This is a genomic window from Intrasporangium sp. Soil_C_50 (assembly GCF_057656595.1).
The window spans coordinates 88,546-132,228 of sequence record NZ_JBDGKB010000014.1; the positions used below are offsets into that span (position 1 = coordinate 88,546).

Consider the following 43,683-nt stretch of genomic DNA (forward strand, 5'->3'; position numbering starts at 1 on the left):
CGTTTCGCTCGTCAGTCCAGGCGCGACGCGCGCCGAACCCTGCCCCTCGGCATTGCTCCGCGCGGCGGGCCAGAGCCGGTGGTCGAAGCCGCGGCGCCACCGTGGCTCGCCTGGTGGAGCAACGCAGAGGATGCGCGCTGTTCTGCTCCGCGTGGTGAGCCAGACGCGCGAGCGGCGCAGAGTGTGGTCTGCTCCGCGCGGTGAGCAGAGGGTCTGGTGTGCCGGCGGTGCGCCTGCCCGGCTGCTGGCTCGCCAGGTGGAGCAATGCTGAGGGTGCGGACGGACGCCCCCGCCTGCGTGGACCAGAGCCGGCGCATCGGTCAGCCGGCCCGTTGGTCAGCCGGCCCGTCGGTCAGTCGGTGCCGAGGCGACGGCGGAGGCGACGGACGCCGATCGCGAGGGCGACGTCGCGGTACTGCGCGGCCCGGTGCACCTGCGAGCGCCAGTCGTGGCCGGTGACGCGGTGGTAGAGCTCGCACGGCACCTCGACGACGGTGAGGCCGGCGTCGATGACGTCGATCGTCATGCCGACCTCGACGCCCCAGCCGCGTGCGAACGGGGTGGCAGCCGCCACCGCCGCCGGTGACAGGCAGCGCATCCCGGACAGCGGCTGCTCCGGCGCCCAGCCGGTCAGCTCCTCGATACCGCGGCGTGCGAGCCCGACGACGAGCCCGTGCCCGCCGCCGGACTGCTGCTGCTCGGGCAAGGTCGCGATGGTGAGGTCGGCCTCGCCGCGCGCGACGGGCCCGACGAGGGCTCCGACGGCCTGCGCGGACGCCTCGAGGTCGGCGTCGACGAAGAGCACCGATGCCTCGGTGTCGACGCGTCCGACGCGACGCAGCCCGGCGAGACGGCCCAGGCCGCTCATCATGGCGTCGGCCTTGCCGTGGTTGCGCACGAGCTTGACCACCTCGGCGCCCGCCTGGCTCGCGAGGACGGCCGTGCGGTCCTTCGACCCGTCGTCGACGACGATGACCGACACGACGCCGGGGATGGTGCGCACGCCGCGGATCGTCTCGACGATCCGGGCCGCCTCGTCGCGTGCCGGGATGACGACGACGACGGGCGGCTCGCCCGTGGGCCGCTGCGGGGTCACCGTCGGGGAGCCGCTCAGCGGAGGGTCACCTGACGGTTCGTCAGGCCGGCCTTGGCACCGCGCTCCTCGGCGGTGAGCGGCTCGGTGGAGGCGGCCGCGGCGTCGATGCGCTCCTTCATCGCCGTGACGGCGTCCTCGAACGAGGCGGGCTCGGCCGACGGGTCGACCTCCCACACCGGGATGAGCAGGCCGCTCGAGCGGAAGCAGCCGAGCAGCCGGCCCTCGCCGCCGAGGAGGCTGTCGCCGGACGCATGGAGGCGGGCCAGGGCCGTGGTCGCGGCGTCCTCGTCGAAGGGCAGCACCCAGCGGACGTAGGTGCGCCCGCCGATGCGGCACCAGTAGCAGGACGTGGCCGAGGAGAGCTTGACGGTCGGGATGGCCGACTCGTTGGCGCGCTGGAGCGACTCCTGGCCGTCGGCGTCGAGCTCGGCGTCGGCGACCCAGAAGTCGAAGCCGTCGTGCAGGTCGACCTCGAACGGCGCGTCGAGGTCGAGGAGGTCCTGCAGGCGGGTGGTGTCGACGGACGAGACGGGGAGGGTCTGCACCGGCGTGCCCGCGTCGGCCTCGACGGCCAGGGCGATGGCCTGGGCGATGTCGCGGCTCGTGTCGCCGCTGGCGTTGCCGGACTGGATGCCGACGAGCACCTCGCCGTTCTCACGGTGCAGGCCCGGCCACGCGAGCGGCAGCACCGTGGCGATGGTGACCTGCTCGGGCGCGCCCTCGGGAGCCTTGCCCTTGGCGAACCGCACGGTGGCCGTGGCCGCCGGGACGATCTCGCGCATCGCGACCCACTCGGTCTCGCCGGGCAGGCCCTCGAAGGGTCGTGCGACGAAGGGGGCCGGTGCGGGACGAGTGGAGCGGTCGGCGCGGGCGCCGCGCGGACGACGAGAAGCCTTACCCATGCGCGCCACCTTAGTGGCCGCACGCGCGTGGCCTCACGCCAGAGCGGTCGCGAGGGGTGCGAGGGCGGCCACGTCGTCGGGCCCGCGGAGGTCGAGCGGGGCGAGGAAGACGGTTGTGACGCCGGAGCCGGCGAGCCGGGCCAGACGCTCACGGTGGGCCCGCGGGGTGCCTGCGTGGTGCCGCTCGGCGAAGGTTGCCCCCGGGGTGCGGCCGCGGTGGCGTTCGACGGCCGACCACGCGGCGTCGCGGTCGGCGCCGACGACGGGCACGTCGAGGACGGTGGCGAGGGCGGCGTCGCGGTCACGACCGGAGGACTCGACGAGGTCGAGGTAGCGGGCGATCTTCGCGAGGCCTGCCGCGTCGGAGGGCACGTTGCACCCGTCGGCAAGGCGAGCGGCGACGCGCAGCGTGCGGTCGCCGCCCCCACCCACGACGACGGGGAGGTCGCCGACGGGCCGCGGGTAGAGGGTCGTCTCGGGCAGCGAGACGCGGCGTCCGGCATACGGTTTCGTGCCCGGCGCCCAGAGCGCGCGCACCGTCTCGAGTCCGGCCTCGAGCAGGTCGACGCGCTCCTTCGGTGGCGGGAACGGCAGGCCGTACGCGGCGTGCTCGCGCTCCCACCACCCGGCCCCGACGCCGAGGAACGCGCGGCCGCCGGTCAGGGCATCGAGCGTCGCAGCCGCCTTGGCGATGACGCCCGCAGGCCGGAAGGTGACCGGCGAGACCAGCGTGCCGAGGTGCAGGCGCGTCGTCGACGCGGCGAGCGCCCCGAGCGTCACCCACGGCTCGGGGATCGGGTCCCAGGCCCGCCCGACCTGCGGGATCTGGATCAGGTGGTCCATGAGCGCCAGGCCGGCGAACCCGGCCTCCTCGGCGGCGGTCGCGACGCCGGGCAGCCAGTCGAGCAGGTCGGTGTCGGCCGGGAACCGCGACACCTGCAGCACGACGCCGCCCCGCAGACCCGAGCCTCCGTCACCGACCGCGGGCTCCTGCGCCGCCTCGTCGAGGATGGCCTGGCACACCTCGGTGTCCGGTGCGACGACGTGGACGGCGTCCCAGCCCTCGGCGTCGAGGGCGTCGCGGACCGACGCCATGGCGGCGAGCTGGGCGGTGAGGACGCGTGCCGGCACGGCGCGCTCGCGGGCGCGGTTGCGGTCGCGGCAGAGCGCAGCCGGCGTGTCGAGGACGACGGCCACGGCGGGCAGCCCGGCGGCGCGGGCCGCCGCGAGCCAGCGGGTGCGGCGGGACGCGTCGGTGCCGAGGGTGTCGACGACGGTCGTGAGCCGGCGCCGCAGGCGGGCGTCGACGATCGTCTCGAGCACGGCCAAGGCGTCGGCCGACGCGTCGAGGTCGTGCTCGCCGCTGCCGACGACGGCGCGCAACCCATCCGACGAGACGACCTCGGCTGCCCGGTAGCGCGCGAGCGCCCACGTCGACTTTCCCGCACCGGAGGCCCCGACGAGGACGACGAGGGCGGGGTCGGGCAGGGCCGCCGTCGGCGTCATGCCGACGCGTCGCTCAGTGCGAGCGGCGGCGGGAGGGCCCGCCGAGGGAGGCCCAGACCGTGCGGCCGTTGGGGTCGTCGATGACACCCCACTCGTGGGCCAGGGAGCGCACGATGCGCAGGCCTCGGCCGCCGGGACCCCACGTCGTCGGCGGCGCGGGCCGCGGGACGGTCGGGCCGCCGCCGTCGGAGACCTCGACCTCGACGACGTTGTTCTTGACCTTCCAGTGGATCCGGATGGCGCCGTCGGTCAGGGGCCGCGCGTGGCGCACGGCGTTGGCGACGAGCTCGCTGACGACGATCTCGGCCTCGTCGACGACCTCGGGGGTCACCTGGCGCGCGACGAGGTCGGCGACGATCTCACGCCGGATCCGCGGGGCTGCGGACGGGGCCCACTGCAGGCGGAGCGTGCGCTTCTCGCCGATGGGCATCGCGGCACCGTCCCCCATCGCGGGCCTCCTCGTGATCGGCGCGGGCCTGCCGGCCGTCATCGTCCTACCGTCTGCCGCACCGTTCCTCTGGTTGGTCGCCACGTACAGCCTCCTCACGGCGAAGAAGTCACTCCGCCACCGTCGAACCGTAACCAAACCTGCTGCATACCTCAACGAACCATGAGAAATCTCCGACGTCGAGCCGGTGACGATTCGGGGCCTCCCGGCGACGTCCGACGTGTGTCGACGGGTGTCTCGGGAGGTCTACGCGTGGCCCTAGACGTGCAGAGACGCGGCGAGAAGCGCTGATACATGGACGGGCGAACTTCCTTTCGGCAACCCTCGGGAACATCTCTTCCCTTGCGACCGTTCGCGATATATCGTCAACGTATCGCGACTGTTCGTGAGTCGCGACAGGAAGGAGAGTCCGATGCACGGACACCGACACACCCGACGCGAGTCCGGCTGGGACCAGGGCTGGGGCGGCTGGGGACCCGGACCCGGCGGCCGAGGCCCGTGGGGACCGCCCGGAGGCCACGGCCGCGGACGCCCCGGCCCGCCACCGTGGGTCGCCGACCTCGTCCGCCACTTCGGCGGACCCGGCTTCGGCCCCGAGTTCGGCGGCCGCCGCGGCCCCCGCGCCCGACGCGGCGACGTGCGCGCCGCCATCCTCGACGTCCTCGCGGGCGACGAGATGAACGGCTACCAGCTGATCCAGCAGATCTCCGAGCGCAGCGGCGGCGCGTGGAAGCCGAGCCCCGGCTCGGTCTACCCCACCGTCCAGCAGCTCGAGGACGAGGGCCTCGTCGAGGGCCGCGACGTCGAGGGCCGGCGGCTGCTGCGCCTCACCGACGCCGGGCGCGCCTACGTCGAGGAGAACGCCGAGGAGATGGCTGCCACGTGGCGCGCCTTCGAGGAGCCGGGCGAGGAGGGGCCCGAGTTCGGCCCGCGCGACCAGCGCTCCGGCACCGAGCTCATGCCGATCGTCGGCCAGGTCATGGGCGCCATGTGGCAGATCGTCACGACGGGCACCTCGCAGCAGCGGGCCGAGGCCGCGGAGATCCTCACCGAGACCCGCCGCAAGCTCTACCAGCTGCTCGCCGACGGCGACCCGGAGTAACCAGCCGAGGGGCCACGGCGCCAGTCCGGCAGGATGGCGTCGTGACCCCTCCCCTTGCCCCGGACGCGACCAGAGACGCGGGCCCGTCGGGCCTGCTCGTCGCCGGCACGTCGTCGGACGCCGGCAAGTCGGTGCTCGTCGCAGGGCTGTGCCGGGTGCTGGCGCGGCGTGGGCTGCGGGTGGCGCCGTTCAAGGCCCAGAACATGTCGAACAACTCGATGGTGTGCGCCGACGGCGGCGAGATCGGTCGCGCCCAGTACCTCCAGGCGCTGGCCGCCGGCCTCGTGCCGACGACGGCGATGAACCCGGTGCTGCTCAAGCCGGGCACGGACCGCCGGGCCTTCGTCGTCGTGCGCGGCGAGCCGGCCGGGACGCTGGAGGCCGGGCAGTACGCGACCGGGCGGGCGCACCTGCGCGAGGCCGCGTTCGCCGCGTACCGCGAGCTCGCCGACGCCTATGACGTCGTCGTGTGCGAGGGCGCGGGCTCCCCCGCCGAGGTCAACCTCCGCTCCGGTGACTACGTCAACATGGGGCTGGCCCGTGAGTTCGGCCTGCCGGTCGTCGTCGTCGGCGACATCGACCGCGGCGGCATCCTCGCGGCGCTCTACGGCACGTGGGCCCTGCTGGACGACGCCGACCGCGAGCTGCTGAAGTCCTTCGTCATCAACAAGTTCCGCGGCGACGTGTCGGTGCTCGGGCCCGGGCTCGAGGAGATCACGCGGCGCACCGGGGTGCCGTTCCACGGCGTCGTGCCGTGGCTGCTCGACGTGTGGCTCGACAGCGAGGACACCCTCGAGGTCGGGCACTGGCGCGCCTCCACGGCCCTGTCCGCGACGGCCCGCGACCGGCTCAAGGTGGCCGTCGTGCGGCTGCCCCGCATCTCCAACGCCACCGACGTGGACGCCCTCGCAGCCGAGCCGGGCGTCGACGTCCTCGTCACCGTCGATCCAGCCGTCGTCGACGCCGCCGACCTCGTCATCCTGCCCGGGTCCCGTTCCACCGCAAGCGATCTCGCCTGGCTCCGCGAGCGCGGCCTCACCGACGTGGTGCTGCGACGGGCCGCGGGCGGCCGCCCGGTGCTCGGCATCTGCGGCGGCTACCAGATGCTCGCCCACGAGATCGAGGACGACGTCGAGGGTCGTGTCGGCACCGTCCCGGGGCTCGGGCTGCTGCCGACGCGCGTCGCCTTCGGCGAGGCGAAGGTCCTGGCGCGGCCGACCGGTTCGTGGGCGGGTCACCTCGTCGACGGCGCCTACGAGATCCACCACGGCATCGCCTCGCGCCTGCCCGACGACCACCCCTACCCCGGCGCCGAGCCCGAGCCGTTCCTCGACGGCTGGAGGGCGGCCAGCGTGTGGGGCACCATGTGGCACGGCGCCTTCGAGAGCGACGCGTTCCGGCGAGCCTGGCTCAGCGGCGTCGCCCGCGCGGCCGGCTCGGAGTGGGAGCCCGAGGCGGCCGCACCCGGTTTCGCGCAGCGGCGCGAGCGGATGCTCGACACCCTTGCCGACGCCCTGGAAGAGCACGTCGACGTCGACGCCCTGCTCGCCCTGACCCGCGTCGGCGCCGGGCGCGCAGACCAAACCGAACGCGAGGAGGTCTCGTGATCAACCGGATCCGCATCATCGGCATCGGCATGGGCAGCCCCGGCCAGGTGACGGGCGACGCCGCTGAGGCCATCGCTTCGGTCGATGTCTTCCTCGTCGCCGACAAGGGCGAGCGTGCCGCCGACCTCGTCGCGGCCCGACAGGCCGTCGTCGACGCCTTCGTGCCCGACCGGTCGTCCTACCGGTTCGTCGAGGTGCCCGACCCGAGTCGCGGGCCCGACGCCGAGCGCGACGTCGCCGACTACGACCGCGGCGTGCGCGACTGGCACGCGGCACGCGTCGACGCCTACGCGTCGGTCGTCGAGGGGCTGGGCGACGACGTCGAGACCGTCGGCTTCCTCGTGTGGGGCGACCCCGCGTTCTACGACTCGACGATCCGCGTCGTCGACGCCCTCGTCGCCCGCTGGGCCAAGGAGGGGATCAGCGTCGAGCACGACGTGCTGCCCGGCGTCAGCGCCCCGCAGCTGCTCGCGGCGCGCCACCGGATCCCCTTGAACCGCATCGGTGCTCCCGTCCACATCACCACCGGCCGGCGCCTCGTCGACGAGTACGACGCGTCGCTCGGCGACGTCGTCGTCATGCTCGACGGCGGCCTCGCCTGCACGGGCCTCGTGGACCTCGCCCCCGATCTCGAGCTCTTCTGGGGCGCCTACCTCGGCACGCCCGACGAGCTGCTCGTTCGCGGGCGCCTCGCCGACGTGATCGACGAGGTGCGGCGGGTACGCGCCGAGGCCCGCGAGCGCCACGGCTGGGTCATGGACACCTACCTGCTGCGCGCGCCGGAGGGCACGCCGACGCCGACGCATGCCGGACCCGCGTTCCCGGCCTTCCCCGACCTGGTGTCGCTGTCCGACGGCGAGCTGACGTTGCGTCCGATGACGGCGGCCGACTGGCCGGTGGTCCTCGGCGAGCACAACAACGACGAGCAGCTGAAGTGGGGCTTCACGAGCGACCGGCTGACCGAGGCCGACGCCCGACGCAGCGCGGCCCAGGCGCCGCGCGACTGGCGGCGGGGACGGGGCGCCCGGTTCGTCATGGTCGACGCCGCCACGGGCGAGGGCGCCGGGCTCATCGGCGTGCTCTCGCTCGGACCTCCCGGGGTCGCGCTCATCGGCTACGGCGTGCTGCCGGAGTTCCGGGGCCGCGGGTACACGACCCGCGCGCTCGTGCTCGTGACGGAGTGGGTCTTCGCCCAGACGGGGATCGCCCGTCTCGAGCTCGGCCACAAGGTCGGCAACGTCGCCTCCGGCCGTGCGGCCGAGAAGGCGGGGTTCACCCGCGAGGGCCTGCACGCGGCGCGCCTCGTCAACCCCGACGGCACCCGTTCCGACGAGTACTACTGGGCCAAGGTCCGTCCGAGCTGATCCGGGCTGGCCGGTTCCGCCGAGCCGTTCCCGCGAAACGCCGAGGTCGGCTCTCGTGGCGACTTACTCTCGTGCCCTTGGCGAAGCGCGAGGAGTCACGCATGAACGAGCGACCTGCGGCGCCTGCGGGGTGGTACCCGGCGGGCGAGGGTGAGCGGTACTGGGACGGTAAGGCCTGGACCCCGCACACGCGCCCGGCGATGGCACCCCCGGTGCCGACAGACTCCTACGGACTCCCTCACCGAGGCTCGGGGCCGACGCAGTGGGTCGCGCCCGGCACGCCCGTCTACTTCACCCAGGTCGCACCGAAGAACCCGGCGCTGTCCCTGCTCGCGTCGTTCTTCCTCCCGGGGCTCGGCAGCATGATCAACGGCGACGTCGGCAAGGGCGTCGGCATCCTCATCGGCTACTTCGTCAGCTGGCTGTTCGTCATCGTCCTCGTCGGGTTCGTCGGGTTCGTCGGTGTCTTCGGCTTCTGGGTCTGGGTCTGGGGCATGGTCGACGGCTACCAGGGCGCCCGCCGGTGGAACGCCCGGCACGGGATCTACAGCTAGCGCCCGACTCGTCACGTATCAGGCCGCTTCGTCCAGATCTCTGACCTGCCGAGGGCCGCGTCACGGGGACGGGGCCACCGGGCTTGGGGACGAGAGAGATGGACCACCACGAGATCCGGGGCACCGTGTTCGGCGCCCTGTGTGACGGCGACTGCCGCGAACCACTCACGGGCGCAGCGGTGCTCGTGTACGCGGCTAAGGGCGAGCACGTCCCGGAGGCGGCGGCTGCCGCGCCGAAGGACACCTACCGCATCGTCGGTCCCGACGATGCCCGCGCCGACGCACCCCTCGGCACCGGGACCGTCGGCGCGAACGGCGCCTACACCGTCGCGTTCGACCGCGAGGGCTACGACAGCGGCCCGGTCGAGGTGCACGTCCGCCTCGACACGGTGGCCCGTCCCAAGGCCGGCCGGCACGACCCCGTGCAGGTCGCAGTGACGACCGTCCAGCCGCAGTGGCGGCAGACCGAGAAGGGCCTCGTGGCCGAGTGGTCGCACGTGGTGCCGCACCGGTTCTGGTGCCACATCCTGTCGCTCTTCGGGGTCTGGACGATCTGCGGCCGGCTCACGACGTGCGACGGCGGCGTCGCGGTGCCCGGCGCGACCGTGTCGGCCTTCGACGCCGACTGGCTCCAGGACGACCCGCTCGGCACCGCGACGACCGACGGCACCGGTCACTTCCTCATCAGCTACGTCGCGGCCGACTTCAAGCGGACGCCGTGGTCGCCGTGGCTGAACGTCGAGCTCGTCGGCGGCCCGGACGTGTACTTCACCGCGACGCTCGGCTCGACGCCGATCCTCACCGAGACCCAGTCCGACGGCCGACGCCGCGGGCGCCAGAACATCGGCCCGTGCTTCTGCGTCAGCCTCTGCACCGACCAGGTGCACGGCGGCGGGCCCGAGAGCGAGCCGCACTGGCAGCAGGTCGAGGTCTTCGACATCCACCCGGCCCCCGGCAGCGTCGGCGCGGCCTTCACGACCGACGGCGACACCGCGTCGGGGCACTACTTCTTCGGCGGATCCGTGACGCTCCACGGCAACTGCCCGCTGCGCCACCCGGTGTCGGGCACCTCGCTGCAGTACCGGTTCCTCTGGGGCGAGTGGACCTGGCCCGGCCCGGAGGACGCGTCGGTCCTCCCGAGCGTCGCCCCGGCGTCGATGCAGCCGATGACCTCCCAGCTGGGCGGGGTCCACGTCGGCTACGTGTTCTACGACGACGGCACCGGCACGACGACCTCGCACCCGGTCGTCCTCACCGCGGCCGACGCCGACCCGGACGGCTGGCTCACCCTCGACGGTCACGCGGTCACCGTGCCGCTGGCCAACCCGCCCGGCGGCTCGACCGTCGTCACGGTCAGCCCGTCGACCTTCCTGCGCACCTTCGACCTCGCCGTCGTCAACACCGCGGCCATCACGTCGCTGCACCCGCCGAAGCTCGCGTCACCCCTGACCAAGGCCGATGCCGGCCGCGACCTGACGCCCGCCGAGCGCGAACCGGTGCGCCGGTACGCCCTGGCCTTCGAGGTGCGTGTGGGCGGCGGCACCCCCGGGCCCGTCCTGTGGTCAAACCACCTGGCCGCCGTCGTCTTCGACAACTCACCGGTGCAGGTCGCCCTCGACCTCGAGGAGCTGCATGCCAACGCGTGCAACCCGCTCTCGAGCGTCAGCACGATCCACCTGCTCGCGACGGTCGACCACCCGATGCTGCGCGACGACGCGGTGACGATCTCGAGCAACGCCGGCACGGTCCATTCGAGCGCGTCGCCGGGCGCCAAGGCCACGCCGGCCGGGTCCTACACACCCGGCATGGCGATGCCGTGGTTCCGCGGCCACCACACCGGCCCGCACAACGGCACGAGCACCGGTGGCCAGCCCGTCGACGTCAGCGCCGACCCGGCCTGCGCCTACGCCGTCAACCTCTCGTGGTCGACGCGTCGGTGGAACGAGACGGGCCACTCGACGCAGGTGCTCTACTGCCACTGACGCCGGACGCATCGACGCCGAAAGCGTTTACGCCCCGAGGGCGACCTCACGCCTCGAGGTCGCCCTCGACGTCGAGGTACACCTGCTGGAGGTCTGCGAGCAGCTGCGCGTCGGGCGACTGCCACAGGCCGCGGTCGGCGGCCTCGTGGAGCCGCTCGACCATGCCGTGCAGCGCCCACGGGTTCGCGTGCCTGAGGAAGTCCTGGTTCTCCTTGTCGAGCACGTAGGTCTGCGCGAGCTGCTCGTACATCCAGTCGGTGACGACGCCGGCCGTCGCGTCGAAGCCGAAGAGGTAGTCGACGGTGGCGGCCAGCTCGAAGGCGCCCTTGTACCCGTGCCGGCGCATCGCCGCGATCCACCGCGGGTTGACGACCCGGGCCCGGAACACGCGCGCCGTCTCCTCGGTGAGGCTGCGGGTGCGGACGGCGTCGGGCGTCGTGGAGTCGCCGACGTAGGCGCACGGGGCCCGACCGGTCAGCGCACGCACGGTGGCGACCATGCCGCCGTGGTACTGGAAGTAGTCGTCGCTGTCGGCGATGTCGTGCTCACGGGTGTCGACGTTCTTGGCGGCCACGTCCATGCGCCGGTACGAGCGCTCCATGTCGCCGCGCGCGGGGGCGCCGTCGAGGTCACGGCCGTAGGCGAACCCGCCCCACGTCGCGTACACCTCGGCGAGGTCGGCGTCGGTGCGCCAGCTGCCCGACTCGATGAGCGGCAGGATGCCGGCGCCGTACGAGCCCGGTTTGCTGCCGAAGATGCGGGTCGTGGCGCGACGCTCGTCGCCGTGCTCGGCGAGGTCGGCCGACGCGTGGGCGCGGACGTAGTTGTCGGCGTCGGTCTCCTCGAGGCCTGCGACGAGACGCACGGCGTCGTCGAGCATCGCGATGACGTGCGGGAACGCGTCGCGGAAGAACCCGGAGATGCGGACGGTGACGTCGATGCGGGGACGGCCGAGGTCAGCGAGCGGGATCGGGTCGAGACCGACGACGCGTCGCGACATCTCGTCCCACCGCGGCCGGACGCCGAGCAGCGCGAGGACCTCGGCGACGTCGTCGCCCGACGTGCGCATCGCCGACGTGCCCCACACCGACAGGCCGACCGAGCGCGGCCACTCGCCGGTGTCGGCGCGGTGCCGCTCGAGGAGGGCGTCGGCGAGGGCCTGGCCGGTGTCCCACGCGAGGCGGCTCGGGATGGCCTTGGGGTCGACGGAGTAGAAGTTGCGGCCGGTCGGCAGCACGTTGACGAGGCCGCGCAGCGGCGAGCCCGACGGCCCGGCGGGCGTGTAGCCGCCGTCGAGGGCGTGGAGCACGGCGTCGATCTCGCCGCGCGTCGCGAGCAGGCGCGGCACGACCTCGTGGCACGCGAACTCGAGCGACCGGCGGACCCCGTCGAGGTCGAGACCTTCCGGAGCGTCGTGGCCGGACGCGTCGAGTACCGACGCGACGACTGCGGGCACCGCGTCGATGGCCCAGCCGGCGGCGGCGAGCGCGTGGACGAGGGCGGAGGCCTGCGCCTCGACCCGGTCGACGGACCGGCGCTCGGACTCCCCCTCGATCAGCCCGAGCGCCGTCCGCAGACCGGGAACCGCCCCGGTGGCCCCGGCGAACACCTGGTTCGCCCGCAGGATCGCGAGGGTGAGGTCGGCCAGGCCCGCCCCCGCGGGGGCCTGGCCGAGAACGTGGAGGCCGTCGCGGATCTGGACGTCCTTGACCTCGCAGAGCCAACCGTCGACGTGCATGACGAACTCGTCGAAGGCGTCGTCCTCGGGCCGGTCGGTGAGCCCGAGGTCGTGGTGCATCTCGGCGGCCTTGATGAGCGACCAGATCTCGGCGCGCAGGGCCGGCGCCTTGGCCGGGTCCATGACCGAGACGTTGCCGTACTCGTCGAGCAGCTGCTCGAGCCGGGCGATGTCGCCGTAGCTCTCGGCGCGGGCCATCGGCGGCACGAGGTGGTCGACGATCGTGGCGTGCGCGCGGCGCTTGGCCTGGGCGCCCTCGCCGGGGTCGTTGACGAGGAACGGGTAGACGAGCGGGACCGAGCCGATCGTCGCGTCCGGCCCGCACGCTGCCGAGAGGGCGAGGTTCTTGCCCGGCAGCCACTCGAGGTTGCCGTGCTTGCCCATGTGCACGATGGCGTGGGCGCCGAACTCCCTTGCGAGCCAGCCGTACACGGCGAGGTAATGGTGCGTGGGCGGGAGGTCGGGGTCGTGGTAGATCGCGATGGGGTTCTCGCCGAACCCGCGCGGCGGCTGAACGATGACGACGAGGTTGCCGGCGCGGAGGCTCGCGGCGACGAGCTCGCCCTCGGCGTCGGTGTGCCGGTCGACGAAGACCTCGCCCGGTGCGTCGCCCCAGTGCTCGGTGACGGCGTCGCGCAGCCCGGCCGGCAGCTCGGCGAACCACTCGCGGTAGCGGGCGGCGGGGATGCGCACCGGCTGGCCGCTCAGCTGCTCCTGGGTGAGCCAGTCCTCGTCCTGGCCGCCGGCGGCGATGAGCGCGTGGATGAGGGCGTTGCCCGCGGTGGTGTCGGGCTCCTCGCCGTCGACGGGGTCGAGCGGGCCGGTGCCGGGGATCTCGCCGGGCGCGCCGAGGTCGTACCCGGCCTCGCGCATGGCCTGCAGCAGCCGGATGACCGAGACGGGCGTGTCGAGGCCGACGGCGTTGCCGAGCCGGGAGTGCTTGCTCGGGTAGGCCGACAGGACGACGGCGACGCGCCGCTCGGCCGGCGGTACGTGGCGGAGGCGGGCGTGGTTGACGACGAGGGCCGCGAGCCTGGCGCACCGCTCGAGGTCGGGCACGTACTGCGGGAGGCCGTCGGCGTCGGTCTCCTTGAAGGAGAAGACGCCCCCGATGATCCGGCCGTCGAACTCGGGCACCGCAACCTGGGTCGCGACGTCGAGCGGGCTCATGCCGTCGTCGGAGGCCTCCCAGTCGGCGCGGCTCCACGTCAGGCACAGGCCCTGCACGATGGGCACGTCGAGGGCGGCGAGGGCCTGCACGTCCCAGGCGTCGTCGTCCTCGCCCGCGCTCGCGGTGGCCGGACGCGTGCCGCCCGCGGCGAGGACCGTCGTGACGAGCGCGTCGTACTCGCGCAGGTGCTCGAGCAGGTCGCCGGGCGCGTCGCGCAGCGACGACACGAACAGCGGGACGCCGACGCCGCCCGCCGCGTCGACCGCGTCGGCGAGGGCGTGGACGTAGGCGGTGTTCTCGGCGGCGTGCTGGGCCCGGTAGAAGAGGATCCCGACGCGGGGGCTGGGCGTCGCGGCGTCGGGGCGGGGGGCGGGGGCCGGCCGGTCCAGGACGCCCCACGTCGGCAGCGTCCGCGGCGGCTCGAACGCCTCGCCGCTGAGCAGGATCGTGTCGCCGAGGAAGGCGTGCAGCTCGCGGAGGTTGTCGGCGCCGCCCTCGGCGAGGTACCGGTGCGCGTCGGCGACGATGCCCGGCGCGACGGTCGAGCACTCCATGAGCGCGGCGTTCGGCGTCTGCTCGCCGCCGAGGACGACGAGCGGCACGCCGGTGGCGGCGACCCGGCGGAAGCCGTCGCAGAGATCCTGCGGGCCGCCGAGGATGCGGGCGACGACGACGTCGGCGCCCTCGATGGCCTCGGCCATCGACGTGTGGCCGGGCCGGGCCGGGTTCGCCACGACGTAGTCGGCCCCGCTGCCGCGGGCGCAGAGCAGGTCGGTGTCAGACGTCGAGAGCAGCGCGATGCGCGTCACTGGAACTCCTCGGCGGGGTGTCCACGCCCCGCGGTCGAAAGGAAACGAAGCGCTGCCGGCAGTTCCTGACTCACCCTCCGCTTCGCAGTGGCGGGCTCACAGTGGCGGGACCGTCCCGGACTCTCACCGGGTTCCTGGTCGACGACGCTGGGGCCACCCTAGCCGCAGCGTCCCCGTCGCGCGCAGGACGCCCGCGGTGTGCGCTCGGGGGGCAGGGCCGTTCGCCTGCGGGACGCCTCGGAGCGGGTCTAGCGTGCGAGCGTGACCGATCCTCGCGTGGCCGCGGTCGAGGACAACCTCGTCTCCCTGTTCGAGCTGATGACGGCGAGCGGAGTCGTGACGCGCCTGCCCGACGACGACGTCGTCGCCTACACCTCCGACGTGGCGTTCCCGCTGTTCAACGCGATCTGCGGGGCGCGCTTCGCAAGAGGCGCGGAGGCGACGCGGGCGGCTGCGCTCGTCGACGGCTACCTGGCCCGCGGACTGCCCTTCCTGTGGTGGGCGACGCCGTCGCACCTGACGCCTGAGATCGATGCGGCGATCCGGTCTCGCGGCATCGAGCCCGAGTCGGAGCCGGGGATGCACGTGCCGCTGGACGGCGCGGTCGACCCGGGCACGGTGGCGGGTCTGACCGTCGAGGACGAAGGCGTCACCGCCGACCTCATCGGGGTCATGGTCGAGGGGTTCGGGTTTCCCGACCTCGTCACCGAGCCGCTGACCCGGGGGCTGGCCTCGCTGCCCACGGACGCCGCCTTCCACGTCGTCGCCCGCCTCGACGGCGAGCCCGTCGGGGCCGGTTCGGGCTTCCTCACCGGCCGCACGCTGGGCATCTACAACGTCGCGACGCTCGGGCCGGCCCGGCGGCGCGGCGTCGGGTACGCCGTGACCGCGACCCTGATGAACCTCGGCCGGGAGCGCGGCTGCAGCGAGGCGGTGCTCATGGCTTCGACGATGGGCCGGCCCACGTACGAGCGGCTCGGCTTCGTCGAGGTGTGCCAGACGCCGCAGTACATGTGGGCCCCGGCGCCGTGACACTGGCCGCGCGCGCCGAACGGCGGGCTTGCCCTCGTGCCGGCCGGGCCTACGATGTGCCGCGTGACCGCCCCGGGGACCCGAGACCGACCGGCAGCCGACGCCTGCCCGGGCGTCTCGCGACCCTTCGCGGCGGCCGACGGTGCCATCGTCAGGGTACGTCCGGGTGGCCGTCCCGTCCCCGTCGATGCCCTCGCAAGCCTACTCGACATCGTTGCGGCACAAGCGGATCCGACGCTGCAGCTGACGTCGCGCGCTGCCCTGCAGCTGCGCGGGCTGCCCGCCCCGGTGCCCGCGGACGTCCGCCGCGCGATCTCGGCAACCGGCCTCGTCCCTTCGGAGCCCCATGAGCTGGTCCGCAACGTCGTCGCCTCGCCGCTGAGCGGCCTCGACGACGCCGGCTGGTGCGACGTGCGCCCGGTGGTCCGAGCCCTCGACGCCGCCGTCTGCGCCGACCCGGCACTCGCTGGCCTGCCCGGACGCTTCCTGTTCGTCCTCGACGACGGCCGGGGTGACGTCGTCCGTGAGTCGTTCGACGTCGGGCTGCTCGCCCTCGACATGCGTCGCGCGGCCGTCCTCGTCGGCTCGCCCGACCGGGGGTTCGTCGTGGACCTCGACGACGCGGCGGCCGCGATGGTCGGGGTGGCGCACCGGTTCCTCGACGCGCGTGCCGCGGCGGCGCCGGGGGCCTGGCACGTCCGCGAGATCGTCGACCACCTCGGGGCGTCGGCGATCGACCTCCCACTCCCCTCGGAGCCGGGGCGCCCCGTCGGGGCCGTCGGCGACCACGCCGTGGCCGCGGTGCCGCTCGGGCTCCTGACGCGTCGGCACGTGGACGCGCTGTCCCGGCTGGCGGACGAGGTCGTCGTGACCCCCTGGCGGTCCCTCGTCGTGCCGGGCGCGGCGACCATGCTGGGCCGTCTCGGGGAGGCGGGCCTCGTCGTCGAGGCGGGGTCGCCGTGGCTGCGGCTGCACGCGTGCACCGGCGCCCCGGGCTGCGCGCGCAGCGACGTCGACACCCGCGGCTTCGCCCGGGCGCTCGCCTCGATCGTTCCGCCGGGAGCCCTCCCGGTCCACGTCAGCGGCTGCGAACGACGTTGCGGCACACCGCAGTCCGGCTACGTCGACGTCCTTGCACCGCGCTCGCTCGCGCATGCGGTCGCCACCGTCACCGGCGCGACATCTCCCTCTCCCCACCCCTCGGAGGACCGATGACCCCCCTGGTCCGCCCCACGCGGCGGTACGCGTACGTCGACGACGGGCAGGAGATCTACCGTCGGTCCTTCGCGACGATCCGCTCCGAGGCCCGGCTCGACCACCTGCCCGAGGACGCCCGTGTCGTCGCCGTGCGAATGGTCCACGCGAGCGGCGACGTCGACCTCACCGAGCACATCTCCGTGCACGCCGACCTCGTCCGCTCCGCCCGGGCGGCGCTGCGCGCAGGGGCACCCATCCTCACCGACGCACACATGATCGCCTCCGGCATCACCCGCGCCCGCCTGCCGCACGACAACGAGGTCGTCTGCACGCTCCGCGACGAACGGGTCCCGGCGCTCGCGCGCGCGTGGGGCACGACACGGTCGGCCGCGGCCGTCTCCCTGTGGGGCGACCGGCTCGAGGGTGCGGTCGTGGCGATCGGCAACGCGCCCACCGCCCTGTTCCACCTCCTCGAGGTCGTCGCCGACGGTGGCCCTCGCCCGGCTGCGGTCGTGGGCATCCCGGTCGGGTTCATCGGCTCGGCCGAGTCGAAGGTGGCCCTGTCCGAGAACCCTTTCGGCATCCCGTGGCTCGTCGTGCACGGCCGGCGCGGTGGATCCGCGCTGGCTGCGTCGGCCGTCAACGCCCTGGCCCGGGAGGAGGAGCTGTGACCGGCCGGCTCCGCGGCGTCGGCGTCGGCCCGGGCGACCCCGAGCTCGTCACCGTCAAGGCGTCGCGGCTCATCGGCGAGGCCGACGTCGTGGCCTACCACAGCGGCCCGCGCGGCGACTCGATCGCGCGACGCATCGCGGCGCCGTACGTCCGCGACGGCGTCGTCGAGGAGCTGCTCGTCTACCCGGTGACGACGGGCTCCACCGACCACCCGCTCGGCTACCACGGCCTCATGGCCGACTTCTACGACGCATCGGCGGATCGCCTTGCGGCTCATCTGGACTCGGGCCGCGACGTCGTCGTGCTCGCCGAGGGCGACCCGCTCTTCTACGGCACGTACATGTACCTGCACGACCGGCTCGCAGACCGGTACGACACCGCGGTCGTGCCGGGTGTGACGTCGGTCAGCGGGTCGGCAGCCGCCGTCGCCACCGGCCTGTGCCGCCACGAGGACGTCCTGACCATCCTGCCCGGGACCCTGCCGGTGCCCGAGCTCGCCCGACGGCTCGCGGACACCGAGGCCGCGGTCGTCATGAAGCTGGGCCGCACGTTCGAGAACGTGCGCGAAGCGCTGCGCCAAGCCGGCCGTCTCGACGAGGCGCGGTACGTCGAGCGGGCGAGCAGCGACGCCGAGCGTGTGCTGCCCGTGGCCGATGTCGACGCGTCGACCGTGCCCTACATGTCGATGGTCGTCGTGCCGGGGCGCGACCTTCGCGCCGACGCTGCCGGTCGCGCCGCATCATCGATGGCGAAACCCTCTGCGGAGCAGAGCATCTCGGCCGGGCAACCGGCCGGTGAAGCGCTCGGTGAGGTGGTCGTCGTGGGCCTCGGACCCGGCCCCGAGCGGTGGCTCACGCCCGAGGCGTCGGCCGAGCTGGCCGGCGTCGCCCACGTCGTCGGGTACGCGCCGTACGTCGCGCGAGTGCCGCAGCGCGAGGGCCTGACGCGGCACGCGTCGGGCAACACCATCGAGGTCGACCGCGCCCGGGACGCGCTCGAACTGGCCCGCAAGGGCGAGCGGGTCGCCGTCGTGTCGGGCGGCGACGCGGGCGTGTTCGGCATGGCGTCGGCCGTCTTCGAGGCCGCCGAGACCCACGGCTACGGCGACGTCCCGGTCCGTGTCGTCCCCGGCGTCACCGCCGCACAGGCCGTCGCCGCCCGGGCCGGGGCGCCGCTCGGCGGGGACTTCGCCGTCATCTCGCTGTCCGACCGGCTCAAGCCGTGGGACGTCGTCGCCACGCGCCTGCGCGCCGCCGCCGAGGCCGACCTCGCCGTCGCGCTCTACAACCCGGCCTCGCGCAGCCGTACGCAGCAGGTGGCCGCAGCCCGGGAGCTGCTGCTGGAGGTCCGCGGGCCCGACCAGGTGGTCGTCGTGGGGCGCGACGTCGGCCGGGCCGAGGAGTCGCTGACCGTCACGACGCTCGCCGAGCTCGACCCGGCGTCGATCGACATGAAGTGCCTCGTCATGGTCGGTGCGACGCGCACCCGGGTCACGCCGTCCGGCCAGGTGTGGACGCCCCGCTTCGTCGACTGACGAGCGGGGCGAACCGCCCGCGGCTCAGAGGAACTGGGTCGGGTCGAACTCGTCGATCGGGATGATCCGGACCCGCGGCAGGTGGGTGTTGAAGGCCAGCACGTCGTACTCGAGGTCGAAGAGCTGGAGCCCACGGTCGGTCAGCGCGTCGAAGCCCTTGTTGCGGAACTCGGTGAAGCCGACGACGCCGGCACGTCGGCCGTCGAGGACGTCGCCGAGCTGCTCGAGGAAGTCACCGTCGTTGCTGACGAGGACGACGTCGGACTCGCGGCTGCGCAGCTCGACGAGGGTGCGCTGGATGGCGATGTCGACGACCTTCTGGCCCGGCGCACCGGACAGCGGCACGGGCCGGTACCCGATGGCGAGCAGGGCCTGCACGAACGCCATCGGCAGCTCGGTGTTGGCCGCGAGGAAGAAGAGGCCCTGCGCGGGCTGGCCCCACTCCTCCTCGGCGAACTGGAGCAGCCGCTCCCACCGCGGCCGCTCCTCGGGGCGCGGACGCCGTCCGAGGATCGAGGTGCCGAGCGTGGCGTCGATGTTCTCGCCGTCGACGAGCACGTACGTGGTGCGGGAGGCGTCCGTCATGGCCTCACCCTATGGCTCGGGACGTGTGCCGGTCGCCCGCCACGGCAAGCCCCGCACCGTCGGCCGCTACCCCTAGTCTCGGCGCCATGACGCCGCCGACCACGTTCCTGCCGCTGACCTCCGGACGCGTGGAGGGCACGCGCTATGCCCACCAGGTCCACGACCTGGGCACCGTGCGGGTGCCGAGTGGCCGCCTCGAGGCCAGCGACCCCTTCGTCACGCTCGGCGAAGGGCTCGTGGTCGCAGTGCCGCCGGGAGACCACCTCGTCCGCGTCACGGTCGCCGACGTCAGCGACGAGCAGGACGGGACGCACCTGCGTGAGGCCTACCTCAGCGTCGTCCTCGCCGACGGCGTCGCCGTCCGCAGCGAGACGCTGACACCCGAGGGACGGGAGCCTGCACCCGACGGCGAGTTCTACGGCGTCGGTGTCGACGCCGGCACCGTCGGCTTCGCCGACGCCGAGGCCATCGCGCGCTGCATGCCCGACGGCAACTGGTACGAGATGGTGTTCGACAACGGCCGCCCGGACGCCTGGTTCAACCGCATGGACGACGCGTCCCACCTCCGGGGTGGCTGCGCCAACATCGTCATGCCCGCGGCGGCAGCCGGGGAGAACGTCGTCCTGTGCCACTCCGGCTGGGGCGACGGGTTCTACCCCGTCGTCGGCACCTACGACGCGGACGGCCGCCTCCTCGGCGTCCACCTCGACCTGCTCGTCGACGAGGCGCCGGGCGATGACCAGGACTGACGCGGTGCCGGCACCCGGCACGTCCTCGCCGATCGTCCTTCGCTCCACCGATCCTCGAGTGCCGACGCTGCTCGCGGAGGGCTGGTCGGTGAGTGCGCGGTCGTGGGCCGCCGAGATCGACCTCACGGCGATCGACCACGCCACGCTCCGCGCCGTGGCCGAACGCATCGAGCAGCCACTGACCGTGCGCGAGCTCGGACCGGCCGACACCGACGCCGTGCTGGCCCTCGACGAGGCCGCCCTCGGGGACTACCCCGGCGACGTCGCCACGGCTCGCCGCCCGCTCGTCACCGAGACCGCCACGCCGACGCCGGACCGGCGGGCGTTCGGCGCCCTCCATCCCGACGACGGCCTGGTGGGGATGACCTGGGTCGACGTCGACGGCTCTCGCGCCGAGGTCGACGTCACGGTCGTCGCAGCGGCCTGGCGGGGCCGAGGCGTCGCCACCGCGATGAAGGCAACTTCGCTGCTGGCACTCGCCGGCGACGGCGTCGCGTCCGTGCGCACCGGCGGCTCGGACGACAACGTCGCGATCCTCGCCGCCAACGCGACCCTCGGGTTCGTCGTCGACGAGCGCTGGCTGACGCTGCGCCGCTGACCGTCGACGGCCGGGATCACGCGCCCGAGCCGACCGCCTCCGCCACCTCGACCGGGGCGTAGGTGACGGAGAGGGCGTTCGGCGAGAACAGTGACGCCGCGAGCTCGGCGGGCGGCGGCACGACACCCGGTCCGCCACGGCGCACCCACAGCGCCACGGCGTCGACCGTCGCGTCGTCGAGCACCCGGCGCAGCCAGGCCGGTCGTCCTCCCTGGCTGCGCCCGATCGGTGACGGCGTCACGACGACGACGTTCGACTCGTCGCAGGCGAGCAGGCACGCGCTGCGCAGCACGCGGGCGCGGCCCCGGGTGCCGGCCTCGAGCCGGGCGAGGAGCCCGTCGTGGTTGACGCCCGGGTGCTTGGCCTCGGTACCGCAGCAGCAGTCCCGGCAGGCCCGCACGATGCACAGCCGCTCGCCGGTGCGGTTCACGCGGCAACCGGCTCGCGCCGCTGAGCACGCTCCATGAGCAGGCCGAACGACACCCCGAGCGCGAGCCACATCGTCGCGAGCTGGGCCAGCGACGCGAGGCGGAACTCCCAGAGCAGGTCGGCCGGCACGTCCGCCGGCACGACGTCGGGCGTACCCGGCACGACGGCGAAGACGAGCCCCACACCGACGACGACCGCGAGCACGTCGAGGGCCCAGCGCGTCGGGGCCTCGACGCGTCCCGCGAGCGCGCGGTCGAGCGTCGGCACCGCGAGTGCGAGCGCCACCCCGAGCAGGAGGACGAGGACGTAGAGCGTCGTCCGCTGCCCGACGGTGTCGGGGTCCCCCACCGCCGGCGGGTTGGCCGGCATCTTCAGCCCGGGAAGGAGGCTGACGGCGGCGAACCCGACCGCGGTGAGCACGAGCGCGCGACCGAGGTCGCCGCGCCCGGGGAGGCGGTCGCGCATCCGCGCGAAGACGACCGCGAACACGACGCCGACGGCGAGGCCGACGAGGACCGCGGTGACGCCACCCGCGACGACCTGCGCCGTGCGCGACACGAGCGGCTCGTCACCGCCGTGCGCGAGCAGCGCGGCGGGCAGCCCGAGCCCGGACTGCCCTCCGCCGTGGGCGTGCTCGCCTCGTGCGTCCTCGATCGCGAGGGCACGACGGATGACCGGTTCGACGACGAGCCAGATGACGGCGGCGGACGCCACCCCGGCGAGCACGCCGGAGAGGGCCCCGCGCCGCAGCACGGAGCCGAAGCTCACCCCCACCTCAGTGGCAGGGGACGCCGAGGGCGTGGCGCGCGTCGTGCGTCAGCTCGTGGAGCATCTGTGCGGCAGGCGTGCTGAGCAGCGCGCCGTTCTCCTGCGCGAGGAAGTACAGCGCGAAGACGGCGAACGCGAGCAGCGCCCACGCCCAGACGGGAACGTGGACGCGGGTGGTGGGGGTTGCGACAGCGGCAGTGGCCATGGTGGATGGACCCTTTCTTCCATGCCTCGTGGACAGATCACGCCGCAGCCGGTCTCCTGGCTTCCAGATCGACGCTCCTCCCCGGCCTTCCCGACGACCCGGCGCGAACCTGCGGTCGTCAGTGGCGGTGGTGGGGACTTGCTCCCTGGTCACAGTGGCGAGGACCACGTCGGAATCACACCGACTTCCCGTGCACTGCGGCAGTCGCATCCTGACACACGACGCGTCACGACGCCATCACGACACCCAAACACTCACTGCCGGTTGGTGATTCGCGTTCCGTACAGGTGCGACTCGACGAAGTCGTCGGTCTCGCGGGCACCGAGCGCGTGTCCGACGAGGATGACCGCGGCCTGCCGCAGCCCGGCCTGCTCCACCGTGTCCGCGACGTCGGCGAGCGTGCCGCGCAGGACGAGCTGGTCGGGCTGCTCGGCGTTCGCGACGACGACGACCGGGCAGTCGGAGCCGTAGTCGTCGACGAGCTCGGCGGCGAGGCGGCGCACGTGCCGAATCGCGAGGTGCAGCACGAGCGTCGCGCGGGTGCGGGCGAAGTTCGCGAGCGCCTCGGTGGGCGGCATCGCCGTCGAGTCGCGGTGCGCGCGGGTCAGCACCACCGACTGGGTCACCTCGGGCACGGTCAGCTCGCGTCCGACGAGCGCGGCGGCCGCGGCGTAGGCGGGGACGCCGGGCGTGACGTCCCAGGGCACGCCGGCCCGGTCGAGGCGTCGGGTCTGCTCGGCGACGGCCGAGTAGATCGACGGGTCGCCGGAACAGAGCCGCGCGACGTCGTGCCCGGCCTCGTGGGCCTCGACGCAGCGCGCGGAGATCTCGTCGAGCGACAGGTGCTGGGTGTCGACGAGGGTCGCGCCGTCGGGGCAGTGCGCGAGCACCTCGGCGCCGATGTACGTGCCGGCGTAGAGGCAGACGGGCGACTCCGCCATGAGGCGGGTGGCCCGGAGGGTGAGCAGGTCGGCCGCGCCGGGTCCGGCGCCGATGAAGTGGACGGTCACGCAGGCTCCTCGGTGGCGGGGTGGGGCTTCGTCGCGGACCACTGGACGACGGCTCGGGCGGGCTTCCACCCGGTGAGCGAGCCGAGCGGCTCGAGGTCCTCGACGGCGATGCGGGTGAGGGCACCGCCGAGCCGGGCGCGGGCGTCGTGGAGCAGCAGCTCGGTCTCGACGGTGACGCCGTGGACGACGACTCGACCACCCGGCGCCAGAGCCTCCCAGGCCCGCTCGAGCAGGTCGGCGCTCGCCCCGCCGCCGACGAACACGCCGTCGGGACGGGGGAGGTCGTCGACGACGTCGGCCGAGCGCGCCTCGACGACCTCGAGACCGGGCACGCCGAGGCGTCGGGCGTTGGCGCGCACCCGCTCGGCGCGGACCGGGTCGCGCTCGACGGCGACGACGTGGTTGCGCGGGTGCTGGCGGGCGAACTCGATGCCGACCGAGCCGGCTCCGGCGCCGAGGTCCCAGAGGACGTCGCCGGGCTGCGGGGCGAGGTGGGCGAGGGCGGCGGCCCGCACGACGCGCTTGGTCAGCTGGCCGTCGTGGTCGAAGGCGTCGTCCGGCAGGCCGGGAGCCAGCGAGCGCGGGCGGGCCCCGGCGTCGGGCACGCACTCGACGCAGACGACGTGGAGCGTCGCGGCGGGCCCAGCGGCCCACGTGCCGGCGACGCCGTCGGTGCGCGTCTCGTCGTCGGCGCCGAGGTGGCCGAGCACCGTGACGCGGCTCGACGCGTACCCCTCCTCTTCGAGCACCGCGCAGACCCGTTCGGGCGCGTCGGGGCCGCTCGTCAGCACGACGAGGCGCCGTCCCGGGGCGAGCTCGCGGCGGAGCCGGTCGACGTCGCGGCCGACGAGCGTCACGGCGTCGGACTCCTCCGCCGACCAGCGCATCCGGGCTCGCGCGAGAGCCACGGACGAGAGGCCCGGGTGGATCCGGACGGCGTCGGGCCCGAGCGCCGACACGAGGGTCGAGCCGATCCCGGAGACGAGGGGGTCGCCGCTGGCGAGCACGACGACGCGACGCCCCGCGACGCGTCGGAGCAGCTCGCGCAGCCCCGGGAGCAGGGGCGACGGCCAGGGGACGTGCTCGGCGCCCGGCGCGGCGTGCGCGACCAGCTCCAGGTGCCGCGTCCCGCCGACGAGGACGTCCGCGCCCTCGACGACCCGACGCGCGTCCGCACCGAGCGACGACAGCCCGGAGGCACCCACCCCCACCACCTCGACGATGACCTCGACCACGCGGGTGACCCTAGCGCCGGACTCGGTCGTCCCACGGATTCGGTGGTCGGGCGCAGATTCGACGGTCGTAACCGTCCATTTGAGGAGGATTTGCCCCATCATGGCTTCGCACGGCACTCGCGGGGGCGAGTTCATCGCACGGGGTCATGCCCCAGGGGGAACAAGGTAGGCGGCAGCATGCACACGGACGACCACCACGCAGCAGGGCCCATCGGCACGCTCGAGTTCGACGCCTCGACCGCGCGGCTGCGCGCCGACGCGGACACGTTCTTCGCCCTCGTCGACCACGTCGGCCGATCGGGCGGCGCGGTCGCCGAGGTGCCGTTCGCGGCGTCGGGCGTCGCGGTCGAAGGCCGCGCGCACCCGTCGGTCCGGGCCGGGCTCGGCACGGTCGAGGAGCCGTGCGCCCGCCTCGAGGTCGAGGTGTCGACGCCGAGCGGCACGCGGCTGCACGAGGGCTGGCTCGACCGCGTGTCGGCGCTGCTGCTCGACCGGGGCGACGGCACGCACGACTTCCTGGAGGTCGACGCGGAGTTCCTCGCCGTGACGCTCGTGCGCCTCACCGACCTGCAGTCGCGACCGCGGCTCGAGGGCCGCGGCGGGCGCGTCCACGCCGACGTCCTCGACGCGCTGCTGTCGTGCGACCCCTTCGCCCGCGAGGACGCTGCCGCCGAGCTGGCCGGCGCGGCGTCCGCGTGGCCCGTCCTCGCGGCGTCGCTGCGCTCGGGCCGGTGGCAGGTGTGCGGCATCGACGTCGCCCACGCCGTCGGGCCGACGACCGTCACCCGTCGCGTCGCCTGGCTCGACACCCCGGCGGGGCTGCTGCGCATCGACGCCGATGCCGAGGGCCCGATCCTCGCCGGCACCTCGGCCGGGAAGGTGTGGCGCTCCATCGTCGGCGCCCTGCCGACCGACGTCGGTCTCGACCTCCTGCCCCGCACCGCCTGACGTCTGCCGCGCCGGCTGGGCGGGCTCGGCCCGTCGGGCCGCGCGGGCTTCTGGCAGACTGCCCGGTGGCGACGGGAGAGGAATCCGGTGAGAGTCCGGAGCGGTCCCGCCACTGTGATCCCCGCCTGCGGGGGAGCCAGGACGTCCCTCGTCGCCGACCGCGCCCGTCCGGGCCGGTCCTGGACGACCACGCGGGCGAGGCACCCGCAGGAGGCCACGCATGCGCGACGGTTCGACCGACCCCGCCAGCCCCTCACGGGGTGCGGCACCCACGCTGACGCCGACGTTCCCGTTCTCGGCCGTCGTCGGCTCCGACGACCTCGCGCTCGCGCTCGTCCTGACGGCGGTCTCGCCGGAGGTCGGCGGCGTCCTCGTGCGGGGCGAGAAGGGCACCGCCAAGTCGACGATGGTCCGCGGCCTGGCCGCCGTGCTGCCCTCGCTGGGCGTGGTGCCGGGCTGCCGCTTCGGCTGCGACCCCGCCGACCCCGACGCGTCGTGCCCCGACGGTCCGCACGTGGCGTCAGCGGATGCGGACTCCCGGCCGGCCCGTCTCGTCGAGCTGCCGATCGGCGCCACCGAGGACCGTGTCGTCGGCTCCCTCGACCTCGAGCGCGCGCTCGGACGGGGCGAGACCGCCTACCAGCCGGGCCTGCTCGCGGCCGCCCACCGCGGCATCCTCTACGTCGACGAGGTCAACCTCCTGCACGACCACCTCGTCGACCTCCTGCTCGACGCCGCCGCCATGGGCCGCAGCACGGTCGAGCGCGACGGCGTCTCGGTGTCGCACGCGGCCCGGATCGTCCTCGTCGGCACGATGAACCCGGAGGAGGGCGAGCTGCGGCCACAGCTGCTCGATCGGTTCGGGCTCACCGTCGAGGTGGCGGCCCCGCGCGAGCCGGCCCTGCGTGCCGAGGTGGTGCGCCGCCGGATGGCCTTCGACGCCGACCCGGCCGGGTTCACGCACCGGTGGGAGGCCGAGCAGGACGGGCTGCGCGGGCGCATCAGCGACGCCCGTGAGCGCGTCCGTGACGTCGTGCTGCCCGATGCCGTGCTCGCCCGCATCGCCGAGGTGTGCGCCGGGTTCGAGGTCGACGGCCTGCGCGCCGACATCGTCACGGCGCGCGCCGCCGTGGCCCATGCGGCGTGGAGCGGGCGGACGGTCGTGACCCGCGACGACGTCCGTGCAGCGGCCCGCCTGGCCCTCCCGCACCGCCGGCGCCGCAACCCCTTCGACGCCCCGGGCCTCGACGAGGACCTCCTCGACCAGCTGCTCGGCCACGACGAGCCTGAGGACCCCGGCCCCAGGGACGACGGCGGGCCGGAGGGCGGCGGCCCGGAGAACAACGACGGCACCCCGAGCGACGGTGCCTCGGAGGCGCAGCCGGAGGGGAGCGCGTCGGAGGGTGACACGTCGGAGCCCGGCGAGTCCGGCGAGCCCGAGGACACCGAGGGGCGCCCGGCCGGGGGCGGCAGCGCTCCCGCGCGGTCCGCGTCGGTGCCCGACCAGGCACCCCGCGCCCGGCTGCTCACGGCACGCGGCCTCGGCCACGGCGCCGCCGGACGCCGCTCGGCGGCCGTCACGACGACCGGCCGACGCGTCCGCGATACCGCCGCGCCCAGCGGTCCGCTCCACCTGCCGGCGACGGTCCGCGCAGCGGCAGCGGACCGAGCACCGTGCCCGGCTGGGGCCACGCGGCGCCTCCACGTGCGCCCGAGCCACCTGCGCCGGGCGGTGCTCCAGGGCCGCGAGTCCAACCTCGTGCTCCTCTGCGTCGACGCGTCCGGCTCGATGGCCGCGCGGCGTCGCCTCGAAGCCGTCACCTCCGCCGTCCTGTCGCTGCTCCTCGACGCCTACCAGCGGCGCGACAAGGTCGGCCTCGTCACCTTCCGCGACACCGGCGCCGAGCTCGTCCTGCCACCCACCGGGTCGGTCGACGTCGCCGCCGCCCGCCTGCGCGACCTGCCCTTCGGGGGCCGGACGCCGCTCGCCGAGGGCCTGCTGACCGCGCGGGAGACGCTGCGCGTCGAGCGCCTGCGCGACCCCAGCCGCCGACCGCTGCTCGTCGTCGTCACCGACGGACGCGCCACCGCGGGGCCCGACGCGGTGGCCCGCGCCACGCGCGTCGCGCGGCAGCTGCACCACGAGGGCGTCGACGCCGTCGTCGTCGACTGCGAGTCGGGTCGGATGCGCCTCGGTCTCGCCGCCCGCCTCGCCGTCGACCTCGGGGCGGAGCACCGGCCCGTCGGCGAGGTCGCGGCGCAGACGATCCTCGACGCCGCGCGCACCAGCACGGCGACCGCCACCCCGAGCAGGAGGGCCGCCTGATGCGCGGACAGCCGACGACCGTCCCCGACGACGGCCTGACCACCCGCCAGCGCCGCAACCGACCGCTCGTCGTCGTCCACACCGGCGACGGCAAGGGCAAGTCGACGGCCGCGTTCGGCCTCGCCCTGCGCGGCTGGAACCAGGGCTGGTCGGTCGGGGTGTTCCAGTTCGTGAAGAGCGCCAAGTGGCGCATCGGCGAGCAGACCGCCATCGAGACCCTCGGCCGGCTGCACCGCGACGCGGGCGTCGGCGGGCCGATGGAGTGGCACAAGATGGGCAGCGGCTGGTCGTGGACCCGCAGGGAGGGCACCGACGAGGACCACGCCGAGGCGGCACGCGAGGGCTGGGCCGAGATCAAACGCCGGCTCGCGGCGCAGACCCACGGGCTCTACGTGCTCGACGAGTTCACCTACCCGATGGCGTGGGGCTGGATCGACGTGGACGACGTCGTCACCACCCTGCGCGACCGGCCGGGGCACCAGCACGTCGTCATCACCGGCCGGCGCTGCCCGGAGGCGCTCGTCGACCTCGCCGACCTCGTCACCGAGATGACGAAGGTCAAGCACCCCTTCGACGACGGCCAGAAGGGCCAGCGGGGGATCGAGTGGTGAGCGCCCTGGACGCCGCGCTCGGCCGGCTGCAGACCCCCGACCCGCTGCCGCCCTCCACCGCGCGGCTGCCGCGGCTCGTCGTCGCCGCCCCGGGATCGGGCCACGGCAAGACGACGGTCGCGACCGGCCTCATGTCGGCGCTGCGCGGCCGGGGCCTCGACGTCGCCGGCCTCAAGGTCGGGCCCGACTACATCGACCCCGGCTACCACGCGGTCGCCACGGGTCGCCCGGGCCGCAACCTCGACCCGTTCCTCTGCGGCGAGCACCGCATCGAGCCGCTGCTGCTCCACGCCGGGCGCGGCGCCGACGTCGCGGTGGTCGAGGGCGTCATGGGCCTGTTCGACGGCCGGCTCGGCACCGACGGTTTCGCCTCGACGGCGCACGTCGCGGCCCTGACGTCCTCTCCCGTCGTGCTCACCGTCGACGTGTCGAACACGACGCGCACCGCGGCCGCGATCGTCCACGGGCTCGCGACCTTCGACCCCCGCATCCGGGTGGCGGGCGTCGTGCTCAACAAGGCGGCGTCGGGTCGGCACCTGCGCGAGGTGTGGTCGGCCGTCGAGACCTCGGGCGTCCCGGTGCTCGGGGTGCTGCCGCGCGACGTCGGCATCGAGGCGCCGTCGCGCCACCTCGGGCTCGTGCCCGCCGCCGAACGTGTCGAGGCCGCCGCTGCGGTGGAGCGACTCGGTGAGCGGGTCGCCTCGCACGTCGACCTCGACGCGGTCCTGTCGATCGCCCGCTCCGCCCCGGACCTCACCGGGACGCCGTGGGACGCCGCGGCCGAGCTCGGGCACCCGGTTGCCGGCGACCGGCGCCCCGTCGTCGCCGTGGCGGGCGGCCGGGCCTTCACCTTCCGCTACACCGAGACCGAGGAGCTGCTGCGCGCGGCGGGTCTCGAGCCGGTCGTCGTCGACCCGACGCGCGACGCGTCGCTGCCCCCGGGCACGGCCGGGCTCTACCTCGGCGGCGGCTTCCCCGAGGTGCACGCCGAGGCCCTCGCCGCGAACACCTCGCTGCTCGGCGAGGTCCGCGACGCCGTGCTCGGCGGCCTGCCGACCGTGGCCGAGTGCGCCGGCCTGCTCTACCTGTGCGAGAGCCTCGACGGCGACCCGATGGCCGGCGTCCTGCCTGCCGTCGCCTCGATGGGCCCGCGCCTGACGATGGGCTACCGGTCGGCGGTGGCACCGACGGCGTCGGTCCTCGCCGAGCCGGGACGACGCGTCACGGGGCACGAGTTCCACCGCACGGTGGTGACGACCGATGGGGGTGACGTGGCCACCGCGGAGGCGGCCTGGCTCCTCGACGGGCAGCCCGAGGGGTTCGCCCTCGACCCGGCCGGCACCGGTCGCGCGACGCTGCATGCCTCCTACCTGCACACGCACTGGGCCGGGCATCCTTTCCTCGCAGCCGAGTTCGCGTCGTCGGTGCACGCTTACGCAGAGCGTCACATGGCGGCCGCCGGGAGCCGGCGGTGAGCGTCGACCTGCACCACCACGGCGACCGTGACATCGCCCCGGGCCTCGTCGACCTCGCCGTCAACGTGCGGCTCCCCGCGCCGCCGCCGTGGCTCGCCGACGTCGTGGCACGGTCGCTCGCCGACCTCGGCCGCTACCCCGACGCGACGGCCGCCACCGAGGCGATCGCCGCCCGGCACGGCGTGCCCGTCGAGGCCGTGCTGCCGACCGCCGGTGGCGCGGAGGCGTTCACGCTCGTCGCGCGGGCCCTTCCGACGCGTCGCCCGTCGGTCGTGCACCCGCAGTTCACCGAGCCCGAGGCCGCGCTCCGGGCCGCCGGTCACGACGTGCACCGGCACGCGCTGGGCGCCGGCGAGGGTTTCCGCCTCGCGCCCGACGCGTACCGCGCCGGCGGCCGGGCGTCTGCAGGAGCCGACGCCGACCTCGTCGTCGTCGGCAACCCGACGAACCCGACGGGGGTCCTGCACCCCCGCGCCGACGTCCTCGCACTGCGGGCCCCGGGCCGCGTGCTCGTCGTCGACGAGGCGTTCATGGACGCGGTGCCCGGCGAGACGGAGTCGCTGCTCGGGGTCGACGACGGCGACGACCTCGACGGCGTGCTCGTGCTCCGCTCGCTGACGAAGACCTGGGGCCTGGCCGGGCTTCGGGCCGGCTACGTCGTCGGCGACCCCGCCCTCGTCGCCCGGCTCCGCGCCGTGCAACCGCCGTGGTCGGTGTCGACGCCGGCCCTCGCCGCGACGGTCGCCTGCACGTCCGACCGGGCGAGTGCCGAGGCGGAGGCCGCCGCCCTCGCCTTCGGCCGCGACCGGGCCGTACTCCTGGCCGAGCTGGACGCCGCGGGCTTCACCGTGGCCGGAAGCCCGGCCACGCCGTTCGTCCTCGTCGACACCTCGCCGCTCGGCCCGGTGTCGGTCCGTGAGGACCTCGCGGCGTGTGGCTTCGCCGTCCGGCGCGGTGAGACGTTCCCGGGGCTCGGCCCCGCCTGGGTCCGCGTCGCCGTCCGGGACGCCGCGACCTCGCGCGCCTTCGTGTCCGCCCTGTCCGAGCTGAGGGGTCGTCGTGTCGCCTGAGTCGATGTTCCGCGGTCGCCGAGTCCTGCTCGTCGGTGTCGAGCCGTCCACGGCGGCAACGGTGTCCACGCTGCTGCGCGAGGGCGCCACCGTGACCGTCGACGCCCCCGACAACGCCCTGGGGACCACGCTCCGAGACCTCGTCGAGCGGGGCCTGGTCATCCGGGATCCGATGGCCGACCCGGCCGAGTTCGACGTCGTCGTGCGCGCGAGGCCGGCGCAGGCACCGGAGCACACGGCGGCGTCGCCTCGGGCGGCGTCCGAGGGGCGTCGCGTCGGCACCGTGACGCTCGTCGGCGGCGGCCTCGGCGACCCCGGGCTGCTCACGGTGGCGGGTCTGGACGCCGTGCGCGCCGCGGACGTCATCGTCCACGACCGGCTCGCTCCGCTCGACGCGCTGCGCCATGCCCGCCCCGACGTGCTCCTCGTCGACGTCGGCAAGATCCCGCGCGGCGCGTTCACACCGCAGGAGCGGATCAACGAGGTCATCGTCGAGCACGCCCTGGCCGGGCGCGACGTCGTGCGCCTCAAGGGTGGCGACAACTTCGTCTTCGGGCGCGGCGGCGAGGAGGCGGAGGCGTGCGCCGAGGCCGGCGTGCCGGTCGTCGTCGTGCCCGGGGTGTCCTCGAGCATCGCGGGCCCGGCCCTCGCCGGCATCCCCGTGACGCACCGGGCACTCGTGCAGGGGTTCACCGTCGTCAGCGGCCACGTGCCACCGGGCGACCCCCGCAGCACCCTCGACTGGGGCGCACTGGCGCGGAGCAACACGACGCTCGTCGTCCTCATGGGCGTCGCGACGCTCGGGGCCATCGCCGACACCCTCGTGCGCGAGGGGCTCCCCGCCGACACCCCCGCCGCCGTCGTCGCCGACGCGGGCCTGCCGAGCATGCGCTCCGTGCGAGCGCCCCTGTCAGGCATCGACGCGGCTGCACGGGCAGCCGGCCTGACCGCCCCCGCGGTGGCGGTCATCGGTGCGGTGGCCGGGCTCGACGTGCTCGCACCCCGGTGAGCGCGCGGGCGCTCGGGCTCACGCTCGGCTGGCTCGCCGACCAGGCCTTCGGCGACCCGCGACGGTGGCACCCCGTTGCCGGGTTCGGCTCAGCCGCAGCTGCACTCGAGAAACGCCTACATGCGCGGAGCCGCCCACGGGGCGCCGTGCACGTGGCGGTCCTCGTCGGAGCGACGGCGGCGGTCGGCGCGGCCGTCGAGCGCGTGGGCCGACGGAGCCCGGTCCTCCAGGTCGTCACGACGGCGGCGGCGACCTGGGCCGTTCTCGGCGGACGTTCCCTGGCACGCGAGGCGACGACGGTCGAGCGCCGGCTGCGCGCCGGCGACCTGCCGGCCGCCCGCGTCCAGGTGCGCAACCTCGTCGGGCGCGACCCGTCCACGCTCGACGCGGACGGCGTCGCCCGCGCCTGCGTCGAGTCGCTCGCCGAGAACACGTCGGACGCCGTCGTGGCACCGCTGCTCTGGGGTGGCCTGTTCGGCGTGCCGGGCCTGCTCGGCTACCGGGCCGTCAACACCCTCGACGCGATGGTCGGTCACCGGTCCGACCGCTATCGCGAGTTCGGCTGGGCCGCAGCACGACTCGACGACGTCGTCAACTGGGTGCCGGCACGCGTCGCCGGAGCGCTGGCCCTCGCGTCGGCACCGACACCGGCGCACGTCCGCGCCGGATGGGAAGCCATCCAACGGGACGCACCGGCCCACCCGAGCCCCAACGGCGGCGTCGTGGAGGCCGCCTTCGCCGGCGCCCTCGGCGTGCGGCTCGGCGGGTCGAACACCTACGACGGACGCGTCGAGGACCGCGGCACGCTCGGCACCGGCCCCGCGGCGTCGGTGGGCGACATCACCCCCGCCGTGCGCCTGGCCGGGCGCGTGGCCGCCCGCGCGCTGGCCGTCGCCGCCCTGGTGGCGTTGGGCCGCGAAGGGTCCGGTCAGTCGGGCTCCGGGGCGGCCGGGTCGGGCTGAGCAGGCACGGGCGGGATGCGCAGCCCCGGCGGCGGCGCCCCGTGCTCGGCGGTGTACGCGTCGACGTACGCGGCGACGGCCGTCGGCAGCGTCGGGTAGATCGCGCCCTCGCCGAGACGCTCGACGAACCCGGCTGCGGCGAGCGAGGACCGGAGGTCCTCCTTGACGCGCGCCATGACGAACCGGATCCGCTTGTCCTCCAGGCGCAACCGCAGGAAGTCGAGGGCGTCGACGGCGGTGAGGTCGATCTCGGTGTTGGCCTCGGCGTTGAGCAGGAACCACTCGACCCGACCCCGTGACTGTGCCTCCGTGACGACGGCGAGCGCCCGCTTGACGAAGTCGTCGGAGTTGGCGAAGAACAGCGGGGAGTCGTAGCGGTACACGACGAGCCCCGGCACCTGGACGGCGCCGGGATGGTCGTCGATGTCGTGCATGCCGGCATAGTTCGGCACGTAGCCGAGGACGCCGTCGTGCGGGTGGACGATCCGGCGCACCAGGTCGAGCACCGACAGCGCCACCGCGGCACCGATGCCGGGCAGCACGCCGAAGAGCAGCACGGCGACGGTCGTCGACAGCGCGAGGACGAGCTCGCTGTGGCGGAACCGGGCGATGCGTCGCAGCTCGGCGACGTCGACGAGCCGGATCGCCGCGTAGACGACGACACCGCCGAGGGCCGCGAGCGGGAACGCCGAGATGACCGGCCCGAGGAAGAGCAGCGTCGCGATGACGAGCACGAGCGAGACGAGCGAGTGCAGCTGCGTGCGCGCGCCCATCGCGTCGGCGATGACGGTACGGCTTCCGCTCGAGCTGATCGGGAAACCCTGGAGCAGGCCGGTGGCGACGTTGGCGCCGCCCAGTGCCAGGAACTCCTGGTTGCTGTCGATGGACTCGCGGTGCCGGGCCGCGAACGCCCGCCCGGTGAGGACGTTGTCGGAGTAGGCGACGACGGCGACGCCGAGGGCCGCCGGCAGCAGCGCCCACACGTCGACGTCGGTGAGCGAGGGGAGCCGGAACCCGGGCAGCCCCTGGGGGATGGGCCCGACGACCTTGATGCCGAACCGGTCGGCCCAGCCGAAGACCTGCACGAGCACGGTGGCCCCGAGCATGGCGATGAGCGGGCCGGGCCACAGCGGCCGCCACCACCGCAGGAGCAGCAGCGTCGCCAGCACCCCGAGCGAAAGCAGCAGTGTCGGCAGGTGGATGTCGCCGAGGTGGGTCAGCACGTAGCCGACCTCCTGGACGAACGAGTTGCCCTCGACCTGCAGGCCGGTGACCTTCTCCATCTGGCTGACGACCATGAGGGCGGCGATGCCGGCCATGTAGCCGACGAGGACCGGCTTGGACAGCAGGTCGGCGAGGAACCCGAGCCGGGCCACCCAGCCGATGACGCAGATGATGCCGACCGCCACCGCCATGACGGCGGCGGCGTTCTCCCGGGCGAGGACGCCGCCCGAGGCCGTGACGAGCGCGCCGACGCCGGCCGCGGTCATGAGGGCGGTCGTCGACTCGGGCCCGACGGACAGCTGCCGTGACGAGCCGAGCACCGCGTACACGAGCAGGCCCGGCCCCACGGCCCACAGCCCGGTGACCGCGGGCAGGCCCGCCACCTCGGCGTAGGCGAGCACCTGCGGCACGAGGTAGGCGGCGACGGTGATGCCGCCGAGGACGTCGCCGCGCAACCAGACCCGCTGGTAGCGCCGCAGCACCGCGACGCCGGGGAGCACCCGCTCCCACGTGGCCTGCTCGCGCCGCTGGCCCGCCGTCATCTTCCGAAAGTACCGGCGAGCCGCCGCCTGCGGGTCAGGTCCGGGAGGACGCGCCCGCCACCCAGCGCGCGGCCGCCTCGACGTCCTCGACGACCTCGACACGGTCCGGCACGGGGGGGCGCCGCACGACGACGACGGGCACGCCCACGGCTTCGGCGGCGTCGAGCTTGGCCTCGGTGAGCGGGCCGCCGGAGTCCTTGGTCAGGAGCACGTCGACGCGCCGCGAGGTGATCAGCCGCGTCTCGGCCTCGAGGGTGAAGGGCCCGCGGGTCAGGAGCACCTCCCACGAGGCCGGGACCGCCCACTCCGGGGGGTCGACGACGCGGGCCAGGACGTAGCGGTCGTCCCACCGGGCGAACGCCTCGAGCTGCTGGCGGCCGGTCGTGACGAACGGACGCGTGCCGACCGCCTCCGCGGCGTCGCGAGCGGCCTCGACGGAGTCCACCCACGAGTACGCGTCGGCGCCGGGCCGCCCGGCCCAGCCGGCGCGCTGGAGCCGGACCAGGGGGACCCCGGTGGCGCGGCACGCCGCCGCGGCGTTGCCGCTGATGCCGGCGGCGAAGGGGTGGGTGGCGTCGACGACAGCGCCGAAGCCCCCGTCGGTGAGGTGGCCCGCCAGGCCGTCGACGCCGCCGAAGCCACCCGTGCGCACCGGCCCGGCGGGCAGCGCCGGCCGGCTGACGCGTCCGGCGAGGCTCGACTCGACGTCGACGCCCGCGCCGACGAGCAGGGCGGCGAGGGCACGGGCCTCGCCCGTGCCCCCGAGGAGCAGGACCCGCATCAGGCGGAGATGCGCAGGTGCCGCGTCATCTCGCCGACGGCGACGGTGATCGAGTGCCCGAGGTGCACGACGCCGTCCTCGATGGCCTCCTGCTCGCTGCCGCCGAGGCCGATGACGACCTCGGGGTGGCGGGCGTGGACGGCCTCGACGATGGCGTGCGCGGCGTTGATGTCGTCGGTGCGCGGCACGGCCATGACGATGCCCGAGGCGTGGCGCAGCTCGACGGCCCGCACCCACTCCTCGGCCGGCAGGTCGGCGCCGACGTACGCGGTGGCGAAGCCGGCCCGGCGGGCCGCGACCGCGAAGGCGAGCAGCCCGAGCTCGTGCCGGGCGCCGGTCGGCAGCCCGATGAGCAGCCCGGGGCCGTCGGAGCGGCCGGACGCGGCCTCGTAAGCGGCAGCGAGCCGGCGCTGCACCGCGTAGGACACGAGGTGCTCCCCCGCGACGGTGAGCCGGCCGTGGGCCCAAGCCTCCCCGACGAGCCGGAGGGTCGGCATGAGCCAGTCGTCGACGACGTGCTCGAAGGTGCCGAGGGCGAACCGGGCGTCGAGGACCGCGGTGGCAGATGCGGCATCGAGGCGCTCGGCGGCGCGCAGGAACGCCTCGGCATCCTCGGACTGCGGGCCCCCGCGCGAGGGGCCGTGCGGCCGGATCGGGGAGACGCGCGAGGAGCGGCTCGTCCGCCCGGCGGGCTCGGGCGCGGTGAGGCGACGCAGCGTCTCGGCGGCGGCCTCACGGGCCGACCATCCGTCGGTGACGAGGGAGTTCATGATGGCGAGGGCGCGGACGTCCTCGGGGCCGTAGAGGCGGTAGCCGCCGTCGGACCGCTTCGGCGACACGACGCCGTAGCGGCGTTCCCACGCGCGCAGCGTCGCGACGCTGATCCCGGTCAGCTCTGCGGCTCGTTTGATGGTGTACACGGCGACCTACTCCAGACGCTCCAGGGCGTCACGCATGCCCTTCTCGGCGTCGTCGCCGAGCTTCTTCAGGGCGGGGGCCAGCAACGGCGCGAGGAGGCGCGCGATGCCCTTGAACTCGAAGTCTGCCCGGTACGTGACCGTCGTGCGGCCGTTCTGGCCGACGAAGGTCATCGTGTCGTTCGCGACGACGGTGGGGTTCTCGCCGCGCAGCGCGAACCGCTGCCCGGGAACCCGCTCGGTGACGAGGTAGTCGAGCCGGGTCTGCCGGCCGAGGAACGAGGACGTGTTGCGGTACCGGGTGCCGACGTCACCATCGCCCGAGACGCGCTCGGTGCGGACGGTTCCGGGGTCCCACTCGGTCGTCGTCGTGAAGTCGCTGAGGTAGGCGAACACGGCGTCGACCGGCCGATCCACGGTCACCGATCGCTCGATCTCCATACCCTCTCCAAACCTTTGACATACCTTCGACAACCACCATACGGTGTGGGCGAAGGATGGACAACGTATCGGGCAAAACTCGTCGTGCCGCGCCCACCCTCCAATCCGGTCGGAGCGTCGTGCCGAACCATCCGGGACCACAACTCACGCAGGAGGCCTCGGTGACCCGTACGCCCCAGGGAACGCCCCACGGATCGGCCCGCCCCACCGCCGCGGTCGTCGGTGCCGGGGTGTCTGGACTGACCGCCGCCCACGTCCTGTCCGCGACCCACGACGTCACGCTCTTCGAGTCCGCCGACCGGTTCGGCGGCCACGCCCACACCCACGACGTCCGCGGCTCCGACGGACCCCTGCGCATCGACTCCGGTTTCATCGTCCACAACGAGCGCACCTACCCGCACCTGCTGCGCCTCTTCGCCGAGCTCGACGTGCCGACCCAGGCCACCGAGATGAGCATGAGCATCACGTGCGAGGGGTGCGGGCTGTCCTACGCCGGCGGCCGTGGCGCCACGGGCCTGTTCGCCCAGCCGTGGCGCGTCGCCGACCCGCGGTTCGTCCGCATGCTGGCCGACGTGCCGCGGTTCCACCGCGCGGCCCGGGCCCTGCTCGCCGACGAGGGGGCCGGCGGCGACCCGACGTGGGGCGAGTTCCTCGACGCGAGCGGCTTCTCCCCGTACTTCGTCCGCCACTTCGCCATCCCGCTCGTGTCGTGCGTGTGGTCCTGCGGCGACCTCGACGCGACGTCCTACCCGGCCCGGCACCTGTTCCGGTTCCTCGACCACCACGGGATGCTCACCGTCACCGGATCGCCGCAGTGGCGCACCGTCACCGGCGGGTCGCGCACCTACGTCGACGCGCTCGTGGCCCGGCTGGGCGATGCCCGCACCGACGCCCGGGTCACGGCGGTGACGCGTCACGACGACGGCGTCGACGTCGTCGTCGACGGTGCCCACGTGCAGACCTTCGACCGCGCCGTCGTCGCGACGCACGCCGACCAGGCCCTCGACCTGCTCGCCGACGCGACACCGGACGAGAAGCGCCAACTCGCCTCGATCCGCTACTCCCGCAACGAGACCTGGCTGCACCGCGACCCCTCGGTCCTCCCCCGGCGCGAGCAGGCACGCGCGTCGTGGAACTACCGGATGCGCGCGTGCGAGGCGCCGGCGTCGGAGGTGCTCGTCAGCTACTGGATGAACCGGCTGCACGACCTGCGCGACGGCGACGACCACGTCGTGACGCTCAACCCGGGCGGGCACGTCGACGCGTCGGTCGTCACGGCGCGGATGGAGTACGAGCACCCGATCTTCACGCGCGAGGCCGTCGAGGCCGCGGCCCGGCTGCGCGAGGGCGGCGGCGACCGCCTCTCCTTCGCCGGTGCCCACCTCGGCTGGGGCTTCCACGAGGACGGCTGCCGCTCCGGCGTCGCGGCCGCCCAGCGCCTGGGGGCCCACTGGTGACCCAGGTCGTCACCCTGCCCCCGGTGCCGGCCCTCGTCGACGGAACCGTCAGCCACACGCGGCGGGCCCCGCTGCACCACGCCTTCACGCACGGCACCTACCAGTGGCTCGTCGACATCGATGCGATTCCTCGGTTTCCTTGGCCCGCAAGTCTGTTCGCCGGCTTCCGGGCCGAGGACCACCTCGACCGCGGCCGCCTCGGTGGGGGCCTGCGCGGCGACGTCGAGCGCTTCCTCGCCCACCGCGGCGTCGAGCTCGACGCGAGCGACCGCGTCCTCATGCTGGCGAACGCGCGCGTCCTCGGGCACGTCTTCGACCCGCTGTCTGTCTTCTGGTGCCTGCGCCCCGACGACTCGGTGCGCGCCGTCGTCTTCGAGGTGCACAACACCTACGGCGAGCGCCACGCCTACCTGCTCGACGTCGACGAGGCCGGGGCCGCCGGCGTCGACAAGGAGTTCTACGTCTCGCCCTTCAACGACGTCAGCGGCCGGTACGCCATCCGGCTGCGGCTCGACCCCGGCCACGTCGCCGTGACGGTCCGGCTCGACCGCGGCGGCGAGACCGTCCTCACCGCCGTGACACGGGGTACGCCACAGCCGGCGACCCCGGCCGCCCTGCTCCGACTCGTCCGCCGCCACGGGCTGATGACCCAGCGCGTCACGGCCCTGATCCGTGCCCACGGCATCCGCCTCTGGCTGCGCCGCCTGCCCGTGATGCCCCGCCCCCGACACCCGAAGGAGGCCGTCCGATGACCGCCGCGCCGTCCCCCGTCAGCCAGCCCATCTGCCTGCGTCGCCCCGTGCTGCGCCCGTTCTGCGTCCGCGGCAAGCTCGCCCGGAGCATCGTGGCCCAGGTGGCCGGACGCGTCCCGGTCGACCTCGTCCTGCCCGACGGCGCCCTGCTCGGCGGCGGCACCCGCGACGGGTCGCGGCCCGGGCTGCGGATCGTCCGGCCCGACGCGGTGTTCGAGCGCCTCGCCCACCACCCGAAGATCGGCATCGGCGAGGCCTACATGGCCGGCGACTGGACGGCCGCCGAGGGCACCGACCTCGCCGACGTGTTCCGGCCGTTCGCCGAGCGGATGACCACCGCGGTGCCGCCGTTCTGGCTGCGGCTGCGCGGTTTCGTCGACCGACGCATCCCGGCGATGCAGCGCAACTCGCTGCTCGGCTCGCGACGCAACATCGAGGCGCACTACGACCTGTCCAACGCGATGTTCGAGACCTTCCTCGACGACACCCTGACCTACTCCTCGGCGCTCTTCGACCACATGAGCCCGACGCCGCCGGCCGAGCAGGGCCTCGAGCAGGCGCAGCTGCGCAAGGTCGACGCCATCCTCGACGCCGCGCGCGTCACCGAGGGCAGCCGCGTCCTCGAGATCGGCACGGGCTGGGGCACGCTCGCCCTGCAGGCGGCGAAGCGGGGCGCGCAGGTCACCACCGTGACGCTGTCGAAGGAGCAGGCGACCCTGGCCCGCGAGCGGATCGCGGCGGCCGGGCTCGCCGACCGCGTCGACGTGCGCGTCCAGGACTACCGCGAGGTCGAGGGCAGCTACGACGCCGTCGTCAGCGTGGAGATGATCGAGGCCGTCGGCGAGGAGTACTGGGCCACCTACTTCCGCACCATCGACGAGCGACTCGCCCCCGGTGGCGTCGCCGCCGTCCAGTCCATCCTCATGTCGCACGAGCGGCTGCTCGCGACGAAGCACAGCTACGGCTGGATCCAGAAGCACATCTTCCCCGGCGGGCTCATCCCGAGCGTCGAGGCGATCCGCTCCACGACCGCCGAGAACACCTCGCTGCGCGTCACCGACGTCCACGCGTTCGGCACCGACTACGCGGAGACCCTGCGACGCTGGCGTGAGCGGTTCACCGCGCGGTGGGACGACGTGCGGGCCCTCGGCTTCGACGAGACGTTCCGCCGCAAGTGGGAGTTCTACCTCGCCTACTGCGAGGCCGGCTTCTCGAGCGGGTACCTCGACGTCGCACAGATCCGGTTCGAGCGGTCGGGCACCACGGTCCCGGCCTGAGGAGGCGAGGCATGGCGAGCGAGCGGACGACGGCGATCCTCTGGTTCCGCCGCGACCTGCGGCTGCACGACCACCCGGCGCTGCTCGCGGCGCTCGAGGCGGCCGACGAGGTGCTGCCGGTCTTCGTCCTCGACCCGACCCTGCTCGACACCGCGGTGCCGCGCTCGCAGCGGCTCGTGGCGTCGCTGCGCTCGCTGGCCACCGACACCCGCGACGCGCTCGTGCTGCGCACGGGCGACCCCGTCGACACCATCCCCCGCCTGGCGCGTCAGGTCGGTGCCACCCAGGTGCACGTGACCCGCGAGACGACACCGTACGGCCGGCGTCGTGACGACGCGGTTGCGACCGCTCTCGCCGACGACGACCGCGAGCTCGTCGCCACGGGCACGCCGTACGCCGTGGGGCCCGGCATCGTCGTCAACGGGTCCGGCTCGCCGTACAAGGTGTTCACCCCGTTCTCCAGGGCGTGGCGCCAGCACGGCTGGCCTGACCCCGCCGAGCGCCCCGCGCGCATCCCGTGGGCCCGCGCCCGCGTCGCCTCCGACGACCTGCCCGCCCTGCCGGACGGCGTCCGGTTCGAGGCCGGCGAGGCCGCCGCGCTCAAGCGGTGGGAGGAGTTCGTCGCCGACGGGCTCGACGCGTACGCCGACGAGCGCGACCGCCCCGACCTCGACACGACGAGCCGGATGTCGGCCCCGCTCAAGTACGGCGAGATCCACCCCCGCACGATGCTCGCCGACATCGCCGCGCGCGGCAGCGGCCGGTCGAAGGGCGCCTCCACCTACACGACCGAGCTGGCGTGGCGGGAGTTCTACGCCGACGTGCTCTGGCACCACCCGCGCTCCTCGTGGCACGACCTGCGGCCCGAGCTCGCGAAGCTGCCCTACGACACCGGCGCCGAGACCGACCGGCTCGTCGACGCCTGGCGCGAGGGCCGCACCGGCTACCCCATCGTCGACGCCGGGATGCGGCAGCTGCTCGCGGAGGGCTGGATGCACAACCGGGTGCGGATGATCACCGCGAGCTTCCTCACCAAGGACCTGCACGTGTGGTGGCCCGTCGGTGCCCAGCACTTCCTCGACCACCTCGTCGACGGCGACGTCGCCTCGAACAACCACGGCTGGCAGTGGGTCGCCGGCACCGGCACCGACGCGTCCCCGTACTTCCGCGTCTTCAACCCGGTGACGCAGGGGCGCAAGTTCGACCCCGACGGCGAGTACGTGCGCCGCTGGGTGCCCGAGCTGCGTCACCTGTCCGGGGCGGCGGCGCACGAGCCGTGGAAGCACGAGGACGGGTATGCGCAGGGGTATCCGGAGCCGATCGTCGACCACGACGATGAGCGCAAGGAGACCCTGGCCCGCTACGAGCGGGCCCGACGCTAGGTCAGGAGGGCAGAGATGCGGGGCCCCGTGGCCGAGCTGCGCGCCTTCGTCAACGCCGCGCTCATCGAGAAGGTCGAGCGCGACCACCGCGACCCCGACGACGTCTTCCGACGCCGGCAAGTGGTGGCCGCGGTGACGTTCGTCGTCGGCAGCGCCGTGCTCGCCTGGGCGTTGCGGATCACGCCGGGCGACCCGCTGTTCTACGTCGCGACCCTCGCCCTGGCCGCCGTGTGGCTCGTCGGCGCGCTGGTGTCCGGGCCGCTGCACGCCGGGATGGGGCACACCCGACGCGGTGAGACGGCGCGGCCGATCGTGCAGTCGCTCGTCCTCGGGGTGCTCCTGCTGCTCGTCTTCCTCGTCGGCGCCCTCGTGGTGGCGCGCATCCCGGTGCTGCGCGAACCCGTGGACCAGCTGCTCGACCACGCCCGGTTCGGCGCGTTCGCGGCGGTGCTGGCCATCACCTTCGTCAACGGCGTCGTCGAGGAGCTGTACTTCCGCGGCGCCCTCTACGCCGCCCTGCCCCGCCACCAGGTGACGCTGACGACCCTGCTCTACGCGCTGACCACCGTCGGCAGCGGCGTGCCGCTCCTCGTCCTCGCCGGCGCGGCGCTCGGCCTCGTGACCGGTCTGCAGCGTCGCGTCACCGGTGGCTTCCTCGGTCCGATCATCACGCACGTCGTGTGGTCCACCGGGATGCTCGTGCTCCTCCCACCCGCCCTCGAACTGACCAGGTGATCCCATGACGTCCACCCGAACAGCCCTCGTGACGGGGGCCTCCGGCTACATCGGCGGCCACCTCGTGCCCCGGCTGCTCGACGCCGGCTGGACCGTGCGCGTCCTGACGCGGCACCGCTCGTCGGTCGAGGAACGGCCGTGGCACTCCCGCGTCGAGGTCGCCGAGGGCGACGTGTCCTCGGCCCGCGACATGCGCGCGGCGCTCGAAGGCATCGACGCCGCGTGGTACCTCGTGCACTCGATGGACGACCGGCCCGATTTCGAGCAGCGCGACCGCGACGCGGCCATGACCTTCGCGGAGGCGGCCGAGGCCACGGGGGTCTCGCGCATCGTGTACCTCGGCGGGCTGCACCCCTCCGGCGAGGAGCTCTCGCCGCACCTGGCCTCACGGGTCGAGGTGGGGCGGATCCTGCTCGACTCCGGCGTGCCGACGGCGGTGCTCCAGGCGGCGGTCGTCATCGGCGACGGGTCGGCGTCGTTCGACATGCTGCGCTACCTGACGACGCGGCTGCCGGCGATGGTCGCCCCGAAGTGGCTCGACAACCGGATCCAGCCCATCGCCATCGACGACGTCGTGACACTGTTGGCAGGCGCGGGCTCCCTTCCGCCCGAGGTGAACCGGACCTTCGACATCGGCGGCCCCGACGTGCTGACCTACCGGGAGATGATCGGGCGGTTCGCCGACGTCACGGGGCGGCGGCGCCCGGTCGTCGTGACCGTGCCGGTGCTGACGCCACGGCTCGCGAGCCACTGGGTCGGGCTCGTCACGCCGATCTCGGCCGGCCTGGCCAAGCCGCTCGTCGGCAGTCTCGTGCACGAGGTCGTGGCCAAGGAGCGCGACCTCGAGGGCTACGTCGAGCTGCCCGGCGGGCCGACGCCGTTCGACGACGCCGTGCGGTCGGCGATGCGGACGGTGCCGCGCGACACCGCGGTGCGCAACGCGGTCATCGCCGGCGCGGCCGTCGTGGCGTGCGCCGTGGCCGGGTCGGTGGCCACCAAACCCGAGTCGCGCTGGTACCGGTCGCTGGACAAGCCGTCGTGGCAGCCGCCACCGCTCGCGTTCCCGATCGTGTGGACGGCCCTCTACGCCGACGTCGCGGCCAGCGCGGCCTCGACGCTGACGGCTCTCGACCGCGCCGGCGACGCGTCCGGCCGGTCGGCCTACCTCAAGGCCTTCGGCACCAACCTCGCGCTCAACGCCGGGTGGAGCTGGGTGTTCTGGCCGGCGCGCCGGCCGGGCCTGGCCGCCGTCGAGTCGGCGCTGCTGACGGCGAGCGGACTCGACCTCGCGCGTCGTTCGGCCCAGGTCAAGCGCCCGGCCGGCGCTGCCCTGCTGCCGTACGCGGCGTGGTGCGGCTTCGCGACGGTGCTCTCGGCCGCAATCGCCCGACGCAACCCGCGCCCCTAGATGTGATGCCCAGTCACGTTGGTCGAGTCAGTGTGACGAGACGATCTGACCTCCTGACAGATGAAGACCTCCC

General features: G+C 74.4%; 39 protein-coding genes and 3 riboswitches. Of the genes, 24 read left to right on the forward strand and 15 right to left on the reverse strand.

Features of this window, described 5'->3' with window-relative positions:
- Nucleotides 1-352 precede the first annotated feature (352 nt).
- The 4 genes from AC3A5R_RS20070 to AC3A5R_RS20085 are packed head-to-tail and all read right to left on the reverse strand — an operon-like array spanning nucleotide 353 to nucleotide 3,952.
- Entirely contained in the window at nucleotides 353-1,096 is a 744-nt protein-coding gene (locus AC3A5R_RS20070) for a glycosyltransferase (protein ID WP_487622545.1), read from the reverse strand.
- A gap of 14 nt (nucleotides 1,097-1,110) precedes the next feature.
- A complete protein-coding gene (locus AC3A5R_RS20075) occupies nucleotides 1,111-1,998 on the reverse strand; it encodes a DUF5926 family protein (protein ID WP_487622546.1) in 888 nt (295 codons plus the stop codon).
- A gap of 33 nt (nucleotides 1,999-2,031) precedes the next feature.
- Nucleotides 2,032-3,504, reverse strand: a complete 1,473-nt coding sequence (locus AC3A5R_RS20080; RefSeq protein ID WP_487622547.1) for an LLM class flavin-dependent oxidoreductase — start codon at nucleotides 3,502-3,504, stop codon at nucleotides 2,032-2,034.
- 13 nt (nucleotides 3,505-3,517) lie between these two features.
- Nucleotides 3,518-3,952 carry an ATP-binding protein gene (locus AC3A5R_RS20085; RefSeq protein WP_487622548.1) on the reverse strand — a complete coding sequence of 145 codons (435 nt, stop codon included), beginning with the start codon at nucleotides 3,950-3,952 and terminating at the stop codon, nucleotides 3,518-3,520.
- Nucleotides 3,953-4,364: 412 nt separating this feature from the next.
- Here AC3A5R_RS20085 and AC3A5R_RS20090 point away from each other — a divergent pair, with 412 nt between their 5' ends.
- The 5 genes from AC3A5R_RS20090 to AC3A5R_RS20110 all read left to right on the forward strand — a co-directional run bounded on the left by AC3A5R_RS20090 (nucleotide 4,365) and on the right by AC3A5R_RS20110 (nucleotide 10,561).
- Entirely contained in the window at nucleotides 4,365-5,054 is a 690-nt protein-coding gene (locus tag AC3A5R_RS20090; protein WP_487622549.1) for a PadR family transcriptional regulator, read from the forward strand.
- A 41-nt stretch (nucleotides 5,055-5,095) separates the two neighbouring features.
- A complete protein-coding gene (locus AC3A5R_RS20095; protein WP_487622550.1) occupies nucleotides 5,096-6,661 on the forward strand; it encodes a cobyric acid synthase in 1,566 nt (521 codons plus the stop codon).
- The gene (cobF, locus tag AC3A5R_RS20100; protein ID WP_487622551.1) at nucleotides 6,658-8,025 is read left to right on the forward strand and encodes a precorrin-6A synthase (deacetylating); all 1,368 of its coding nucleotides are present in this window, start codon (nucleotides 6,658-6,660) and stop codon (nucleotides 8,023-8,025) included. Before AC3A5R_RS20095 ends, cobF begins: the two co-directional genes overlap by 4 nt.
- A gap of 101 nt (nucleotides 8,026-8,126) precedes the next feature.
- A complete protein-coding gene (locus tag AC3A5R_RS20105; protein ID WP_487622552.1) occupies nucleotides 8,127-8,579 on the forward strand; it encodes a DUF2510 domain-containing protein in 453 nt (150 codons plus the stop codon).
- Nucleotides 8,580-8,677: 98 nt separating this feature from the next.
- Nucleotides 8,678-10,561: a transthyretin-like family protein gene (locus AC3A5R_RS20110; RefSeq protein WP_487622553.1), complete on the forward strand. Its 1,884-nt coding sequence runs from the start codon at nucleotides 8,678-8,680 to the stop codon at nucleotides 10,559-10,561.
- Between the two features lie 46 nt (nucleotides 10,562-10,607).
- On the opposite strand, the gene cobN is transcribed toward AC3A5R_RS20110, so the two are convergent.
- The gene (gene cobN, locus AC3A5R_RS20115; protein WP_487622554.1) at nucleotides 10,608-14,279 is read right to left on the reverse strand and encodes a cobaltochelatase subunit CobN; all 3,672 of its coding nucleotides are present in this window, start codon (nucleotides 14,277-14,279) and stop codon (nucleotides 10,608-10,610) included.
- 59 nt (nucleotides 14,280-14,338) lie between these two features.
- Nucleotides 14,339-14,416: riboswitch (cobalamin riboswitch) on the reverse strand.
- A 124-nt stretch (nucleotides 14,417-14,540) separates the two neighbouring features.
- Between cobN and AC3A5R_RS20120 the strand changes: the two genes are divergently transcribed.
- The 4 genes from AC3A5R_RS20120 to AC3A5R_RS20135 all read left to right on the forward strand — a co-directional run bounded on the left by AC3A5R_RS20120 (nucleotide 14,541) and on the right by AC3A5R_RS20135 (nucleotide 18,714).
- Nucleotides 14,541-15,311, forward strand: a complete 771-nt coding sequence (locus AC3A5R_RS20120; protein WP_487622555.1) for a GNAT family N-acetyltransferase — start codon at nucleotides 14,541-14,543, stop codon at nucleotides 15,309-15,311.
- A gap of 63 nt (nucleotides 15,312-15,374) precedes the next feature.
- Complete coding sequence (locus tag AC3A5R_RS20125; protein WP_487622556.1) at nucleotides 15,375-16,526, forward strand: precorrin-3B synthase; 1,152 nt, start codon at nucleotides 15,375-15,377, stop codon at nucleotides 16,524-16,526.
- The gene (locus AC3A5R_RS20130) at nucleotides 16,523-17,179 is read left to right on the forward strand and encodes a precorrin-8X methylmutase (protein ID WP_487622557.1); all 657 of its coding nucleotides are present in this window, start codon (nucleotides 16,523-16,525) and stop codon (nucleotides 17,177-17,179) included. Before AC3A5R_RS20125 ends, AC3A5R_RS20130 begins: the two co-directional genes overlap by 4 nt.
- Nucleotides 17,176-18,714 (forward strand): precorrin-2 C(20)-methyltransferase, encoded by a 1,539-nt coding sequence (locus AC3A5R_RS20135; RefSeq protein WP_487622558.1) that lies wholly within the window; start codon nucleotides 17,176-17,178, stop codon nucleotides 18,712-18,714. The genes AC3A5R_RS20130 and AC3A5R_RS20135 overlap by 4 nt, the downstream gene beginning before the upstream one ends.
- Before the next feature lie 24 nt (nucleotides 18,715-18,738).
- On the opposite strand, the gene AC3A5R_RS20140 is transcribed toward AC3A5R_RS20135, so the two are convergent.
- Entirely contained in the window at nucleotides 18,739-19,299 is a 561-nt protein-coding gene (locus AC3A5R_RS20140) for an NYN domain-containing protein (RefSeq protein ID WP_076261227.1), read from the reverse strand.
- Between the two features lie 86 nt (nucleotides 19,300-19,385).
- Between AC3A5R_RS20140 and AC3A5R_RS20145 the strand changes: the two genes are divergently transcribed.
- Complete coding sequence (locus AC3A5R_RS20145; protein ID WP_487622559.1) at nucleotides 19,386-20,048, forward strand: DUF4241 domain-containing protein; 663 nt, start codon at nucleotides 19,386-19,388, stop codon at nucleotides 20,046-20,048.
- Nucleotides 20,035-20,646, forward strand: a complete 612-nt coding sequence (locus AC3A5R_RS20150; RefSeq protein WP_487622560.1) for a GNAT family N-acetyltransferase — start codon at nucleotides 20,035-20,037, stop codon at nucleotides 20,644-20,646. The genes AC3A5R_RS20145 and AC3A5R_RS20150 overlap by 14 nt, the downstream gene beginning before the upstream one ends.
- A 16-nt stretch (nucleotides 20,647-20,662) precedes the next feature.
- On the opposite strand, the gene AC3A5R_RS20155 is transcribed toward AC3A5R_RS20150, so the two are convergent.
- The 5 genes from AC3A5R_RS20155 to cbiE form a co-directional block, all read right to left on the reverse strand.
- Complete coding sequence (locus AC3A5R_RS20155; protein WP_487622561.1) at nucleotides 20,663-21,076, reverse strand: hypothetical protein; 414 nt, start codon at nucleotides 21,074-21,076, stop codon at nucleotides 20,663-20,665.
- Nucleotides 21,073-21,843, reverse strand: coding sequence for a CbtA family protein (locus tag AC3A5R_RS20160; protein ID WP_487622562.1), 771 nt, complete (start codon nucleotides 21,841-21,843; stop codon nucleotides 21,073-21,075). The genes AC3A5R_RS20155 and AC3A5R_RS20160 overlap by 4 nt, the downstream gene beginning before the upstream one ends.
- Nucleotides 21,844-21,850: 7 nt before the next feature.
- Nucleotides 21,851-22,048 carry a CbtB domain-containing protein gene (locus tag AC3A5R_RS20165; RefSeq protein ID WP_487622563.1) on the reverse strand — a complete coding sequence of 66 codons (198 nt, stop codon included), beginning with the start codon at nucleotides 22,046-22,048 and terminating at the stop codon, nucleotides 21,851-21,853.
- 29 nt (nucleotides 22,049-22,077) lie between these two features.
- A riboswitch (cobalamin riboswitch) is annotated at nucleotides 22,078-22,263 on the reverse strand.
- A 39-nt stretch (nucleotides 22,264-22,302) separates the two neighbouring features.
- Nucleotides 22,303-23,058, reverse strand: coding sequence for a cobalt-precorrin-4/precorrin-4 C(11)-methyltransferase (locus tag AC3A5R_RS20170; protein ID WP_487622564.1), 756 nt, complete (start codon nucleotides 23,056-23,058; stop codon nucleotides 22,303-22,305).
- The gene (gene cbiE, locus AC3A5R_RS20175) at nucleotides 23,055-24,293 is read right to left on the reverse strand and encodes a precorrin-6y C5,15-methyltransferase (decarboxylating) subunit CbiE (protein ID WP_487622565.1); all 1,239 of its coding nucleotides are present in this window, start codon (nucleotides 24,291-24,293) and stop codon (nucleotides 23,055-23,057) included. Before cbiE ends, AC3A5R_RS20170 begins: the two co-directional genes overlap by 4 nt.
- A 177-nt stretch (nucleotides 24,294-24,470) precedes the next feature.
- On the opposite strand from cbiE, the gene AC3A5R_RS20180 reads away from it, so the two are divergent.
- From AC3A5R_RS20180 to AC3A5R_RS20210, 7 genes are all read left to right on the forward strand, one after another.
- On the forward strand, nucleotides 24,471-25,241 hold the full coding sequence (locus tag AC3A5R_RS20180) for a hypothetical protein (protein WP_487622566.1): 771 nt from the start codon (nucleotides 24,471-24,473) through the stop codon (nucleotides 25,239-25,241).
- Between the two features lie 79 nt (nucleotides 25,242-25,320).
- A riboswitch (cobalamin riboswitch) is annotated at nucleotides 25,321-25,384 on the forward strand.
- A 77-nt stretch (nucleotides 25,385-25,461) separates the two neighbouring features.
- The gene (locus tag AC3A5R_RS20185) at nucleotides 25,462-27,567 is read left to right on the forward strand and encodes a VWA domain-containing protein (protein WP_487622567.1); all 2,106 of its coding nucleotides are present in this window, start codon (nucleotides 25,462-25,464) and stop codon (nucleotides 27,565-27,567) included.
- A complete protein-coding gene (cobO, locus tag AC3A5R_RS20190) occupies nucleotides 27,567-28,178 on the forward strand; it encodes a cob(I)yrinic acid a,c-diamide adenosyltransferase (protein WP_487622568.1) in 612 nt (203 codons plus the stop codon). The genes AC3A5R_RS20185 and cobO overlap by 1 nt, the downstream gene beginning before the upstream one ends.
- Nucleotides 28,175-29,653, forward strand: a complete 1,479-nt coding sequence (locus tag AC3A5R_RS20195; protein ID WP_487622569.1) for a cobyrinic acid a,c-diamide synthase CobB — start codon at nucleotides 28,175-28,177, stop codon at nucleotides 29,651-29,653. Before cobO ends, AC3A5R_RS20195 begins: the two co-directional genes overlap by 4 nt.
- Nucleotides 29,650-30,723 (forward strand): Rv2231c family histidinol phosphate aminotransferase CobC, encoded by a 1,074-nt coding sequence (gene cobC / locus AC3A5R_RS20200; protein WP_487622570.1) that lies wholly within the window; start codon nucleotides 29,650-29,652, stop codon nucleotides 30,721-30,723. The genes AC3A5R_RS20195 and cobC overlap by 4 nt, the downstream gene beginning before the upstream one ends.
- On the forward strand, nucleotides 30,713-31,732 hold the full coding sequence (gene cobA, locus AC3A5R_RS20205) for a uroporphyrinogen-III C-methyltransferase (RefSeq protein WP_487622571.1): 1,020 nt from the start codon (nucleotides 30,713-30,715) through the stop codon (nucleotides 31,730-31,732). Before cobC ends, cobA begins: the two co-directional genes overlap by 11 nt.
- On the forward strand, nucleotides 31,729-32,694 hold the full coding sequence (locus AC3A5R_RS20210) for a cobalamin biosynthesis protein (protein WP_487622572.1): 966 nt from the start codon (nucleotides 31,729-31,731) through the stop codon (nucleotides 32,692-32,694). Before cobA ends, AC3A5R_RS20210 begins: the two co-directional genes overlap by 4 nt.
- On the opposite strand, the gene AC3A5R_RS20215 is transcribed toward AC3A5R_RS20210, so the two are convergent.
- From AC3A5R_RS20215 to AC3A5R_RS20230, 4 genes are read right to left on the reverse strand one after another with little or no spacing between them, the layout of a single operon-like run.
- Nucleotides 32,661-34,460: a SulP family inorganic anion transporter gene (locus AC3A5R_RS20215; RefSeq protein ID WP_487622573.1), complete on the reverse strand. Its 1,800-nt coding sequence runs from the start codon at nucleotides 34,458-34,460 to the stop codon at nucleotides 32,661-32,663. The two genes, AC3A5R_RS20210 and AC3A5R_RS20215, sit on opposite strands and share 34 nt — an antisense overlap.
- Before the next feature lie 34 nt (nucleotides 34,461-34,494).
- The gene (locus AC3A5R_RS20220; protein ID WP_487622574.1) at nucleotides 34,495-35,241 is read right to left on the reverse strand and encodes a cobalt-precorrin-6A reductase; all 747 of its coding nucleotides are present in this window, start codon (nucleotides 35,239-35,241) and stop codon (nucleotides 34,495-34,497) included.
- Complete coding sequence (locus AC3A5R_RS20225) at nucleotides 35,241-36,161, reverse strand: MerR family transcriptional regulator (RefSeq protein WP_487622575.1); 921 nt, start codon at nucleotides 36,159-36,161, stop codon at nucleotides 35,241-35,243. The genes AC3A5R_RS20220 and AC3A5R_RS20225 overlap by 1 nt, the downstream gene beginning before the upstream one ends.
- Before the next feature lie 6 nt (nucleotides 36,162-36,167).
- Entirely contained in the window at nucleotides 36,168-36,599 is a 432-nt protein-coding gene (locus AC3A5R_RS20230) for an SRPBCC family protein (protein WP_487622576.1), read from the reverse strand.
- Between the two features lie 161 nt (nucleotides 36,600-36,760).
- Between AC3A5R_RS20230 and AC3A5R_RS20235 the strand changes: the two genes are divergently transcribed.
- The 6 genes from AC3A5R_RS20235 to AC3A5R_RS20260 are packed head-to-tail and all read left to right on the forward strand — an operon-like array spanning nucleotide 36,761 to nucleotide 43,610.
- Nucleotides 36,761-38,056 carry an NAD(P)/FAD-dependent oxidoreductase gene (locus AC3A5R_RS20235; RefSeq protein WP_487622577.1) on the forward strand — a complete coding sequence of 432 codons (1,296 nt, stop codon included), beginning with the start codon at nucleotides 36,761-36,763 and terminating at the stop codon, nucleotides 38,054-38,056.
- Nucleotides 38,053-38,808: a DUF1365 domain-containing protein gene (locus tag AC3A5R_RS20240; protein WP_487622578.1), complete on the forward strand. Its 756-nt coding sequence runs from the start codon at nucleotides 38,053-38,055 to the stop codon at nucleotides 38,806-38,808. Before AC3A5R_RS20235 ends, AC3A5R_RS20240 begins: the two co-directional genes overlap by 4 nt.
- Nucleotides 38,805-40,085 carry a class I SAM-dependent methyltransferase gene (locus AC3A5R_RS20245; RefSeq protein ID WP_487622579.1) on the forward strand — a complete coding sequence of 427 codons (1,281 nt, stop codon included), beginning with the start codon at nucleotides 38,805-38,807 and terminating at the stop codon, nucleotides 40,083-40,085. Before AC3A5R_RS20240 ends, AC3A5R_RS20245 begins: the two co-directional genes overlap by 4 nt.
- An 11-nt stretch (nucleotides 40,086-40,096) precedes the next feature.
- Nucleotides 40,097-41,467, forward strand: coding sequence for a cryptochrome/photolyase family protein (locus AC3A5R_RS20250; RefSeq protein ID WP_487622580.1), 1,371 nt, complete (start codon nucleotides 40,097-40,099; stop codon nucleotides 41,465-41,467).
- Nucleotides 41,468-41,482: 15 nt separating this feature from the next.
- On the forward strand, nucleotides 41,483-42,202 hold the full coding sequence (locus tag AC3A5R_RS20255) for a CPBP family intramembrane glutamic endopeptidase (protein ID WP_487622581.1): 720 nt from the start codon (nucleotides 41,483-41,485) through the stop codon (nucleotides 42,200-42,202).
- A 4-nt stretch (nucleotides 42,203-42,206) separates the two neighbouring features.
- Nucleotides 42,207-43,610: a tryptophan-rich sensory protein gene (locus AC3A5R_RS20260; RefSeq protein ID WP_487622582.1), complete on the forward strand. Its 1,404-nt coding sequence runs from the start codon at nucleotides 42,207-42,209 to the stop codon at nucleotides 43,608-43,610.
- Nucleotides 43,611-43,683 lie beyond the last annotated feature (73 nt).

What these genes read in the sequence shown, in the direction of transcription:
- cobO (WP_487622568.1), top strand. Translation starts at nt 27,567, where the DNA reads ATGCGCGGACAGCCGACGACCGTCCCCGACGACGGCCTGACCACCCGC.
- AC3A5R_RS20230 (WP_487622576.1), bottom strand. Translation starts at nt 36,599, where the DNA reads ATGGAGATCGAGCGATCGGTGACCGTGGATCGGCCGGTCGACGCCGTG.
- AC3A5R_RS20140 (WP_076261227.1), bottom strand. Translation starts at nt 19,299, where the DNA reads ATGACGGACGCCTCCCGCACCACGTACGTGCTCGTCGACGGCGAGAAC.
- AC3A5R_RS20080 (WP_487622547.1), bottom strand. Translation starts at nt 3,504, where the DNA reads ATGACGCCGACGGCGGCCCTGCCCGACCCCGCCCTCGTCGTCCTCGTC.
- AC3A5R_RS20165 (WP_487622563.1), bottom strand. Translation starts at nt 22,048, where the DNA reads ATGGCCACTGCCGCTGTCGCAACCCCCACCACCCGCGTCCACGTTCCC.
- AC3A5R_RS20110 (WP_487622553.1), top strand. Translation starts at nt 8,678, where the DNA reads ATGGACCACCACGAGATCCGGGGCACCGTGTTCGGCGCCCTGTGTGAC.
- AC3A5R_RS20245 (WP_487622579.1), top strand. Translation starts at nt 38,805, where the DNA reads ATGACCGCCGCGCCGTCCCCCGTCAGCCAGCCCATCTGCCTGCGTCGC.
- AC3A5R_RS20145 (WP_487622559.1), top strand. Translation starts at nt 19,386, where the DNA reads ATGACGCCGCCGACCACGTTCCTGCCGCTGACCTCCGGACGCGTGGAG.
- AC3A5R_RS20250 (WP_487622580.1), top strand. Translation starts at nt 40,097, where the DNA reads ATGGCGAGCGAGCGGACGACGGCGATCCTCTGGTTCCGCCGCGACCTG.
- AC3A5R_RS20090 (WP_487622549.1), top strand. Translation starts at nt 4,365, where the DNA reads ATGCACGGACACCGACACACCCGACGCGAGTCCGGCTGGGACCAGGGC.
- AC3A5R_RS20185 (WP_487622567.1), top strand. Translation starts at nt 25,462, where the DNA reads ATGCGCGACGGTTCGACCGACCCCGCCAGCCCCTCACGGGGTGCGGCA.
- AC3A5R_RS20150 (WP_487622560.1), top strand. Translation starts at nt 20,035, where the DNA reads ATGACCAGGACTGACGCGGTGCCGGCACCCGGCACGTCCTCGCCGATC.
- AC3A5R_RS20130 (WP_487622557.1), top strand. Translation starts at nt 16,523, where the DNA reads ATGACCCCCCTGGTCCGCCCCACGCGGCGGTACGCGTACGTCGACGAC.
- AC3A5R_RS20260 (WP_487622582.1), top strand. Translation starts at nt 42,207, where the DNA reads ATGACGTCCACCCGAACAGCCCTCGTGACGGGGGCCTCCGGCTACATC.
- AC3A5R_RS20220 (WP_487622574.1), bottom strand. Translation starts at nt 35,241, where the DNA reads ATGCGGGTCCTGCTCCTCGGGGGCACGGGCGAGGCCCGTGCCCTCGCC.
- AC3A5R_RS20075 (WP_487622546.1), bottom strand. Translation starts at nt 1,998, where the DNA reads ATGGGTAAGGCTTCTCGTCGTCCGCGCGGCGCCCGCGCCGACCGCTCC.
- AC3A5R_RS20255 (WP_487622581.1), top strand. Translation starts at nt 41,483, where the DNA reads ATGCGGGGCCCCGTGGCCGAGCTGCGCGCCTTCGTCAACGCCGCGCTC.
- AC3A5R_RS20085 (WP_487622548.1), bottom strand. Translation starts at nt 3,952, where the DNA reads ATGGGGGACGGTGCCGCGATGCCCATCGGCGAGAAGCGCACGCTCCGC.
- AC3A5R_RS20180 (WP_487622566.1), top strand. Translation starts at nt 24,471, where the DNA reads ATGCACACGGACGACCACCACGCAGCAGGGCCCATCGGCACGCTCGAG.
- AC3A5R_RS20215 (WP_487622573.1), bottom strand. Translation starts at nt 34,460, where the DNA reads ATGACGGCGGGCCAGCGGCGCGAGCAGGCCACGTGGGAGCGGGTGCTC.
- AC3A5R_RS20105 (WP_487622552.1), top strand. Translation starts at nt 8,127, where the DNA reads ATGAACGAGCGACCTGCGGCGCCTGCGGGGTGGTACCCGGCGGGCGAG.